Origin of the sequence: Streptomyces sp. NRRL F-5126 (genome assembly GCF_000721265.1) — a bacterium.
GTDB lineage: Bacteria > Actinomycetota > Actinomycetes > Streptomycetales > Streptomycetaceae > Streptomyces.
In genome coordinates this window covers 112,386-168,389 of the sequence record NZ_JOFZ01000004.1, presented here as the reverse complement: position 1 = coordinate 168,389, position 56,004 = coordinate 112,386, and the positions used below count along the sequence as shown (strand labels likewise).

The 56,004-nt window shown below is 72.6% G+C and carries 52 protein-coding genes, 1 pseudogene and 1 riboswitch (2 of these 54 running past the window's edge); of the genes and pseudogenes, 33 read left to right on the top strand and 20 right to left on the bottom strand.

What is annotated here, in order from left to right; genetic code table 11:
- The 4 genes in view from IH48_RS0109205 to IH48_RS0109190 are tightly spaced (at most 49 nt apart) and all read right to left on the bottom strand, a layout consistent with a single transcriptional unit that may run on beyond the window.
- A protein-coding gene (locus tag IH48_RS0109205; RefSeq protein ID WP_051839445.1) for a cyclase family protein crosses the window boundary here: on the bottom strand, positions 1–469 show its 5' portion. 482 nt of this gene lie to the left of the window's left edge; only the first 469 of its 951 coding nucleotides appear in the window; its start codon is at positions 467–469; its stop codon lies off the left edge, out of view.
- A 20-nt stretch (positions 470–489) separates the two neighbouring features.
- Complete coding sequence (locus IH48_RS34885; RefSeq protein WP_234434185.1) at positions 490–1,224, bottom strand: cupin domain-containing protein; 735 nt, start codon at positions 1,222–1,224, stop codon at positions 490–492.
- Positions 1,221–2,597, bottom strand: coding sequence for an NAD-dependent succinate-semialdehyde dehydrogenase (locus IH48_RS0109195; protein WP_030901620.1), 1,377 nt, complete (start codon positions 2,595–2,597; stop codon positions 1,221–1,223). The genes IH48_RS34885 and IH48_RS0109195 overlap by 4 nt, the downstream gene beginning before the upstream one ends.
- A 49-nt stretch (positions 2,598–2,646) precedes the next feature.
- Complete coding sequence (locus IH48_RS0109190) at positions 2,647–3,741, bottom strand: isocitrate/isopropylmalate dehydrogenase family protein (RefSeq protein ID WP_234434184.1); 1,095 nt, start codon at positions 3,739–3,741, stop codon at positions 2,647–2,649.
- 246 nt (positions 3,742–3,987) lie between these two features.
- Between IH48_RS0109190 and IH48_RS0109185 the strand changes: the two genes are divergently transcribed.
- The 4 genes from IH48_RS0109185 to IH48_RS0109170 all read left to right on the top strand — a co-directional run bounded on the left by IH48_RS0109185 (position 3,988) and on the right by IH48_RS0109170 (position 7,993).
- On the top strand, positions 3,988–4,857 hold the full coding sequence (locus IH48_RS0109185; RefSeq protein WP_051839443.1) for a substrate-binding periplasmic protein: 870 nt from the start codon (positions 3,988–3,990) through the stop codon (positions 4,855–4,857).
- Between the two features lie 115 nt (positions 4,858–4,972).
- The gene (gene rocD / locus IH48_RS0109180; protein ID WP_030901614.1) at positions 4,973–6,184 is read left to right on the top strand and encodes an ornithine--oxo-acid transaminase; all 1,212 of its coding nucleotides are present in this window, start codon (positions 4,973–4,975) and stop codon (positions 6,182–6,184) included.
- Between the two features lie 22 nt (positions 6,185–6,206).
- Positions 6,207–7,244, top strand: coding sequence for a GDSL-type esterase/lipase family protein (locus tag IH48_RS34320; protein WP_051839441.1), 1,038 nt, complete (start codon positions 6,207–6,209; stop codon positions 7,242–7,244).
- 68 nt (positions 7,245–7,312) lie between these two features.
- The gene (locus tag IH48_RS0109170; protein WP_051839439.1) at positions 7,313–7,993 is read left to right on the top strand and encodes an RraA family protein; all 681 of its coding nucleotides are present in this window, start codon (positions 7,313–7,315) and stop codon (positions 7,991–7,993) included.
- 628 nt (positions 7,994–8,621) lie between these two features.
- On the opposite strand, the gene IH48_RS0109160 is transcribed toward IH48_RS0109170, so the two are convergent.
- Positions 8,622–9,044 carry a YjbQ family protein gene (locus IH48_RS0109160; protein WP_030901607.1) on the bottom strand — a complete coding sequence of 141 codons (423 nt, stop codon included), beginning with the start codon at positions 9,042–9,044 and terminating at the stop codon, positions 8,622–8,624.
- A 69-nt stretch (positions 9,045–9,113) separates the two neighbouring features.
- Here IH48_RS0109160 and IH48_RS0109155 point away from each other — a divergent pair, with 69 nt between their 5' ends.
- Entirely contained in the window at positions 9,114–10,208 is a 1,095-nt protein-coding gene (locus IH48_RS0109155) for an NAD(P)-binding domain-containing protein (RefSeq protein WP_030901605.1), read from the top strand.
- A 30-nt stretch (positions 10,209–10,238) separates the two neighbouring features.
- On the opposite strand, the gene mltG is transcribed toward IH48_RS0109155, so the two are convergent.
- Together mltG and IH48_RS0109145 are read right to left on the bottom strand one after the other, a co-directional pair.
- On the bottom strand, positions 10,239–11,015 hold the full coding sequence (gene mltG, locus IH48_RS0109150; RefSeq protein WP_037841425.1) for an endolytic transglycosylase MltG: 777 nt from the start codon (positions 11,013–11,015) through the stop codon (positions 10,239–10,241).
- 188 nt (positions 11,016–11,203) lie between these two features.
- Positions 11,204–13,129 carry an ABC transporter ATP-binding protein gene (locus tag IH48_RS0109145; protein WP_078849575.1) on the bottom strand — a complete coding sequence of 642 codons (1,926 nt, stop codon included), beginning with the start codon at positions 13,127–13,129 and terminating at the stop codon, positions 11,204–11,206.
- Positions 13,130–13,216: 87 nt separating this feature from the next.
- Here IH48_RS0109145 and IH48_RS0109140 point away from each other — a divergent pair, with 87 nt between their 5' ends.
- The 3 genes from IH48_RS0109140 (at position 13,217) to IH48_RS0109130 (ending at position 17,593) form a co-directional block, all read left to right on the top strand.
- Positions 13,217–13,756, top strand: a complete 540-nt coding sequence (locus IH48_RS0109140) for a MarR family winged helix-turn-helix transcriptional regulator (protein ID WP_078849574.1) — start codon at positions 13,217–13,219, stop codon at positions 13,754–13,756.
- A 136-nt stretch (positions 13,757–13,892) separates the two neighbouring features.
- A complete protein-coding gene (locus tag IH48_RS0109135) occupies positions 13,893–15,806 on the top strand; it encodes an ABC transporter transmembrane domain-containing protein (RefSeq protein WP_030901597.1) in 1,914 nt (637 codons plus the stop codon).
- Positions 15,803–17,593 (top strand): ABC transporter ATP-binding protein, encoded by a 1,791-nt coding sequence (locus tag IH48_RS0109130; protein WP_030901595.1) that lies wholly within the window; start codon positions 15,803–15,805, stop codon positions 17,591–17,593. Before IH48_RS0109135 ends, IH48_RS0109130 begins: the two co-directional genes overlap by 4 nt.
- Before the next feature lie 321 nt (positions 17,594–17,914).
- Here IH48_RS0109130 and IH48_RS0109125 read toward each other — a convergent pair whose 3' ends face one another.
- Positions 17,915–18,709: a metal-dependent hydrolase gene (locus IH48_RS0109125; RefSeq protein WP_030901594.1), complete on the bottom strand. Its 795-nt coding sequence runs from the start codon at positions 18,707–18,709 to the stop codon at positions 17,915–17,917.
- A 163-nt stretch (positions 18,710–18,872) separates the two neighbouring features.
- On the opposite strand from IH48_RS0109125, the gene IH48_RS0109120 reads away from it, so the two are divergent.
- Together IH48_RS0109120 and IH48_RS0109115 are read left to right on the top strand one after the other, a co-directional pair.
- Positions 18,873–21,386 carry a DEAD/DEAH box helicase gene (locus tag IH48_RS0109120; protein ID WP_420705460.1) on the top strand — a complete coding sequence of 838 codons (2,514 nt, stop codon included), beginning with the start codon at positions 18,873–18,875 and terminating at the stop codon, positions 21,384–21,386.
- Positions 21,387–21,465: 79 nt separating this feature from the next.
- Entirely contained in the window at positions 21,466–21,954 is a 489-nt protein-coding gene (locus IH48_RS0109115; protein ID WP_030901590.1) for a glutathione peroxidase, read from the top strand.
- 85 nt (positions 21,955–22,039) lie between these two features.
- Here the strand turns inward: IH48_RS0109115 and IH48_RS0109110 are convergent, their stop codons facing one another.
- Positions 22,040–23,266 carry an acyl-CoA dehydrogenase family protein gene (locus IH48_RS0109110; protein ID WP_030901589.1) on the bottom strand — a complete coding sequence of 409 codons (1,227 nt, stop codon included), beginning with the start codon at positions 23,264–23,266 and terminating at the stop codon, positions 22,040–22,042.
- Positions 23,267–23,429: 163 nt separating this feature from the next.
- Here IH48_RS0109110 and IH48_RS0109105 point away from each other — a divergent pair, with 163 nt between their 5' ends.
- Positions 23,430–24,074, top strand: coding sequence for a TetR family transcriptional regulator (locus IH48_RS0109105; RefSeq protein WP_030901587.1), 645 nt, complete (start codon positions 23,430–23,432; stop codon positions 24,072–24,074).
- Between the two features lie 680 nt (positions 24,075–24,754).
- On the opposite strand, the gene def is transcribed toward IH48_RS0109105, so the two are convergent.
- Positions 24,755–25,297: a peptide deformylase gene (def, locus tag IH48_RS0109100; protein WP_030901583.1), complete on the bottom strand. Its 543-nt coding sequence runs from the start codon at positions 25,295–25,297 to the stop codon at positions 24,755–24,757.
- A gap of 126 nt (positions 25,298–25,423) precedes the next feature.
- Between def and IH48_RS0109095 the strand changes: the two genes are divergently transcribed.
- The 5 genes from IH48_RS0109095 (at position 25,424) to IH48_RS36565 (ending at position 30,021) form a co-directional block, all read left to right on the top strand.
- Positions 25,424–26,662, top strand: a complete 1,239-nt coding sequence (locus tag IH48_RS0109095; RefSeq protein ID WP_030901580.1) for a MurT ligase domain-containing protein — start codon at positions 25,424–25,426, stop codon at positions 26,660–26,662.
- Between the two features lie 44 nt (positions 26,663–26,706).
- Positions 26,707–27,435: a type 1 glutamine amidotransferase gene (locus tag IH48_RS0109090; protein ID WP_030901577.1), complete on the top strand. Its 729-nt coding sequence runs from the start codon at positions 26,707–26,709 to the stop codon at positions 27,433–27,435.
- 238 nt (positions 27,436–27,673) lie between these two features.
- Complete coding sequence (locus tag IH48_RS0109085) at positions 27,674–28,699, top strand: 6-phosphofructokinase (protein WP_030901575.1); 1,026 nt, start codon at positions 27,674–27,676, stop codon at positions 28,697–28,699.
- A gap of 125 nt (positions 28,700–28,824) precedes the next feature.
- Positions 28,825–29,778: a cytochrome c oxidase assembly protein gene (locus tag IH48_RS0109080; RefSeq protein ID WP_030901574.1), complete on the top strand. Its 954-nt coding sequence runs from the start codon at positions 28,825–28,827 to the stop codon at positions 29,776–29,778.
- 84 nt (positions 29,779–29,862) lie between these two features.
- Positions 29,863–30,021, top strand: coding sequence for a hypothetical protein (locus IH48_RS36565; protein WP_037841419.1), 159 nt, complete (start codon positions 29,863–29,865; stop codon positions 30,019–30,021).
- A 92-nt stretch (positions 30,022–30,113) separates the two neighbouring features.
- Here the strand turns inward: IH48_RS36565 and IH48_RS0109070 are convergent, their stop codons facing one another.
- The 4 genes from IH48_RS0109070 to IH48_RS0109055 all read right to left on the bottom strand — a co-directional run bounded on the left by IH48_RS0109070 (position 30,114) and on the right by IH48_RS0109055 (position 32,770).
- A complete protein-coding gene (locus tag IH48_RS0109070; RefSeq protein ID WP_030901573.1) occupies positions 30,114–31,373 on the bottom strand; it encodes an SPFH domain-containing protein in 1,260 nt (419 codons plus the stop codon).
- A gap of 34 nt (positions 31,374–31,407) precedes the next feature.
- Positions 31,408–31,629 carry a hypothetical protein gene (locus IH48_RS0109065; protein WP_030901572.1) on the bottom strand — a complete coding sequence of 74 codons (222 nt, stop codon included), beginning with the start codon at positions 31,627–31,629 and terminating at the stop codon, positions 31,408–31,410.
- A 245-nt stretch (positions 31,630–31,874) separates the two neighbouring features.
- Positions 31,875–32,324, bottom strand: a complete 450-nt coding sequence (locus tag IH48_RS0109060; protein ID WP_107059267.1) for a hypothetical protein — start codon at positions 32,322–32,324, stop codon at positions 31,875–31,877.
- Between the two features lie 11 nt (positions 32,325–32,335).
- Positions 32,336–32,770, bottom strand: a complete 435-nt coding sequence (locus tag IH48_RS0109055) for a cupredoxin domain-containing protein (RefSeq protein WP_030901569.1) — start codon at positions 32,768–32,770, stop codon at positions 32,336–32,338.
- 254 nt (positions 32,771–33,024) lie between these two features.
- Here IH48_RS0109055 and IH48_RS0109050 point away from each other — a divergent pair, with 254 nt between their 5' ends.
- Together IH48_RS0109050 and IH48_RS0109045 are read left to right on the top strand one after the other, a co-directional pair.
- Positions 33,025–35,682 (top strand): glycosyl hydrolase, encoded by a 2,658-nt coding sequence (locus IH48_RS0109050; RefSeq protein WP_030901567.1) that lies wholly within the window; start codon positions 33,025–33,027, stop codon positions 35,680–35,682.
- 134 nt (positions 35,683–35,816) lie between these two features.
- On the top strand, positions 35,817–36,860 hold the full coding sequence (locus tag IH48_RS0109045) for an NAD-dependent epimerase/dehydratase family protein (protein WP_051839435.1): 1,044 nt from the start codon (positions 35,817–35,819) through the stop codon (positions 36,858–36,860).
- 59 nt (positions 36,861–36,919) lie between these two features.
- Here IH48_RS0109045 and IH48_RS0109040 read toward each other — a convergent pair whose 3' ends face one another.
- The gene (locus IH48_RS0109040; protein WP_030901562.1) at positions 36,920–37,219 is read right to left on the bottom strand and encodes a type II toxin-antitoxin system Phd/YefM family antitoxin; all 300 of its coding nucleotides are present in this window, start codon (positions 37,217–37,219) and stop codon (positions 36,920–36,922) included.
- A gap of 66 nt (positions 37,220–37,285) precedes the next feature.
- Between IH48_RS0109040 and IH48_RS0109035 the strand changes: the two genes are divergently transcribed.
- The 3 genes from IH48_RS0109035 (at position 37,286) to IH48_RS0109020 (ending at position 39,221) form a co-directional block, all read left to right on the top strand.
- Positions 37,286–37,924 carry an ATP-dependent Clp protease proteolytic subunit gene (locus IH48_RS0109035; protein ID WP_030901560.1) on the top strand — a complete coding sequence of 213 codons (639 nt, stop codon included), beginning with the start codon at positions 37,286–37,288 and terminating at the stop codon, positions 37,922–37,924.
- 7 nt (positions 37,925–37,931) lie between these two features.
- Positions 37,932–38,240 carry a hypothetical protein gene (locus IH48_RS0109030; protein ID WP_037841417.1) on the top strand — a complete coding sequence of 103 codons (309 nt, stop codon included), beginning with the start codon at positions 37,932–37,934 and terminating at the stop codon, positions 38,238–38,240.
- Between the two features lie 320 nt (positions 38,241–38,560).
- A riboswitch (cyclic di-AMP (ydaO/yuaA leader) is annotated at positions 38,561–38,741 on the top strand.
- A gap of 3 nt (positions 38,742–38,744) precedes the next feature.
- Positions 38,745–39,221 carry a C40 family peptidase gene (locus tag IH48_RS0109020; protein WP_030901555.1) on the top strand — a complete coding sequence of 159 codons (477 nt, stop codon included), beginning with the start codon at positions 38,745–38,747 and terminating at the stop codon, positions 39,219–39,221.
- A 7-nt stretch (positions 39,222–39,228) separates the two neighbouring features.
- On the opposite strand, the gene IH48_RS0109015 is transcribed toward IH48_RS0109020, so the two are convergent.
- Positions 39,229–39,654, bottom strand: a complete 426-nt coding sequence (locus IH48_RS0109015; RefSeq protein WP_030901553.1) for an ATP-binding protein — start codon at positions 39,652–39,654, stop codon at positions 39,229–39,231.
- Between the two features lie 202 nt (positions 39,655–39,856).
- A complete protein-coding gene (locus IH48_RS0109010; protein WP_030901551.1) occupies positions 39,857–41,017 on the bottom strand; it encodes an 8-amino-7-oxononanoate synthase in 1,161 nt (386 codons plus the stop codon).
- Positions 41,018–41,161: 144 nt separating this feature from the next.
- Here IH48_RS0109010 and bioB point away from each other — a divergent pair, with 144 nt between their 5' ends.
- Genes bioB through IH48_RS0108990 form a run of 4 tightly spaced genes read left to right on the top strand, consistent with a single transcriptional unit; the run spans position 41,162 to position 44,814 of the window.
- Positions 41,162–42,403, top strand: coding sequence for a biotin synthase BioB (bioB, locus tag IH48_RS0109005; RefSeq protein WP_030901549.1), 1,242 nt, complete (start codon positions 41,162–41,164; stop codon positions 42,401–42,403).
- Positions 42,396–43,679, top strand: coding sequence for an adenosylmethionine--8-amino-7-oxononanoate transaminase (locus tag IH48_RS0109000; protein ID WP_030901547.1), 1,284 nt, complete (start codon positions 42,396–42,398; stop codon positions 43,677–43,679). The genes bioB and IH48_RS0109000 overlap by 8 nt, the downstream gene beginning before the upstream one ends.
- 1 nt (position 43,680) lies before the next feature.
- Positions 43,681–44,430, top strand: coding sequence for a dethiobiotin synthase (gene bioD / locus IH48_RS0108995; protein WP_030901545.1), 750 nt, complete (start codon positions 43,681–43,683; stop codon positions 44,428–44,430).
- Between the two features lie 39 nt (positions 44,431–44,469).
- Positions 44,470–44,814 (top strand): VOC family protein, encoded by a 345-nt coding sequence (locus tag IH48_RS0108990; protein ID WP_030901543.1) that lies wholly within the window; start codon positions 44,470–44,472, stop codon positions 44,812–44,814.
- A 252-nt stretch (positions 44,815–45,066) separates the two neighbouring features.
- Here IH48_RS0108990 and katG read toward each other — a convergent pair whose 3' ends face one another.
- Positions 45,067–47,289 (bottom strand): catalase/peroxidase HPI, encoded by a 2,223-nt coding sequence (gene katG, locus IH48_RS0108985; RefSeq protein ID WP_030901541.1) that lies wholly within the window; start codon positions 47,287–47,289, stop codon positions 45,067–45,069.
- Between the two features lie 177 nt (positions 47,290–47,466).
- Here katG and IH48_RS0108980 point away from each other — a divergent pair, with 177 nt between their 5' ends.
- From IH48_RS0108980 to mug, 7 genes and pseudogenes are all read left to right on the top strand, one after another.
- Entirely contained in the window at positions 47,467–47,898 is a 432-nt protein-coding gene (locus IH48_RS0108980) for a Fur family transcriptional regulator (RefSeq protein WP_030901539.1), read from the top strand.
- Positions 47,899–47,948: 50 nt separating this feature from the next.
- Positions 47,949–48,367, top strand: a pseudogene (locus IH48_RS33085) (GNAT family N-acetyltransferase).
- 130 nt (positions 48,368–48,497) lie between these two features.
- Positions 48,498–49,844 (top strand): hemolysin family protein, encoded by a 1,347-nt coding sequence (locus IH48_RS0108970; protein WP_030901537.1) that lies wholly within the window; start codon positions 48,498–48,500, stop codon positions 49,842–49,844.
- Complete coding sequence (locus IH48_RS0108965; RefSeq protein ID WP_030901535.1) at positions 49,841–50,854, top strand: hemolysin family protein; 1,014 nt, start codon at positions 49,841–49,843, stop codon at positions 50,852–50,854. Before IH48_RS0108970 ends, IH48_RS0108965 begins: the two co-directional genes overlap by 4 nt.
- A 68-nt stretch (positions 50,855–50,922) precedes the next feature.
- Positions 50,923–51,696 carry an SGNH/GDSL hydrolase family protein gene (locus IH48_RS0108960; RefSeq protein WP_030901533.1) on the top strand — a complete coding sequence of 258 codons (774 nt, stop codon included), beginning with the start codon at positions 50,923–50,925 and terminating at the stop codon, positions 51,694–51,696.
- Between the two features lie 53 nt (positions 51,697–51,749).
- Positions 51,750–53,189 (top strand): adenylosuccinate lyase, encoded by a 1,440-nt coding sequence (gene purB, locus IH48_RS0108955; protein ID WP_030901531.1) that lies wholly within the window; start codon positions 51,750–51,752, stop codon positions 53,187–53,189.
- A gap of 5 nt (positions 53,190–53,194) precedes the next feature.
- Positions 53,195–53,761, top strand: a complete 567-nt coding sequence (mug, locus tag IH48_RS0108950) for a G/U mismatch-specific DNA glycosylase (protein ID WP_030901527.1) — start codon at positions 53,195–53,197, stop codon at positions 53,759–53,761.
- A 31-nt stretch (positions 53,762–53,792) separates the two neighbouring features.
- On the opposite strand, the gene IH48_RS34315 is transcribed toward mug, so the two are convergent.
- Positions 53,793–54,242, bottom strand: coding sequence for a hypothetical protein (locus tag IH48_RS34315; protein ID WP_051839432.1), 450 nt, complete (start codon positions 54,240–54,242; stop codon positions 53,793–53,795).
- Between the two features lie 170 nt (positions 54,243–54,412).
- Between IH48_RS34315 and IH48_RS0108940 the strand changes: the two genes are divergently transcribed.
- The gene (locus IH48_RS0108940) at positions 54,413–55,570 is read left to right on the top strand and encodes an ROK family transcriptional regulator (protein ID WP_030901525.1); all 1,158 of its coding nucleotides are present in this window, start codon (positions 54,413–54,415) and stop codon (positions 55,568–55,570) included.
- Positions 55,571–55,738: 168 nt separating this feature from the next.
- On the opposite strand, the gene IH48_RS0108935 is transcribed toward IH48_RS0108940, so the two are convergent.
- A protein-coding gene (locus IH48_RS0108935) for a GntR family transcriptional regulator (protein WP_030901523.1) crosses the window boundary here: on the bottom strand, positions 55,739–56,004 show its end. Its footprint extends 502 nt past the window's final position; 266 of the gene's 768 nt are visible here — the last part of the coding sequence; its start codon lies off the right edge, out of view — the gene reads right to left on this strand; the stop codon is at positions 55,739–55,741.

Genomic DNA, 56,004 nt, shown 5'->3' with positions numbered 1-56,004 from the left:
GCAGGACCCCCCGAGTGACGATGCCCTGGCGCCACCGGTGCACCGACCCCCAGCGGCTTCCCCGTGAGGTCACTTCCACGGCCGGGTCCCGGCCCTGCCACATGCCACGCTCGTCCCACACATGGCACAACGCGTCGACGTGCGTGGAGGCGATGCCGTGGTACTCGATGCCGTAGTAGTCCCCGGCGATACCGCCCGTCCCCCGTGGGGTGCTCGTGGTGTAGTGCGAGGCCGGGCGCACGACACCGGGCCGCGCCCGGCTCGGGAACGGGCGGCTCAGCGACACCGTTCGCCCCGAGCGCACCTCGGCCGCCGCCGACGCCCGCTTGCGCTCCGTCACCAGGTTCAGAGCGCCGACTTCGTCGTCCGAGCCCCACCTGCCCCAGTTGCTGCGACCGCTGCCGTGCAGGAGCTCCAGCACATCCTCGCGGGACCAGTCCCGCTCCGCGTCGCTCGGTCCAGCGGGCATACGCGTCCCTCCCGTCAGCGTCAGAAAGCGGTGAGCACGTTGCGGAGGTGGGTGACCTCCGGCGTGCCCGAGACGTGGTCGGCGATCAGGCGGCGCCATTCCGTGAAGCCCGCCGACTGCCGGAAGCCGGGGACGTGGTCCTCGACCGACTCCCAGCCGACGACCAGCCGGTACTCAAGCGGGTCCTCCTGCGAGCGCTCCAGCGCGAACGTACGGGCGCCGCGCGCCCGCTGGAAGTGCGGGGCCGCCTGCGCCACCGCCTCCTCGAACGCGTCCTCATGGCCGGGCAGCACCCTGATCGTCGCCACCTCGTGCACGAGTCCGGCGGGCCCGGCCGCTCCCCCCGGGTGTTCGGCGTCGATCCTGCCGTGCTCGCCTGTCTCCAGGAGCGTCCTGGTGGCGTGCGGCGAGGCGTACGTCCAGAAGATCTTCATCGGCTCGTGGTCCGAGGCGTTCTCGAAATGGTGCGGGACGTTCGCCGGCACCAGCGTCGTGTCGAAGGTGCGAAGCCGCGTCCGCTCGCCGTCGATGTCGACGACCGCAGCGCCCTCGACGACGATCACCGACTCGACGACATTGTGCAGGTGGTGCCCGATCGCCGCGCCCGGCTCGAACGCGGTGATCCCGTTGAGGAAGGCGGTCGCACCGCGCGCGGCGGTCGCCAGCGGAACCGTACGGGCACCGGACCCGCGGTCCTTGGCGGGCAGCTCGTCGGGCAGCAGCACCGAGCCCTTCCAGGACCGGCGCGCGCTCACGAGGCCACCGCCGGGCCGAACCACACCGTCTTCACGTTGACGAATTCCTTCATACCCCATTCGCCCAGCTCACGGCCGTATCCCGACTTCTTGATCCCGCCGAACGGCAGCCGCGGGTCGGAGGCCACCTGCCCGTTGACGAAGACCGCCCCGGCATCGATCAGTGGCACCAGCCGCCGCGCCAGGTCCAGGTCGGCGGTCCACAGCGCCGCGCCGAGCCCGTACTCGGTGCGGTTGGCCAGCGCCACCGCCTCCTCCGCGCCGCGCGCCCGGGTCACCGCGAGCACGGGGCCGAACGTCTCCTCGGTGAACGCCGCCATCTCGGCTGTGACGTGGTCGAGCACCGTCGGCCGATAGTAGAAGCCCGCGCCGGGGCGGGGACTGCCGCCCAGCCGGACCACGGCTCCCGAGGCGGCCGTGCGCTCCACCTGATCGTGCAGGGCATCGCGCAGATCGGCACGGGCCAGCGGCCCGATCTCGGTGCCTTGCTCCGCGGGGTCGCCCACGGCGAGCTCCCCGGCCTTGCGCACGACCAGCTCGACGAACGCGTCGGCGACCCGTTCGTCCACGATGACGCGCTTGGCGTTGACGCAGCTTTGGCCGGCGGTGTTGAAGCGCGAGCGGACAGCGACCGTCGACGCCTCCTCCAGGTCGGCGTCGGCGAGGACCACGAACGGGTCGGAGCCGCCGAGTTCGAGGACGTGCTTCTTCAGGTGGGCGCCGGCCTGCGACGCCACGATGGCGCCCACCCGCGTCGAGCCGGTGACGGTGACCGCGGCGATCCGGTCGTCGGCGATCATGTCCGCCACCGCGTCCGGCTCCACCAGCAGCGTCGCGCACAGGCCCTCGGGGGCGCCGCACTCGCGCAGGATCCGCTCCAGCAGCACGGCGCAAGCGGGCACGTTGCTCGCGTGCTTCAGGATCGCACCATTCCCGGCCGCCAGCGCCGGGGCGAGGAAGCGGAAGTACTGCCAGAACGGGTAGTTCCACGGCATGACCGCGAGCAGCACGCCGAGGGGTTCGAAGGCCACGTGGCTCTCGGTGGCGGCGGAGACGACCGGCTGCGGCGCGAGGTAGGAGGGGGCGTGCTCGGCGTAGTGGTCGAGCGTCCAGGCCGACTTCTCCACCTCCGCCCGCGCCTCGGCGAGGGGCTTGCCCATCTCGCGGGTGATCAGCCGGGCGAACTCCTCGCGGTCGGCGCGCAGCCGGCCGGCGACGGCGCGCAGCAGCGGCAGCCGCTGCTCCAGCGGGGTGGCGCGCCAGGCTCGCTGAGCGGTCACGGCCGCCGCGAGTACGGCCTCGACCTGGTCGGAGGTGTGTGCGTCGAACTTCTCGACGCACACCTCTGTGGCCGGGTTGATGGACAGTTGCATTCCGTGTCCTTCCGGAAGTGAGCGTGCGGGGGCCTCGCCGCGCTGGAGGTCAGGTGCGCGGTCCGGCGGCGTGCTGGGTCTTGCGCACGGCTGCGACGAGCCGGTCGGTGAAGGCGTCGGTGCCCAGGCTGCCGCCCAGGTCGCGGGTGCGGGTCTCCGGATCTGCGAGCACGGCCTCGACGCTCGCCTCCATGGCAGCGGCGGCCCTGCTCAGCCGCTCGTCCCGGTCGCGGCGGCCCCGCCAGTCGAGCAGCATGGCAGCGGACAGCACGAGGGAGGTGGGGTTGGCCACGCCCTGCCCCGCGATGTCGGGTGCGGATCCGTGCTGGGCCTGGGCGACCGCCACGTCGTGACCGACGTTGAGGGAACCGCCGAGCCCGAGGCTGCCCGACAGCTCGGCGGCCTCGTCGGACAGGATGTCGCCGAACATGTTGGTGGTGACGAGGACGTCGAAGTCCTGCGGCCTGCGCACCAGCGCGGCGGCGGCCGCGTCCACGATCAGCTCTTCGAGCCGCACGTCCGGGTACTGCTCGGCGACCTTGCGGATCTCCCGCAGGAAGAGGCCGTCGGACAGCTTGAGGACGTTGGCCTTGTGCACGGCGGTGACGTGGCCGCGGCGCCGGCGGGCGAGCGTGAACGCGGCGTGCGCCAGCCGCTCGCAGCCCTTGGCCGTGATCTTGCGCAGGCTGAACGCCTGGTCCGCATCCGGCATGAACTCCCCGCTGCCCGCGTACATGTTGCGATCGGAGTAGAAGCCCTCCGTGTTCTCCCGGACGATGACCAGGTCCATCGGCGTGCGCAGGATGCTCAGTCCGGGCCGCGACCGGCTGGGGCGGATGTTGGCGAACAGCTCGAACTCCACCCGCAGCTGGGCGGAGGGGTTGATGCCGCCCTGCTCGCGCGGCGGGTAGGCATAGTGCGACACCGGTCCGAGGACCACCCCGTCGACCTCCGGGATCCGCTTCGTCACCCGCTCGGGGAGCGTGGTGCCCTCGGTGGCGAGCGAAGCCAGGCCGATCCCGGCGGTCTCGATGTCGAGCCCGAGTGCGTGGCTCTCGTCGACCGCCCGGAGAACCCGCAGGGTGGCGTCGGTGATCTCCGGGCCGATGCCGTCGCCGGGAAGTACGAGCAGTTTCATGGACATCCAGCCTCTTTTCTGGTCCCTGGACGGACCGGCCTTTTTCGTACGAGCCGGCAGACAAAAGAGAGCATAGCCTATAGGCTATTGACCAATCTCGATCATGAGATCGCCTGGTGACAGAGGTGTCCCGTCGCGCTCACGCAATCCATTGACGGTGCACTCCCTATAACCTATAGTCGCGCCTCGTTGTTGTCGCCCCTTCCCCACGCACTCCCTCGGCGGCCCTTGAGCAATCCCCTAAGGAGAACTATGAACCGGCACCTTTCGAGGCGCGTGGTCAGCGCCCTGGCCGTCGCCACCGCCGTGGTCACGACGAGCACCGCCTGCGGCAGTGACGGTGGCGACGACGCCGGGAAGGGCTACGGCCTGGCCGACTCCGGCACCATCACGGCGGCCGTCACGGCCGGCGACTACCCCTTCGTCTCCCCCGACGCCAATGGCAAGCCCGTCGGCATGCTGGTCGACCTCAACAACCTCATCGCCAAGCGCATGGGGCTGAAGATCGTCTACAAGACGACCACCGTCCAGGCCGGCCTGCCCGCCCTGACCAGTGGCCAGTTCGACCTGATGTCCGTGGGCCTGGTTGCCACCCCGGAGCGCAAGAAGAGCGTGGCCTTCACCAAGCCGATCTTCTGGGGCCAGAACGTCGTCGTCGTTCCCAAGAACAGCAAGGCCAGGAAGATCGGTGACTTCGCGGGTCTGCGGGTCGGCGCCGGTGCCAACAGCCAGCAGGAGGACTTCGCCAAGAAGAGCCTCACCAAGTCCAAGCTGGTCACGGAGCCCACCGACAGCACGGGCGTCAACCAACTGCTGGCCGGCAACCTCGACGCGCTGGTGCTCGGCTCCACCCACACCGGCAAAGTCCTCGAAGAGCACCCCGGGAGGATGAAGGTGGCCCTGACCTCCCCCCAGGACCAGCCGGGGGCGATGGCGGTCAACAAGAAGCTGACCAAGTTCCTCACCGCGTACAACAAGCAGTTGACGGCGCTCGCCAACGACGGCACCTTCCTCAAGCTGTACCAGAAGTACTTCCCGGACCTGCCGTACCCGAAGAAGATGTACAGGTACTGGCCGAGCATCGAGGCGCAGGTCAAGAAGCAGGGCGCCGCGGACTCCTGACGGAAAGCGGGCGTCCACCGCGCGACCCTCGGTGGACGCCCCGCCTCGCGGGCCCCGCCTCGCCCGGGCCGGCCCACCCACCGATCAAGCACCGAGCACGGAAGGCACACACCGCATGTCCCTGACCGACGACGAGATCACGCGCGCCTCGGCTAGTGTGGCCCACAACTACCACCCACTCCCGGTGGTCATCGCCCAGGGCGAGGGCGCCTGGGTCACCGACGTCGAGGGGCGGCGCCTGCTGGACATGCTGGCGGGCTACAGCGCTCTCAACTTCGGGCACGGCGACAAGCAGCTCCTCGCCACGGCCCACGCCCAGCTGGACCGGCTGACCCTGACCAGCCGCGCCTTCCACCACGACGGCCTCGCCACCTTCTGCGCCGAGCTCGCGGAGCTCGCGGGCATGGAGATGGTGCTGCCGATGAACACCGGCGCTGAGGCGGTGGAGACGGCCCTGAAGACGGCCCGCAAGTGGGGTTACCGCGTCAAGGGCGTGCCCGAAGGGCGCGCGAAGATCGTCGTGATGGACGGCAACTTCCACGGCCGCACCCTGACCGTCGTCAGCTTCTCCGACGACCCGGAGGCCACCGCGGACTACGGCCCCTTCACCCCCGGTTTCGTCCGCGTCCCGTACGGAGACATCGAGGAGCTGCGGAGCGCCGTCGACGAGGACACCGTGGCCGTCCTCTTCGAGCCGATCCAGGGCGAGGGCGGAGTCATCATGCCGCCGCCCGGGTTCCTGCGCGAACTGCGCGCGCTGTGCACCGACCGGAACGTGCTGATGATCGCCGACGAGATCCAGTCCGGACTCGGCCGCACCGGCCGCACCTTCGCCTGTGACCACGAGGACGTCGTGCCCGACGTCTACCTGCTCGGCAAGGCACTGGGCGGCGGCATCCTCCCCGTCTCCGCGGTGGTCTCCCGCCGGGACGTCCTGGGCGTCTTCCGGCCCGGCGAGCACGGCTCGACGTTCGGCGGCAACCCGCTGGCGTGCGCGGTGGGCACCGCCGTGGTGCGCCGGCTGAAGGAGGGCGACCTCCAGGAGCGGGCAGCCCGGCTCGGCACGGTCCTCGCGGAACTGCTGGCCGAACTCCCCGCGGACGCGGTGAGCGCCGTGCGCTCGCGGGGTCTGTGGGCCGGTGTCGACGTGCGCGGGCGCAGCGGCCGCGACGTCTGCGAAGGACTGCTGCGCCGAGGCGTGCTGGCCAAGGACGCGCACGGGCAGACGCTCCGGCTCGCGCCGCCCCTGATCGTCGAGGAGGAGGACCTGCGCTGGGGCATGGGCCGGCTCGCGGAGGAACTGACCGCCGGCCAGGCCGCCGGCTGACACCGAACAGGACGGTCGCACGATGACGTCGCTCTTCCCCGGCGACCCCCGGCTCGGGCTCACCGGTCATGCCGGGCTGGTCGAGTCGGACGGCCTGTGGCTGCCCGTCCGACTGCCCGGCGCGGGCGGCCGGCCACTACTCCCGGAGGGCCTGGCCGCCGCCGCCCGCATGGCGTCGGGTGTCCACGCCGACCTGGTCACCGACGCCACCGGCCTGTCCTGGACGGTGGAGGTGACCGCGCCTGACGCAGCGCGGCGGGCGCCCGCCCCCTTCGACGTCGTCGTCGGGGAGGAGCGCATCGCCCGGATCGTCCTCGGGCAGAAGAGGGGGACGCTCAGGGTGACGGGCTTCGGTCCTGGCACCAAGCGGATCAGGATCTGGCTGCCCCAGTACGGCACCACCCGCCTGGGCCGGCTGACGCTTGAGGGGGCGACCGGGGCCGCGGCGGCGCCCGGCGGCCCGAGGTGGATCGCCTACGGCAGTTCCCTGACCCACTGCACGGGCGCTGACGGTCCCTCCGACACCTGGCCCGCCCTCGTCGCGGCCCGGCTCGGCTGGCGGCTGCGCAACCTGGGCTTCGCGCGGGAGTGCCACCTCGACCCGCAGGTGGCACGGTTCGTGCGCGACAGCCCGGCGGAGGTGATCAGCATCTGCGCGGGGGTCAACGTGCACGGTGCGTCCACCTTCGGCCGCCGCACCTTCGGGCCCGCCCTCGCCGGCTTCGTGCAGACCGTGCGCGAGGGGCACCCCGGTGTGCCCCTCGTACTGATCAGCCCCATGGCGGCACCGGAACGCGAGGGACGGGTCAACGCGGCCGGGCTGACCCTCGCCGACGTGCGGCACATCGTCCATGACACCGCCGCTGCCCTGCGGGACGCGGGCGAAGACGATCTGCACCTGGTCGACGGGCTTGAGGTGCTCGGTCCCCGGGATGCCGGACTGCTCACCGACGGGCTGCATCCCGGCCCCGACGGATACCGGCTGATGGCCGACCGGCTGGCCCCCAGGCTGTCCGCCTTCGCCGGGCAGCCCTCGACGGCCGGGCCCCTGGAGCCGTAGCCGGCGGCCGCCGGCGCCTGAACACCGCAACATCGCAACGTTCGTCCCGATCAAGGGAGTCCGGGCACATGGCCCACCTCGATGTCACGCTCACCGGAAAGCTGCCCGTCCTCGAGCCCGTTCACGGGCCGCGCCCGGAACGCTGCGCGCCGGACCTCGTCCGGCGGCTCGGCAGGCACACCGTCGCCGACCTCTCGGACCTCGTCGGCCGCCTCCACACCATGACGAGCGAGATCCGCCCGCTGTACGAGGGATGCCCCCGCCTGGTCGGCACGGCTGTCACGGTGCGGACACCGCGGGGGGACAACCGGGCGGTGCGGGAGGCGGTCGACCACATCGAGGACGGGGACGTCCTGGTCGTGGACGCCCAGGGCTTCACCGGCTGGTGCAGCGGCGGCTACGGCATGCTCCACCCGGTCACCTCTCCCCGCACGCTCGCCGGGCTCGTGGTGAACGGCGCCTACCGGGACATCGACGACTTCAGGCGCGCGGCACTGCCCCTCTACGGCATCGCCCCCAGCCCCGCCACGGGACCCAAGCTGGGGCCCGGGGACATCAACGTCCCCGCCTCCTGCGGCAATGTCGTCGTACACCCCGGCGATGTGATCGTCGCGGACGCCGAAGGGGCGGTCGTCATCCCCCGGGCACAGGCCGGGGCCGTGGCCCGCCACGCCGACGCGCGCGGCGCGGGGCTGACGGCGGCCGACCGGCTGGAGATCTCTACGCTTCCCCAACTCACCCACCTCTAGCTGAACGCCGAGATCCTTCGGGAACGGCCGGCCCCTGTCGGGTGCATGCCAGAGCTACATGGTGTGGAGGTCCTACAGATCCCCAACATGGATCGGACGACCGAACACCTCGCTCCACTGGCGTCTCCCGATGTCCGGCTTCCGGCCGCTCTTCCCGGACGCAGAGGTGACCGTGGACACACGCTGATCTCCCCGATACTCAGCCTTGGGAACACGCCCCGGCAGACTGTTCGCCGATCTCTGCGCACAGCGCCTCGCACGCCTCCGGCTGAGGACGGTACCGCTCGATGGTCCCGCATCTGCGGCGACGAGCGCCACGTCCGTGTCGGTCGCCCGGCCCGGGTGCGTACCCGCGATGATGCCGCCGATCGTCGAGTCCACCTGCCGGTACATGTGGCTGAACAGGCGGTGGGTCTCGTCCCGCATCGTGCAGCCGGTGTTCAGGCAGTCGACAACGTTGCGACCGACGCGGCCCACAGCCGCCGCGACCAGCCGCCGCAAGGCCCCTTCTCGTCACGCGGTCACGGGACGTTCAACCGCTGCCGGGGCCGTATCGTGCGTGCTTCTCTCCGTTGGCGCACCGGATGTTACGGAGAAACGTCGGCACGACCCAGGAGAGCGATCTTGGTCAGCCCAGGAAGCTCAGCCGCACCTTCCGGTCAGGATTGTCGACATTTGTGTCGACCAGGCAGACCGACTGCCACGTGCCCAGTTCGAGGCGCCCCCCGGTCACCGGCAGGGTGGCGTGCGGGGGCACCAGGGCGGGGAGCACGTGGTCGCGGCCGTGGCCCGGGGTGCCGTGGCGGTGGCGCCAGCGGTCGTCCGGTGGGAGCAGGTCGCGCAGGGCGGCCAGCAGGTCGGTGTCGCTGCCCGCGCCCGTCTCGATCAGGGCGATGCCCGCCGTCGCATGCGGGACGAAGACGTTGAGCAGGCCGTCGCGGCCTGCCGCGGCCTCGCGCAGGAACGACTCGCAGTCGGACGTGATGTCGAGCACCGTCTCCTCGCCGCCGCTCGTGAGGCGCAGGATCTTGGTGGTGAAGGTGTCTGGCATGCCCCCATCCTCGCGCGCCACGGGGCCGCGCGCCGGGAAGATCCCCGCCACTCGCGGTGTTGCCGGAGCGTGGACGTATTCGGTGGGCGTGTCGTGGACGTGGTGGTCATCGGGGCAGGGCAGGCCGGACTTTCGAGCGCGTACCACCTTCGGCGCACGGGGTTCTTGCCGGAGCGTGACTTCGTCGTGCTCGACCATGCGCCGGGGCCCGGTGGCGCCTGGCAGTTCCGGTGGCCGTCGCTGACGTTCGGGAAGGTCCACGGCCTGCATGCGCTGCCCGGGATGGAGCCGGCGGTCGCGGACGGCGACGTCGTGCTGCCCGCTTCGCAGGTCGTCTCCGGCTACTTCGCCGACTACGAGCAGCGCTTCGGCATCCCCGTGCACCGGCCCGTCGACGTGGTGGCGGTGCGCGAGGGGGCGGGTGGCCTGCTCGCGGTCGAGACCTCCGCCGGTGACCTCGCCGCCCGCGCCCTCATCAACGCCACCGGCACCTGGGACCGCCCGTTCGTGCCCCACTACCCCGGCCAGGAGACCTTCGGCGGGCGCCAGTTGCACACCGCGGGCTACGCCGGTCCCGAGGAGTTCGCCGGGCTGCGGGTCGTGGTGGTCGGCGGCGGGGCGTCCGGCACGCAGCACCTGATGGAGATCGCACCGCTCGCCGCGGAGACGACCTGGGTCACGCGCAGGCCGCCCGTCTTCCGCGAGGGCCCCTTCGGGCCCGACGAAGGCCGTGCGGCGGTCGAGCTGGTCGAGCAGCGGGTGCGGCGCGGCCTGCCGCCGGGGAGCGTCGTGTCGGTGACGGGCCTGCCGGTCAACGATGACGTGCGGCGCGCGCTGGACTCCGGCGTCCTCGACCGCGAGCCGATGTTCGACCGCGTCACGCCCACCGGTGTGGCGTGGGACGACGGCCGCTCACTGGACGCGGACGTCATCCTGTGGGCGACGGGTTTCCGTCCCGCCGTGGGCCATCTCGCGCCGCTCGGGCTGCGCGAACCCGGTGGCGGCATCCGTGTGGAGCGGACCAGGGCGGTACGGGACGAGCGGGTGCATCTCGTCGGCTACGGCCCCTCGGCCTCGACCATCGGCGCGAACCGCGCGGGTCGTGAGGCCGTGCGCGGCGTCCGCTCGCTGCTGGCCGAGCCCGCCCGCGACCTCGTCGCGTGACCATGGGCGCCGCGGTGGGCGCGAGCGCCGTCAGTGGCGTCGGTTGGCGTTGAACTCCTTTACGTTCTCCTGCTGTTGTGCGTAGGTGGTGGCGAATCGCGTGTCGCCGTCCTTGACCGTCACGAAGTACAGCCACGTGCCGGGCGGCGGGTCGCTCACCGCCTTCAGCGCCGCCTGCCCCGGGTTGCCGATCGGCGTGGGCGGCAGGCCCTTGTGCGCGTACGTGTTGTAGGGGCTGCTCGACTTCGTGTCGCTTTCTGTGGTGTCGAGTGTGGAGCGGTGCAGCGCGTAATTCAGTGTGGAGTCCATCTGCAGCGGCATGCGCTTGTCGAGCCTGTTGAGCACGACGCGCGCCACCTTGCCCATGTCTGCGGGTGTGGCCGCCTCCGCCTGCACGATGCTGGCGACCGTGACGGCCTGGTAGAGCGTCAGCCCGTCGCGCTGCGCACTCGCCCTGAGGTGGTCCTCGCCCAGCTTCCTGTCGGCCGTGCTGACCATGAAGGCCAGCAGGCTGCCGGCCGTGGTGTGTTCGTCGACCGGGTACGTGGCCGGGAAGAGGTAGCCCTCGGGGTTGCCGTGCGCGGGCCCGGCCAGTTCGAGGTGGGTCGTGGCCGCCGCTTTGCGGGTGGTGCCGGCGGGCAGCGCGAGCACCTTGTCGATGGAGGCGTAGACCTGCTCGGCGCGCCGGCCCTCGGGCACGACCAGGGACGTGTGCCGGCCTCCGCCACCGCCGCCGCCCCCGCCTCCGCCGGTCAGCAGCGACACGGGCACGAGCACGGCCGCGCCGAGCGCCAGGACCGCCGTCACCGTCAGCGCCAGGCGCCCTCGCCGCGTCAGGCGCGGGCGGCCCGCACCGCGTCGGGAGGGCGCCCGGCGCGCCCGTCGCCCACCCGGCCGCGGTCCCGGCCCAGTGGGTCGATATGACCTTTTTGTCATATCAGGACCGTAACGTGCCGCCCTCGGCGATCAGCGGAGGCCGCGACGTGTTGGGGCGCTCACCGCGCGACCGGTGCCAGCGGCGCGGAGCCGCCGGGAGCGCCCGCGTCCGCATCGCTTTCCGGGCGGGCACCGGCGCCGCTGTCCCTGCGCACGAGCGCCGCGTACCGGCCGTCGAGCGCCAGCAGTTCGTCGTGCGTGCCGCGCTCGGCGATCCTTCCGCCGTCCAGGACGACGATCTCGTCCGCGTCCCGCACCGTGGAGAGCCGGTGCGCGATGGTGACCGTGGTGCGCCCGGCGGAGAGCGCGTCGATGGCCTGCTGCACGGCGTACTCGGTGCGGGTGTCCAGCGCGCTCGTCGCCTCGTCGAGGATCAGCACGGGCGGGTCGCGCAGGATGGTGCGGGCGATGGCGAGGCGCTGCTTCTCGCCGCCGGAGAATCGGTAGCCGCGCTCCCCCACGAGGGTGTCGTAGCCGTCGGGCAGGGAAGCGATGTGGTCGTGGATCTGCGCCGCCCTCGCCGCGGTCTCGATCTCCTCGTCCGTCGCGTCCGGCTTGGCGAACCGCAGGTTGTCCGCGACGGAGGCGTGGAAGAGGTACGTCTCCTGGGAGACCACGCCGACGGCGCGGGCCAGCGAGTCGAAGGCGAGGTCGCGCACGTCGACGCCGTCGAGCGTGACGCGTCCGGCCGTCACGTCGTACAGGCGCGGCACCAGGTAGCTGAGCGTGGACTTGCCGGAGCCCGTGGGACCGACGACGGCCAGGCTGCCGCCCGCCGGCACGCTCAGGTCGATGGACTCGAGGGTTCTGTGCTCGACCGCGGGACCGGCCGGCTCCCCGGCCGCACCGGCTGCCTCCGCGGACGCGCCGTAGGAGAAGTCGACGCCCTCGAAGCGGATCTCGCCCTTCACCCGGTCCTTGGACAGATCGACCGGGCGTTCCGGCTCGGTGATGTCCACCGGCAGGTCCAGGTATTCGAAGATGCGGGCGAACAGGGCGAGCGACGTCTGCATCTGGACGCCGGTGGCGAGCAGGGACACGGCCGGGCGGAACAGCCCCTGCTGGAGCGAGACGAAGGCGACCAGCGTGCCGATGGAGATCGCCGCCGCGCCGCTGTGCAGCACGATGCCGGCCGCCCAGTAGATGACCGCCGGCATGGCGGCCATGACGATCCCGATGACCGACATGCGCCAGCGGCCGGCCATGTTGGAGCGCACCTCCAGGTCGACGAGGCGCTCGGACTCGTCGGAGAACGCCTTCGTCAGCGAGTCGGCCCTGCCCATCGTGCGGCCCAGCAGGATGCCGCTGACGGACAGCGACTCCGTGACGGTCGCCGCCATGGTCGCCATCTGCTTCTGCCGCTGCGTGGTGATCCTCTTGCGCTCCTTGCCGACCCTGCGGCTGATCCACACGAACACCGGCAGCAGCAGCATCGAGACGAGGGTCAGGCGCCAGTCCAGCGCGATCATCGCGACGACGGTGGCGACGACGGACGTCAGGTTGGACACCAGCGAGGTCGCCGTGGATGTCACGGTCGCCTGCATGCCGCCGATGTCGTTGGCGATCCTGGACTGCACCTCCCCCGTCCTCGTACGGGTGAAGAAGGCGAGGGGCATCCGCTGGAGCTGGGCGTAGACCGCGGTGCGCAGGTCGTGCATGACGCGCTGGCCGACGGTGGTCGAGATGAGCGTCTGCAAAACGCCGAAGACGCTGTTGACGACGGCGGTGAGGATCATGCCGAGCGCCAGGAGGGACAGCAGGCCCGTGCGGCCCTGCGGGATCGCGACGTCGAGGATCTGCCGGAGCAGGAACGGTGAGGCGACCGTGACCAGGGACGACGCGGCGACCAGCAGGCCGACCACGGACAGGCGGGCACGGTAGGGGCGGAAGAGGCCGAAGATGCGGCGCAGCTGGGGCGGGCGCTCGGCCCGCTCGGCGCCTTCGGCGCGGGCGGGGGGCTTTCCGAGGGATACAGAGCGGTTCATGGGCTCCTTCGTGGGATCGATGGTCAAGGGAGCGTAACTCACTATTACCTATGCTCACAATGAACATAGTCCTGATATTGTTCCCCCATGGAGAACTCCGCCGGTGACACCACCGACCGCGAGGCGACCGGCCGCGACGGCACCGGACGCGACGGCACCGACCGCGACGGCCGCCTCGCCGAGCAGTTGCTGCGCCTGACGCGCAGAATCCACCGCAGCCAGAAGCACCTGCTGCGACCGGTCGGCATCACCCCGGCGCAGGGCAGGCTCCTGCGCACGGTCGCGCACTGCGAGACGCCGCCGCGCATGGCCGACCTCGCGGCGCGCCTTGAGGTGGTGCCGCGCGCGGTGACCACACTGACGGACGGCCTTGAGGCCAACGGGTGGGTGCGGCGCGTGCCCGACCCGGCCAACCGCAGGGTGATCAGGATCGAGCTGACGGACGCGGGCCGCGGCGCGCTCATGGACCTGCGCGCGGCACGCCGCGAGGCGGCCGCGGAGGTGCTCGCACCGCTCAGCGACGAGCAGCGTGACACGCTCGGCGCGCTGCTGGCACGGCTGACGGGCGAGGCCGGCGCGGAGCGCCCGCGCGACGGCGCGCTCAGGCGGGCGGCGCCGCCGGCCTGAGCGCACCCGCACCGTCCGTCCCGGGCGTCCCCGGCGTCCTCACCCGTGCCGTACCAGCGGAAAAAGCGATTGCCCTGCTCAGGTGAAAAGGCGAAGCTGGCACGCCTGCCTCGCCCGACCACGAGCATGGGACATCATGCAGATTCGCGACCTTCCCTACGAGGACCCCGGCGTCCCGGACGCCCGCTCCGGCGGCCGGTACCTGCTGTGGCTGTTCCGCAGTCAGCTCGGCGGCCAGGCCAAGTCCCTCGGCTGGGGCCTGCTCCAGCAACTCGGCCTCGCGGGGCTGCCCGTGGGGTCCGGGCTCGCCGTGCAGGCCGTGGTCGACGGTTCGGGAAGCGGGCTCGCGCTCGCGGGCGGCCTGATCGCGCTGTTCGGCATCGCGCTGACGATCGGCGACACCATGCTGCACCGGGTCTCGGTGACGAACTGGATCACCGCGGCCGCCCGCCTCCAGCAGTCACTCTCGCGCAAGACGACCGAGCTCGGCTCGACCCTTTCGCGGCGCGTCGCCGCGGGCGAGATCGTCACCGTCTCGACCGGCGACGTCGAGAAGATCGGCTGGTTCGTGGAGGCGCTGTCGCGGTTCGTGGCGGCGGCCGTCGCGATCGTGCTGATCGCGGTGGGGCTGCTGCTGTACGTGCCGTCGCTCGGCCTGCTTGTCGCCGTCGGCGTACCGGTGCTCGCGCTCGCCGTCCTGCCGCTGCTCGCGCCCGCCACGCGCCGGGCCGACGTGCAGCGCGAGAAGGCGGGACGCGCCACCGAGCTGGCCTCCGACACGGTGGCCGGGCTGCGCGTGCTGCGCGGCGTGGGCGGTGAGGAGCTGTTCCTCGGCCGGTACCGGGAGGTGTCGCAGGAGGTGCGCCGGGCCGCGGTGCGCAGCGCCCGCATGTGGTCGCTGATCTCCGCCGTCCAGGTGCTGCTGCCCGGCCTGATGCTGATCGCCGTGGTCTGGTACGGGGCTCGGCTCGCGCTGGACGGCCGCATCACGCCGGGCGAGCTGGTGACGGTCTACAGCGCGGTCACCCTGCTCCTCGTGCCGCTCCAGCGGTTCGAGGAGATCGCCGTGGCGTACTCGGTGTCGCGGCCCTCGGCGACGCGCGCCGCGCGTGTGCTGTCCCTGGTGCGGACGGACGTGGCCGCGGACGCCGGCGGCGGCCGCGCGGTGAAGGCGCCGTCCGGCGACCTGTTCGACCCGGTCAGCGGCATGCTCGCGCCGTCGGGCCTGCTGACCGCCGTCGTGTGCGGGGACCCGGACGCGGCGGGGCGTCTCGCGGATCGCCTGGGCGGGCACGGCGTCGGTTCGGCGACCGACCGCGAGGACCGCGGCAGCGACGACGGCCTGGCCGGCGGCGCCTCCCGCGGCGGCGCGGAGGCCGTGCCGTCCGTGCTGCTCGGCCGCACGGCCCTCGACTCGCTGCCGCTCGACGTGGCCCGCACGGCCGTCCTCGTCCAGGACAAGGACCCGGTGCTGCTGTCCGGCACGCTCGCCGAGCTGCTCGACGTGCCGTCGTCCGGCACGGTCGCGGCACGCCGCGCGCTGGCCGCGGCCCAGTGCGACGACGTGCTCGACGCGCTGGTCAGGGCGTCGGTGGCCGGCGACGGCGACCGGGACGCGATGCGGGCGCGCATCACGGAGCGCGGCAGGTCGCTCTCGGGCGGCCAGCGACAGCGCCTCGCGCTGGCCCGTTCGCTCGTCGCCGACCCGGAGGTGCTGGTGCTGGACGAGCCGACATCGGCCGTCGACTCGCACACCGAGGCGCGGATCGCCGACGGCGTCAGGCGGCTGCGCTCAGGACGCACGACGGTGGTGTTCACCTCGTCGCCGCTGGTTCTCGACCGCGCCGACCGTGTGGTGTTCGTGCACAACGGAAAGGCCGGGGCCGAAGGCGCGCACCGTGCGCTGCTCGCCGAGGACGCGCGCTACCGCGCCGTCGTCACCCGGGAGACCGGCGCGGGGCCGGGCAGCGCGGCGTTCGGCGCGCACGTCACTGACGGCATGGGACGCCAACACCGCACGGACGTACACGAGATGGAGGAATCGGCATGATCGGCGTGGCGAGGCCGGAGCACGACCCGGCCGCCCCCGAGTCCACGACGACGCTGCCCGTCGGCTCCGCGGCGACCGTACGGGCCTACGTCGCGGGCCTGTTGAGGCGCCACCGCCGTGCGTTCACGGTGCTGATCTGCGTCAACGCCGTGTCCGTCGTGGCGTCGATGGTCGGGCCCTACCTGCTCGGCGGAGTCGTCGACCGTCTCACGCACGGGGCGCGGAGCGCCGACGCGCTGCATCTGCCGCTGATCACCGCGCTGTTCGCGATGGCGCTCGCCGTGCAGACGGTGCTCACCCGGTCGGTGCGGCTGCGCGGGGCCGTGCTCGGCGAGGAGATGCTCGCCGACCTGCGCGAGGACTTCCTCGTCAGGTCGGTGGGACTGCCGCCCGGAGTCCTGGAGCGCGCCGGCACCGGCGACCTGCTGTCGAGGATCACCACGGACATCGACCGCCTCGCGGACGCGATGCGCGAGGCCGTGCCGCAACTCGCCATCGGCGTGGTGTGGGCGGCGCTGCTGCTGGGCGCGATCACGGTGACCGCGCCGCCGCTCGCGCTCGCGGTGCTGATCGCGCTGCCTGTGCTGATCGCGGGGTGCCGCTGGTACTTCAAGCGCGCACCGTCCGCGTACCGCTCCGAGGCGGCCGGGTACGCGGCCGTCGCCGCGTCCCTCACGGAGACCGTGGACGCGGGCCGCACCATCGAGTCGTACCGGCTCGGCGCGCGGCGCGTGGCCCTTTCCGACCTGCGGGTGGGCCGCTGGACGGCGTGGGAGCGGTACACGCTGTGGCTGCGTACGGTGCTGTTCCCTGTCATCAACGCCACCCACGTGATCATCTTCCTGGCCACGCTGGTGCTCGGCGGGACCTTCGTGCTCCAGGGCTGGCTCGACGTGGGCCAGTTGACGACGGGCGCGCTGTTCGCGCAGATGCTGGTCGACCCGGTGAGCCTGATCCTGCGCTGGTACGACGAGCTCCAGGTCGCCCAGGTGTCCATCGCGCGGCTGGTCGGCGTGCGGGACATCGAGCCGGACGCGGGTGACGCCGCGCTCAGCCCGGCGGGCCGTGACGTCAGCGCTGACGAGGTGCGGTTCGGCTACCTGGAGGGCGTGGACGTCCTGCACCGGGTGTCCCTGGACGTCGCGCCCGGCACGCGCGTCGCGCTGGTGGGCCCGTCGGGCGCGGGCAAGTCGACGCTCGGCAGGCTGCTGGCGGGGATCTACGGGCCCCGGCGCGGCACGGTCACGCTGGGCGGCGTCCCGCTGGCCCGGATGCCCGCGGAGTCGGTGCGGCGGCACGTCGCGCTCGTCAACCAGGAGCACCACGTCTTCGTCGGGTCCCTGCGGGACAACCTCGGGCTCGCCCGCGCGGACGCGACGGACGAGGAGCTGTGGGCCGCGCTCGGCGCGGTCGACGCGGACGGCTGGGCGCGAGGCCTCGCGGAGGGCCTGGACACGGAGGTCGGCTCGGGCGGCACGGTACTCACCCCGGCGCAGGCGCAGCAGATCGCGCTGGCCCGGCTCGTGCTCGCCGACCCGCACACGCTGGTACTCGACGAGGCGACCTCGCTCCTCGACCCGCGGGCCGCCAGGCACCTGGAGCGCTCGCTGGCGCGAGTGCTCGACGGCCGCACGGTGATCGCGATCGCGCACCGCCTGCACACGGCGCACGACGCGGACGTGATCGCGGTGGTCGAGGACGGCAGGATCAGCGAACTGGGCCCGCACGAGGACCTGGTGGCGGCGGACGGCGCGTACGCGGCGCTCTGGCGCTCCTGGCACGGCTGAGTCCGGCACGGCGGGCCGGGCCCGCGCGCCGTCCGGGCACGGCCCCTGCGGCGCCTGGTGCGACGCCTCACGTGCGACCGTCCGCCGCACGCACGGGGGCAGCAGCCGGTCCGCGTCCCCTGCCCCGCATACGGTGCGGCCCGAGGTCCGCACCGGACGCCGGTGTCTGTCGCGACGCGGCGAAGGCCGCCGCGCGGTCACCCCAGTGGCCTGCACGGCGGCTGCCGCGACCGCGGCAAGGCGGTGGCCTGCGCGCCGCCCCGGCGCGCCGGAGGACGCTACGAGGAGTGGGCCCACACGCGCCCGCGGGCGCAGGGCGCGTCAGATGACGCCGAGCGCCGACGTCGCGCCCAGGCCGCCCAGGATCATGAACGCCGGCATCAGTATCTTGAGCTCCACCCAGCTGCCCGCCCTGAACCTCATCACCTTGGGCGTCCCGAGCGCGTACCAGCGCTTGCGCCCGATCGGGATCGGCCACAGGATCGGGCAGCCGGAGACGGTGATCGCGTCCCCCAGGTCGTGCATCAGCGCGCCCACGACGACGGGCAGGCCGAGCCACATGAAGTGCTGGTCCGGCGCGGCGAACAGCCAGTCCGCGCCGTTGCCCGGCTTGTTGAGGATGCCCGCGAGCGTCCACGCCGCGAACGCGCCGATCAGCCACACCAGGATGTGGCTCGACGTCCTGGCCGCGCGCCACAGCAGGCCCTCCACGGCGAGCACCACGTGGACGAAGAGGATGCCGAGCACGGCCCAGCGGCCGAACGTCACCGCGAGGGCCGAGAAGCCGACTCCGATCAGTACCGCCCACAGCCAGGTGTGCGTGAGGGTGCGGTGGCCGCCGCTGCGGCTGCTCGAGTCGCCCCGCATGCGGGTGTGCCGGTAGGCGAAATGGGACATCGCGTCGACGATCGCGCACAGTCCGTGCGAGAGGGGCCCGAAGGAGCGGGAGATCGTCGCGGCCTTGTGGTCGAGGTCGGGCGCGAGCGCGGCACCGGCGGAGATGAGGGTCCCGACCAGCAGTACGGGCCACGGCATCGCGTGCCCCTGCGACGCGGCCGCGGCGCCCACCCCCAGCCATGCGGCCGCCCCCGAGAGTGAGTGTGCTGGTCCCATCATGGTCGTCCCCGTCTCCCTCTGGAGTTGTCGTCCCCTGGCCCGGGCGATCCGGCCGGGCGATCCGGCCGGCCGATCTTGCCGCCGGCAAGGCAGCGTACAGTCCGTGATCTTCGCGGCGGCGTCCGGTTCCCGGATCGGGACCGGCAGCAGGCAAGATGGTGACGTGACCCTTATCGATCAGCTGCCGAAGGACGCCGACCCCGATGCCCTCTTCGAGGCCTTCTCGACGTGGGCCGAGGGGCAGGGAATCTCTCTCTATCCGGCTCAGGAGGAGGCCCTGATCGAGGTGGTGTCGGGGGCCAACGTGGTCCTTTCGACGCCGACGGGCTCGGGCAAGAGCCTGGTCGCCGCGGGCGCGCACTTCGCGGCGCTCGCGCGTGACGAGGTCACGTTCTACACGGCCCCCATCAAGGCCCTGGTGTCGGAGAAGTTCTTCGACCTGTGCAAGCTGTTCGGCACGGAGAACGTCGGGATGCTCACGGGCGACGCGTCGGTCAACGCGGACGCCCCGGTGATCTGCTGCACGGCCGAGGTGCTCGCGGCGATCGCGCTGCGCGACGGCCGGCACGCCGACATCGGCCAGGTCGTGATGGACGAGTTCCACTTCTACGCGGAGCCCGACCGCGGCTGGGCCTGGCAGATCCCCCTGCTCGAACTGCCGCAGGCGCAGTTCGTGCTGATGTCGGCCACTCTCGGGGACGTCTCGCGGTTCGAGGAGGACCTCACGCGCCGCACCGGCCGCGAGACCGCCGTCGTGCGGTCGGCGACGCGGCCGGTGCCGCTGTCGTACGAGTACCGCACGACGCCCATCACGGAGACGCTCACGGAGCTCCTGGAAACGCACCAGGCGCCCGTGTACATCGTGCACTTCACTCAGGCCGCGGCCGTCGAGCGCGCGCAGTCGCTGATGAGCATCAACATGTGCACGCGCGAGGAGAAGGACAGGATCGCGGAGCTGATCGGCAACTTCCGCTTCACCACGAAGTTCGGCCGCAACCTCTCGCGCTACGTGCGGCACGGCATCGGCGTGCACCACGCCGGCATGCTGCCCAAGTACCGGCGCCTGGTGGAGAAGCTCGCCCAGGCGGGTCTGCTGAAGGTCATCTGCGGCACGGACACGCTGGGCGTCGGCGTCAACGTCCCCATCCGCACGGTGCTGTTCACCGCGCTGTCGAAGTACGACGGCACGCGCGTGCGGACGTTGCGTGCCCGTGAGTTCCACCAGATCGCCGGCAGGGCGGGCCGCGCCGGGTTCGACACGGCGGGCCTCGTGGTGGCGCAGGCGCCCGAGCACGTCGTCGAGAACGAGAAGGCGCTGGCGAAGGCGGGCGACGACCCGAAGAAGCGCCGCAAGGTGGTGCGCAAGAAGGCGCCCGAGGGGTTCGTGGCGTGGTCGCAGCAGTCGTTCGAGAAGCTGATCGCCGCCGATCCTGAGCCGCTGACCTCGCGTTTCCGGGTAACGCACACGATGCTGCTGTCGGTGATCGCCCGCCCGGGCAACGCGTTCGACGCGATGCGCCACCTGCTGGAGGACAACCACGAACCGCGCAGGCAGCAGCTGCGGCACATCCGCCGCGCCATCGCGATCTACCGCTCGCTGCTGGACGGCGGCGTCGTGGAGCGGCTCGACACGCCCGACGCGCAGGGCCGCATCGTCCGGCTGACGGTCGACCTGCAGCAGGACTTCGCGCTGAACCAGCCGCTGTCCACGTTCGCGCTGGCCGCGTTCGAGCTGCTGGACCCGGAGTCGCCGTCGTACGCGCTCGACATGGTGTCGGTCGTGGAGTCGACGCTCGACGACCCGCGGCAGATCCTCGGCGCGCAGCAGAACAAGGCGCGGGGCGAGGCGGTCGCGCAGATGAAGGCGGACGGCGTCGAGTACGAGGAGCGCATGGAGCGCCTCCAGGACGTGTCGTACCCGAAGCCGCTCGATGAGCTGCTGTGGCACGCGTACGACGTGTACCGCAGGAGCCACCCGTGGGTGGGCGACCACCCGGTGTCGCCGAAGTCGGTGATCCGGGACATGTACGAACGTGCGCTGTCGTTCTCGGAGTTCACGTCCTTCTACGAGCTGGCGCGTACCGAGGGCATCGTGCTGCGCTACCTGGCGGGCGCCTACAAGGCGCTTGAGCACACGATCCCCGAGCACCTCAAGTCGGAGGACCTGGAGGACCTGAACGCCTGGCTGGGCGAGATGGTGCGGCAGGTCGACTCCAGCCTGCTGGACGAGTGGGAGCAGCTCGCCAACCCGGAGGTCGAGACGGCCGAGGAGGCGCAGGAGAAGGCCGACCAGGTCAGGCCCGTCACGGCGAACGCGCGCGCGTTCCGTGTACTGGTACGCAACGCGATGTTCCGCCGGGTCGAGCTGGCCGCGCTCGACAAGGTGCGCGAACTCGGCTCGATGGACGCGGAGTCCGGGTTCGACGAGGACGCGTGGGCGGAGGCGATGGACGCCTATTGGGACGAGTACGAGGACCTCGGTACGGGCCCGGACGCGCGCGGCCCGAAGCTGCTGTCCATCGAGGAGGACCCGGCGCACGGCGTGTGGCGCGTGCGGCAGACCTTCGCCGACCCGAACGGCGACCACGACTGGGGCATCAGCGCCGAGGTCGACCTGGCGGCCTCCGACGAGCAGGGCCTGGCCGTCGTGCGGGTCGCCTCGGTCGGGCAGCTGTAGGCGCGCACGCGGGCCGGGGGAAGCGCGGGTCCACAATGGTGGGACGATCTCCGCGAGGGAGGTCGGGAGAGGACGGATGATGAGTCTGTACGACATCCCGCTGCGCACGCTGACCGGCGAGCCCACGTCGCTGGCCGACTACCGCGGCAAGGCCGTGCTGGTCGTCAACGTCGCGTCCAAGTGCGGTGCGACACCGCAGTACACGGCGCTCGAGCAGATGCACAAGACGTACGGCGACCGCGGTTTCTCGGTGATCGGCGTGCCGTGCAACCAGTTCGGCGGCCAGGAGCCCGGCTCGGCCGAGGAGATCAGCACGTTCTGCTCGGCCACCTACGGCGTCACGTTCCCGATGGTGGAGAAGACGGACGTCAACGGGGAGCACCGGCACCCGCTGTTCGAGCGGCTGACGGCGGCGGCCGACGGCGCCGGGGAGTCGGGCGACGTGGCGTGGAACTTCGAGAAGTTCCTGATCTCACCCGCGGGCGAGGTCGTCGGGCGGTTCCGTACCGGCACGACGCCCGAGGACCCCTCGGTGGTCTCGGCCGTCGAGGCGCAGCTGCCCGCCTGAGGACGACGACGCGGTTCCGCTCCCGCCCCGTCAGGGGGACGGGAGCGGAACCTGCGCCGCCCGTGGGGGGATCAGGGGGCGGGGATCAGCGGATCGGCATGCCGGCGAGGGTGCGCGCGATCACGAGGCGCTGGATCTCGCTCGTGCCCTCGAAGATGGTGTAGATCGCCGCGTCCCTGTGCATGCGCTCCACCGGGTACTCGCGGGTGAAGCCGTTGCCACCGAGGATCTGCACGGCCTGCGCGGTGACCTGCTTCGCGGTCTCGCTGGCGAACAGCTTCGACATGGACCCCTCGGCAGACTCGAACCTCTTGCCCGTGGTGGCCATCCAGGACGCGCGCCACACGAGCAGCCGCGCCGCGTCGATGCGGGTACGCATGTCGGCGAGCTGGAAGGCGATGCCCTGGTTGTCGATGATCGGGCGGCCGAACTGGCTGCGGGTCCTGGCGTAGTCGAGCGCGACCTCGTAGGCGGCGCGTGCGGTGCCGACGGCCATGGCGCCGACGGCGGGGCGCGACGCCTCGAAGGTGGCCATCGCCGCGTTCTTGACACGGTCCTTGCCCCCCGCCGCCTTCTCCCTGGCGCGCGCGAGGCGTTCGTCGAGCTTGCCCTTGCCGCCGAGCAGGCAGGCGCCGGGGACGCGGACGCCGTCGAGGACGACCTCGGCGGTGTGTGATGCGCGGATGCCGTGCTTCTTGAACTTCTGGCCCTGCGAAAGGCCCTTCGTGCCTGGCGGGACGATGAACGAGGCGTGCCCCTTCGAGCCCAGCTCCGGGTCGACGGAGGCGACGACGACGTGGACGTTGGCGATCCCGCCGTTGGTGGCCCAGGTCTTGGTGCCGTTGAGCACCCACTCGTCCTTCGCCTCGTCGTAGACGGCGCGGGTGCGCATGGCGGCGACGTCGGAGCCCGCGTCGGGCTCGGACGAGCAGAAGGCGGCGAGCTTCACGTCGTCGGCGTCGCCGTACATCTGCGGGATCCAGGTGCCGATCTGCTCGTCGGTGCCGTTGGCGAGCACGCCGACGGCGGCGAGTCCGGTGCCGACGATGGACAGGGCGATGCCCGCGTCGCCCCAGAAGAGTTCCTCCATGGCGATGGGGATGCCCAGACCCGAGGGGTCGAAGTACTGCTGCGCGTAGAAGTCGAGGGAGTAGATCCCGAGTTTGGCCGCCTCCTGGATGACGGGCCAGGGCGTCTCCTCGCGCTCGTCCCACTCGGCGGCAGCCGGACGCACCACGTCGGCGGCGAAGCCGTGCAGCCACTCGCGGACCTGCTTCTGGTCGTCGCTCGGTTCGAGCGTGAACTCGGCCATCTTCCCCTCCACTGGTTACCACTGGTAACTACAGTCTGTTACCGACGGGTAGGCCCTGTCAAGCCATCACGCCTGATCAGCGGCCCGTCTCCGGAGGGTGTTACGTTGCGCAGGCGTTGCGTATCGGGTGGGACAACAGCTTTGGGTGGGGCGGGGAGAGGGCATGGACAGCAGAGGACAGTCGGCTCAGCAGCAGGCGGCCGCACAGCGGCGGCGGCAGCTGCTCGAGGCGGCGGAGCGGGTGGTTCTCAGGGACGGCCCGGGCGCCTCCATGAACGCGATCGCGGCGGAGGCCGGGATCACCAAGCCCATCCTGTACCGGCACTTCGGCGACAAGGGCGGGCTGTACAAGGCGCTCGCCAAGCGGCACACGGACGCCCTGCTCGAGGCGCTGCGCGCGGCGCTCGACGCCCCGGCGGAACGCCGCGCCCGGGTCGAGGCCACGCTCGACACGTACCTCGCCGCGATCGAGGCGAACCCGGGGGTCTACCGGTTCCTGATGCACCCGGCCGAGGACGCGGCACCGCTCGACCAGGGCTTCGACATAGGGCGCCATTCGGCACCGCTGCTGCGCCGCCTCGGCGAGGAGCTCGCGAAGGTCATCGAGGAGCGCATCGACCTGGGCCCCGACGGCGGGCAGCGGGCGAGGATCTGGGGCCACGGGATAGTCGGCATGATGCACGCGGCGGGCGACTGGTGGCTCGGCGAGCGTCCGTGCGCGCGCCAGGAGCTGGTGACGACGATGGCCGACCTGCTGTGGGGGCGGCTGGCGATCGCGGACGACAAACCGGGCGGCCCCGGCTTCTGACCGGCCGGCCCCGGCTCTCCGCTGGGGCCGCGCCGGCTTACGGGCGGGCCGGGCCTGCTCCCGGGCGGGCATGTCGGCTTCGGGGCGTGCCGCCCCCGGCCCCCGGCGAGCCATGCCGGCCCCTGCGGTCCTGGCGCCCGGCCGCGCCGCCTCAGCCCTCCGGGCCGGTCCCGCGCCGGTTTCCGGGCGGGCCGCAACCGGGCGTTCGGGGACCGGGACGTCCGACGCCTGGCGAAGACGGCCGGCCCGCCGGGCAGTGGCCGCCGCCGACCCGCCCGCCGGGCGTCTGCGCGGGCCGCCCCGGCGTCGGGGCCCCGTTTCCGGAGGCCCGGCGGGCACGGACGGACACGGCGGACGCCGAGCACGGACGGCAGGCGCACCGACCGAAGCCGGCCGGCCCGGTCAGAAGCAGCGCGAGCGGCGGGAGGGCCAGAGGCCGGGGGCGGACGCCAGGCCCACCGGGCGCAGCCCGCGGGCGCGGGCAGCAGGGCCGGCGGAGGCGAGCCCCGCCCGGCGGGGGCGGCAGATGCCGGGCGTGGCGAGAAGGCGGCATCCGGGGCAGCCCCTGCCACGGGCGCGGACGGCCGCGCCGCCGGCCGGACGGCAGGCGGAAGCGGCGCAGGCGCCGGGCAGCGGTCCTGACGGAGGCGGTGGGCCAGGCCTGAGGGGCCGGAGGCCCCTCAGGGGCGGTGCCACGGGGCGCGGCGCGCGGCCCGTAGGAGCTTGCGCTTGCGGCGGCCCGTCAGGCGGTCCGCGTACACGGTGCCCGCCACGTGGTCCGTCTCGTGCTGAAGGCAGCGGGCGAAGAACCCCTCCCCCTCGATCCGCAGGGGCTCGCCCTCCCAGGTGAGCCCCTCCACGACCGCATGGTCGAACCGTTCGGTGCCGGCCTCGAGGCCGGGCAGCGAGAGGCAACCCTCCGGGCCCCGCACGACGACGCCGTCCGCGAGGACGAGCCGGGGGTTGACGAGGTGCCCGACATGGCGGACGTCCTCGTCGTCCGGGCAGTCGTACACGAACACCTGCCGCCCCACGCCGACCTGGTTGGCCGCGAGGCCGACGCCACGCGCCGCGTACATCGTGGCGAACAGGTCCTCGACGAGGTCCGCCACCGCGGGGCCGAACCGGTCGACCGGTGCGCACGGCGCGTGCAGGACCGCGTCGCCGAGCGTCCGCACGGCTCGTACGCACCCTGCGCTGCCGGGGATGGGGCGCTTTCGCATGCGCATCAGGGTACGGTCCGGCTCAGCAGCGCCTGCGGCGGCGGTCGCGGCCTCGTGGCGCGGTTCTGGGCCCCGGCCGGATCTCGATAGGCTGACCCGGGACCGACGCGAGGAGGAACAGGGACGATGGCAGGCAACACGGAGCCGCTGTCTTCGCGGGCCAAGCTGGCCGTGACGGCGGGCAAGGCCGCGGCGGCGGTGTCGCGCGCGGCCGGGCGCGGCAGCGGATCGGTGATCGGCGGGAAGGTCGCGCTCAGACTCGACCCCGACCTGCTGCGCCGGCTCGCGCAGCACCTCGACGTCATCCTCGTGTCGGCGACCAACGGCAAGACGACCACGACCCGGCTGATCGCCGAGGCCCTGCGCGCCGCCGGCCCCGTGGTGTCGAACGCGCTCGGCGCGAACATGCCCGCGGGCATCACCTCCGCGCTTGCGGGCGGCTCCGACGCCAGGTACGGCGTGATCGAGGTCGACGAGAAGTACCTCGCGGGCGTGGCACGCGACACCACGCCGAAGGCGATCGCCCTGCTCAACCTCTCGCGCGACCAGCTCGACCGCGCGGCCGAGACCAGGATGCTCGCCGAGAAGTGGCGCGAGGGCCTGGCCGGCACGAAGGCCGTCGTGATCGCCAACGCGGACGACCCGCTGATCGTGTGGGCGGCCTCCTCCTCGCCCAACGTGGTGTGGGTCGCCGCCGGCCAGGAGTGGAAGGACGACGCCTGGTCCTGCCCGTCCTGCGGTGGCGTGATGCAGCGCCCCGGCGACGACTGGTTCTGCGCGCAGTGCGGGTTCCGCCGTCCCTCCCCCGGCTGGGCGCTGCGCGACGACCACGTCCTCGATCCGCACGGTTCGGCCTGGCCCATCCACCTCCAGCTGCCGGGCCGGGCGAACAAGGCCAACGCCACCACGTCCGCGGCCGTCGCCGCGACGTTCGGCGTGCCGCCGGGCGTGGCGCTGCAGCGGATGTACCAGGTGCAGGCGGTGGCGGGCCGCTACGACGTGGTGTCCTTCCAGGGCCGCGACCTCAGGCTGCTGCTGGCGAAGAACCCGGCCGGCTGGCTGGAGACGTTCTCGCTGATCGACCCGCCGCCCACGCCGGTCATCCTCTCGGTCAACGCGCGCGGCGCCGACGGCACCGACACGTCCTGGCTGTGGGATGTCGACTACACGCGGCTCGCCGGGCACCCGATCTGCGTGCTCGGCGACCGCAGGCTCGACCTCGCGGTGCGCCTGGAGGTCGCGGGCCTGACCTTCCGCGTCTGCGAGACGCTGGACGAGGCGGTGCAGTACGCGCCGCCAGGACGCATCGAGGTGATCGCCAACTACACGGCGTTCCAGGACCTGCGCCGCCGCGTCGGCAACTGATCAGCGGACCCAACGAACGGCCCCACCGAGAGGAACGAGCGAGCATGACCGACAGCAGCCTCAGGCTGGTGTGGATCTACCCGGACCTGCTGAGCACGTACGGGGACCAGGGCAACGCGCTGGTCGTGGAGCGGCGCGCGCACCAGCGCCGGCTGAACGTCTCACGCGTCGACGTGCGCAGCGACCAGCCGGTGCCGACGTCAGGCGACATCTATCTGATCGGCGGCGGCGAGGACCGGCCGCAGCGGCTCGCCGCCGAGCGGCTGCGCAGGGACGGCGGGCTGAACCGTGCCGTCGCCAACGGCGCGATCGTCTTCTCGGTGTGCGCGGGCTACCAGATCCTCGGCCACGAGTTCGTCAACGACCTGGGGCAGCGCGAGGCGGGCCTCGGCCTGCTCGACGTGGTCTCCACGCGCGGCGAGGGCGAGCGCTGCGTCGGCGACGTCCTGGCGGACATCGACCCGAACCTCAACCTGCCGCCGCTGACCGGGTTCGAGAACCACCAGGGCATCACCCACCTCGGCCCGTCGGCGCGGCCGTTCGCGCGCACCAGGCTCGGCAGGGGCAACGGCACGGGCGACGGCACCGAAGGCGCGTTCAACGACACGGTGTTCGGCACGTACATGCACGGCCCCGTCATGGCGCGCAACCCGCACATCGCGGACCTGCTGCTGAAGTTGGCCCTCGACGTGAACGCGCTGCCGCCGGTGGACGAGCGGTGGTACGACGCGCTGCGAAACGAGCGGATCGGCGCCGCGACGCAGCCCGCCTGACCCAGCCCGCCTGAGCGCGCGGGGCGCACACCTGAGCGCTTCGTTCGGCCTCGCGCGCACCCCTCCTGAGCAGCGCCTTCGTCATGTGAGCGGGCCGGGGGGCCGTTCGGGCGCCCGCCTGTCCAGCAGGCGGACGCCGGGTTCGGCGGGGCCGCCGTGCGCCGGTAGGGTGGCGGCGATCAGACCGGACGACGGGGTCCGGCATCGCCCCACACACGTTGCAAAGGTTGTCCGGGCCATGCGAATTGGTGTCCTCACCTCCGGCGGTGACTGCCCCGGCCTCAACGCGGTGATCAGGTCCGTCGTCCACCGCGCCGTCGTCGACCACGGCGACGAGGTGATCGGGTTCCACGACGGCTGGAAAGGCCTCCTGGAGTGCGACTACCGCAAGCTCGACCTTGACGCCGTCGGCGGCATCCTGGCCCGTGGCGGCACCATCCTCGGCTCGTCCCGTGTCCAGCCCGCGCACCTGCGCGACGGCGTCGAACGCGCCAGGGGACACGTCGCGGACCTCGGCCTCGACGTGATCATCCCGATCGGCGGCGAGGGCACGCTGAAGGCGGCGAACCTGCTGTCCGAGGCGGGGCTGCCGATCGTCGGCGTGCCGAAGACCATCGACAACGACATCGCCTCCACCGACGTGACGTTCGGCTTCGACACGGCCGTCGGCGTCGCGACGGAGGCCCTCGACCGCCTCAAGACCACCGCCGAGTCGCACCAGCGCGTGCTGATCGTGGAGGTGATGGGGCGGCACACCGGCTGGATCGCGCTGCACTCGGGGATGGCGGCCGGCGCGCACGCCATCGTCGTGCCCGAGCGGCCCTTCGACATCGGCGAGCTCACGGCGCTCGTCGGCAAGCGGTTCTCGGCGGGGAAGCGGTTCGCGATCGTGGTGGTCGCCGAGGGCGCGAAGCCGCGCGAGGGCTCCATGGAGTTCGACGAGGGCGGCACGGACATCTACGGCCACGAGCGGTTCGCCGGGGTCGCGGGGCAGCTCGCCGTCGAGCTCGAACAGCGCCTCGACAAGGAGGCGCGTCCGGTGATCCTCGGGCACGTCCAGCGCGGCGGCACGCCGACGGCGTACGACAGGGTGCTGGCGACCCGGTTCGGCTGGCACGCGGTCGAGGCGGCGCATCGCGGCGAGTTCGGCATGCTGACCGCGCTGCACGGCACGGACATCGACATGGTGCCGCTGGCCGAGGCCGTCGAGACGTTGAAGACGGTCCCGGCCGAGCGCTACGCGGAGGCGGAGTGCGTGCTGTGACGCCGCGCCACTGACGGCCGGCGCCCCGGGCGTGCCGGTACCGCCCCCGCCCGCGGCAGCGGCCGGGGGCGGTTCTAGTCTGGGTGCGGACATCAGGCACGAATCACGCCCCCTGGAGCACGCGGATGGATCACGGCATGCACGGCATGATGACGGATCTGCCGCCGTTCACGGTGGGCCGAGCGTTCGCCTACGCGTCGGACCCGTTCTTCCTCGTGGGCTGCTGCCTGGCCGTCGTGCTGTACGGGTGGGGCGTGGCGCGGCTGGTGCGGCGCGGGGACGCGTGGCCGGTGGGGCGGCAGGTCGCGTTCTTCTTCGGCGTCCTGACGGTCGGCGTGACGATGTGCACGGGCCTGAACACCTACGGCATGGCCATGTTCAGCGTGCACATGATCCAGCACATGATCATCAGCATGGTCTCGCCCATCCTGCTGCTGCTCGGCGCCCCCGTGACCCTGGCGCTGCGTGCCCTGCCCGTGGCGGCCAGGCGCGGCAGCAAGGGGCCGCGCGAGCTGCTGCTGATGCTGCTGCACAGCAGGTTCGTGCGGGTGATCTCGCACCCGGGGTTCACGATCCCGATCTTCATCGCGAGCCTCTACGGCCTGTACTTCACGCCCATCTTCGACTTCCTGATGCGCTCCGAGACGGGGCACATCGTGATGATGGTGCACTTCCTCGCGGTGGGCCTGCTGTTCTTCTGGCCGATCATGGGCATCGACCCGGGCCCGCACAGGTCGGGCTACCTGATGCGAATCCTCGAACTGTTCGCAGGGATGCCGTTCCACGCCTTCTTCGGCATCGCGCTGATGATGGCCAGCGAGCCGATGATCAACGTGTACAAGCATCCGGCGGCGTCGCTCGGCATCAGCGCGCTGTCCGACCAGACGGCGGCGGGCGGCATCGCCTGGGCCTTCAGCGAGGTGCCGTCGGTGCTGGTGCTGATCGCCCTCGTCTTCCAGTGGTACAAGTCCGACCAGCGGGAGGCACGCCGCACGGACCGGGCCGCCGAACGGGACGGCGACAAGCAGCTCGCCGCGTACAACGACTACCTGGCGGCGCTCCAGGCCCGCGGGCGGTAGCCGCCCGATCGTCCGCGGACGGTGGCGCCGCGGGGCCCGGCCGGGCCAGGATGGGGGCACGGTCGGGGCGGGAGGAGGACGTCGATGTCCGGAGCCACGAAGAGCATGGGTGTGATCACCGTGATCGCCCTTGTGGTGGTCACCGCGTACACGGTGGCACTCGGCAGCAGCGGGTGGCTGTGGTTCGGCTGGGTGGTGCTCGGGATGGTCACGATGGGCATGATCGCGACCCGCCGCCGCTGAGCCGCGCGGGAAGCCACGGCGGCGAGAGCCGCGTACGCGAGCGGCCGCGCACCGGTGGACGGTGCGCGGCCGCTCGTGCGCGACGCGGCGTGTCACTCCTCGGAGTCGCCCCTGCGTGCCGGGGCGGCGGAGCCGTTGCGCGACTGCTCCCGGGTCTGGAGCTCCGATCCGGGGGCTGTGTCGCCGCCGCGGTCGTTCCCGCCCTGGCCGCTGCCGGTCCCCGCGCGGAGCGTGTTGAGGATGGCCATGCCCTGGCTGACCAGGCCCGCCACCATCTCGTTGAGCCCGTCAGTGCCGTTGAGCACGGTCACGTTCGCGCCCTGCATACCCCTGGCGGCCGCCTCGGCGAGCTCCGGCAGGACCTCGACCACGCGGTTGGCCGCGATGACCTCCTGGTTGCCGTTCTTCAGGGACTCGGCGCGCGCCGCGTTCGCGTCGGCCTGCGCCTGGGCGAGCGTGCGCTCCGCGTACGCGTTGCCGTCCGCCTCGGCCTTCGCGCGGTCGCGGTTGGCCTCGGCCAGCGTCCGCTGCCGGTAGGCCTCGGCGTCGGCGGGGCGCCTGACCTCCGCCTCAAGGCGCTGCGCCGCGAGCCTGGCCTGGCGCTCGGCCAGCTCCGTCTGCGCGTCGATGACCTGGTGCGACGCGGTGGCCTGGGCGAGCGGCCCGGCCTGGCTCGCGCGCGCCGCGGCCTGCTCCGTCTCCGCCTGGAACCCGGCGCGCTTGATCGCCGTGTCACGTTCGTACGCGGCCTTCAGCGCGGCGGCCTCCTGCTCGCGCTCGGCGGCCTGCTGGTCGGCTCGCGCGGCGGCGATACGCGCCTGGCTCGCGACCGCGGCGGCGTGCGGCGCGGCGAGGTTCTCGATGTAGCCGGTGGCGTCGGCGATCTCCTGGATCTGGAGGGCGTCGACGACGATGCCGAGCTTCTCCATCTCGCTGTGGCTGCCCGCCTTGACCTCCTGGGAGACCCTGTCGCGCTCCCGGATGATCTGCTCGACGGTGAGGCCGCCGATGATGGACCGCAGGTGGCCCGCGAAGATCCGGCCGACCAGTTCCTCCATGCGGTCCTGCTCGGTGAGGAACCTGCGTGCGGCGTTGGCGATCGACACCGAGTCGTCGCCGACCTTGAACACGGCGACGGCCCGGACGGTCAGCAGGATGCCCTGCTGGGTGACGCACTCCTCGGCGATCTCGGCCTCGCGCAGCGCGAGCGACAGCATGCGGGCCTTCTGCTTGACCGGCAGGACGAAGCTGCCGTGCCCGGTGACGATGCGGAATTGGGTGTCGTCCCGCCGCCGTTTCGAGCCGGAGATGAGCATTGCCTCGTTGGGCGCGGGAACACGCCAGAACAACATGGGAGGACTCCTGTCGCATACATGTGGTCGGTGGTCACAGAGGAAGGGGCTCCACGATCACCGAGCGTGCCGAGATGCACTCGGTGACCAACACCCGGATGTGTTTGCCGATCGGCTGTTCCGCCCAGGCCGCGTAGGCCTCGGAGCCGCCCCGTACGGCCACCAGTACCTCGCCGAAACCGTCCTGCGGGATGGGGACGGTGATGTGCCCGATCGCTCCCACCGGGCTCGCGGACGAGTTGTCTGTATCGGACATCGATCGTTGCCCCACCTCCACCCACCCGTCCGGCCGGGACCGGAGATGTTCGGCGACCCCCTGCCGCCGACGTTTTCACACTACTCCGCGCGACGGTACGCGGACTGCCCAGGTGACGTTACCGATCGGGAACGGAACTCCCTTTTCACAGCGCCGGATCGACAGTCACACCGGCGCGTGGTGAGGCGCGCGCCGCGGGCGCGGGCGCACGGGTGGCGTGGCGGGCGGCGGGGAGGGGCTGCGGGTCAGTACGAGGCGTGTCTGCCGCCGCCGTGGGCGCGCACGCGGCTCGGGCGGTACAGCAGCAGGAAGACGGTGGCGAGGATCGCGACGGCCTGCGCGACGACCGTGATGTTCTTGTCGCGGTACCAGATCGGCTCGTACATGTCCGGGATCGGGCCGAGCGTCCCCACGTCGATGTAGCGGTAGACGAGCAGCAGGGCGAGGCCGCCCGCCGCCACGGCCCACGCGAACAGGTCTCCGAGCCGCCGGCGCCAGACGAGCACGAGCAGCGCGGCGAGAGCCGCGAGAGCCGCCTCGATGCGGAACAGGGTCCCCTGGCTGATGCTCTCGCTGACGGCGTCGTAGCGGTCGGCGAGATGGGCGTGCATGTACGCGTCGACAGCGAGGCCGGCGGCGGCGAGTACGCGTGCTGTTCCGCGCGGGAAGCGTCCCGCGTGTGTGTCGCCTCTCATGACTGCTCCCCTCAACTGACGGTGAGTGTGCCCTTCATGAAGGGGTGAATGGAACAGTCGTACGGGTAGGAACCTGCTTTGGCGGGCGCCTTGAAGGTCTTCGTCGCGCCGGGCGCGATGTGCCCGGTGTCGAACGAGCCGCTACCCGTCGCCGTGACCGTGTGGTCGGTCGAGTCCTTGTTGGTCACGGTGACGGTGGACCCGGCCCTCACCGTCAGCTTCGGGGGCTTGAAGTGGAAGTTGTCGATGGTGATGGTCGCTTTGCCGGCCGCGGGCGCGGAACTGGCGGCGGACGACGCCGCGGGCGACGAGGGCGAGGCGTTGGCGCTGGCCCGGGCCGAGCTGTTGCCCGACGAGCCGTTGCCGCCGCCTGAGCAGCCGGCGAGGGCGAGGACGCCGAGGGCGCACGAGGCCGCGGCTGCGCCGGTGCGGGTCGGGAACGGCATGGTCACTCCGGGTTTGCGGTGAGGAGGGTCGCGACCAGTGCACCCCGCGGTGCATCGGGCGGCCACCGCACGAGGCCGTTCGGGCGTACCCGCGCGGGGGCGCGCGGATCCTGTTCCGGACGAGTCACGCCTCCATCAGTGGCAGGTTCTCGTCAATTTTGCCCCAAATCATCGCACCGGCGGGCTACTTGTGAACAGCGCTGTGATCAGGTCTGAACGCGCCATTCCAGAAGGCACCCTCGGGAGGAAGCAAGGTGGCATCACCCACCCGCAAGAGACGACGGCTCACGATCTGCGCCGTCACCGCGTCCGCCGCGCTGATCGCCCTACCGGCGAGTGCCGCGCCGGGCGGCACGCACCAGCCCTTCGGCCCCCGCACCATGGCCGGCGTCGCCCAGCAGCGCCTCGCGTCCGCCGGGGCCCTCACGCCGCACACGGCGGCCAGGGACGAGGACGGCGGCGACCCCGACGGCGGGAACGAGTCGGACGAGATAGCGGAGGGCGCGGCCCAGTTCGCGCAGGCCCGCACAGCACCCGGCGTGGTCGCGCCCGGTGCCTTCGGCGCCGCGTGGGACAGCCTGCAGTCCCTGCACCGCACCGGCGGCAGGTGGCGGAACATCACGGACCTGCCCTACAACTCGGACGACCCGCGCTACCGGGACATCGACTCCAACTCCAGCGGCGGCTCCGGATTCGTCACCGGCCGGATGGCCGCGATGGCGGCGGACGACGACGGCTACGTCTACGCGGGCAGCGCGGGCGGCGGCGTGTGGCGGTCGAGGAGCGGGGGCGGCCACTGGACGCCCATCAGCGACAAGCTGCCCACACAGGCCACCGGCGCGCTCGCCCTCGACACGTCGGGCCGGCTGTGGCTCGGCACCGGCGAGGCCACGACCAACGCGGACGCGTACCTCGGCACCGGGGTGTACGTGCTGTCGAGGCCGCACCACGGGACGTTCTCCCGGCGCAGCCGGGTCGGCGGCGACGAGCTGGAGAGCACGACCATCCACCAGCTGCGCTTCGGCGCGGGCAAGGTGTGGGCCGCGACGAGCGAGGGCGTGTGGAGCCACTCCACGCGGCACCTCTCGGGCCACTGGAAACTGGAGTACGCCCCGAACCCCGACTACTTGCCGGGGCACTCCAAGGCGAACGACCCCGAGGCCCCGTACAAGAACATCACCAACGACATCGCGGTCGACCCGAGGGACCCCTCCAAGGTCCTGCTCGCGGTCGGCTGGCGCAGCGGTGACGACTACAACGGCTTCTACGCCAGGAAGGACGGCACCTGGCAGAAGGTGACCACCGGCCTCGGCGACCTGCCGACGAACCCCGACGACGTCGGCGAGGTCACCTTCGCCGCGTCCGCCGACGGGTCCCGCTACTACGCGATCGGCCAGTCGCCCGAGCAGCTCTCCGACAACCCGGACAGCTCGCTCGAAGGCATCTACGTGTCGAAGTCCGGCTCTCCGTTCGGCCCGTGGACGAAGACCGCCGACTACCACAAGCTCAGCGCGTCGGGCTCGGCGCTCACGGACCCGGGCTTCATGCCCGGCGTGCAGGCCTGGTACAACCAGTTCCTCGCCGTGGACCCGGGCGATTCCGACCACGTGTACGCGGGTCTCGAAGAGGTCTTCGAGTCCACGGACGGCGGGTCCGGCTGGTCGACCGTCGGCCCGTACTGGAACTTCGGCTTCTCGTGCTGGAGCATCGACCCGTCGGAGCAGACGGGTACCTGCAACCAGACGACGCACTCCGACCAGCACGGCGTCGCGATCGGCCGCTACCACGGCAAGTCCTATGTGTACGTGGGCAATGACGGCGGCGCGTACCGCCGCCCGCTGAACGGGTCGAAGGACGCCGCCGGGCACGCCACGGACTGGAAGTCCCTGAACGACGGCACCATCGACACGCTCCAGTACTACTCGGTGGGCGTCGGCAAGGACCTCGCCCGCCGCGGCGGCGTCTCCGTCACCGGCGGGCTCCAGGACAACGGCCAGTCGGAGTTGCGCGCGGGCGACCGTGTGATGGGCTCCAACTTCGGCGGCGACGGCACGACGACGATCACCGACCCCGCCGACGGCTGCAACATCGCCCAGGCCTACGTGGACCTGGACATCCAGGTCACCCAGGACTGCGGCGTCAACAACGGCGCGTGGGAGGACGACCCGTCCAAGGCGACCTCGTACTCCGTGGCGCCGCCGGACAGCGCGAGCGGTGAGGCGCGGTTCGTCGCGCCGATGTCGGCCGACATCAAGAACGGCGACGTGTGGGTCGCGGGCGGCCGCCACGTGTGGGTGCAGAGCAAGGGCTACGCCATCCGCAGCGGCTCCGAGTGGACCAGCGCGTTCGACCTCGGCAAGGGCCACACGGCGACGGCCGTCGCGTCCTCGGGCGGCAAGGTCTACGCCGCCTGGTGCGGCCCGTGCGACAGCCAGGGCTTCACGCGCGGGATCGCCGTCGGCAACGCGGACGGTACCGGCTGGCACCAGGTCGGCCTGCCGGTCACGGGCACGGTGCCCAACCGGTACCTGAGCAGCCTGGCGATCGACCCCGAGGACGCACAGCACGTGTACCTCACCGTCAACGGCTTCTCCCGCCAGTGGACGGAGGGGCCCGGCGCGGGCGTCGGCCACGTCTTCGAGTCGAGGGACGGGGGCACGACATGGAAGGACGTGTCCGGCGACTTCCCCGACGTGCCGGCCGACTCGGCGGTGTTCCTGCCGGGCGGCGGCCTCGCCGTCGCGACCGACCTCGGTGTCGTCTACCGCGGCCCGCACTCCAGGGCGTGGAAGCGCGTCGGCGACCTGCCTGCGGTGGCCGTGCTGCAACTGGAGGTCGGCCCCGACGGCAAGCTGTACGCCGCCACTCACGGACGGGGCATTTACACCATGCCCGTACGCGAGTTGAGATGACGGCTTGCTTCTGCGGCGGCTGACCGTCTTCCCCGTGCCGGGCGTCCGGCACGGGGAACGTGTCGGCCGACAGCGGATCCGCGACCGGCGAACACACCTGCCGCGGACCCCGCGGCGTCCGTAGCGTTCCCGGCATGACACGAGGGAACGCAGTGGTGATAGGAGCCGCCGGGCAGATCGGCCGGCCCGCGGTGGCGGCGCTGGCGGCGGACGGCTGGCAGGTGACCGCCGCCTCGCGGGGCGGCGGCAGGGACGAGGCGTGGCCACGGGAGGTGCGCGCCGTGGCGCTGGACCGCGCGGACGACGCCGCGTTCGACGCGGTGATCGGGGACGGGTGCGACGTCCTCGTGGACCTGGTGGCGTTCGACGAGACGCACGCGGCGCAACTGGCCCGATCGGCGGGGTGCGTCGGCTCCGCGGTCGTCATCTCGACCGCGGCGGTGTACGAGGACAGCGAGGGCCGCAGCTTCGACACGCAGGAGGAGCCTGGCGGCTTCCCCCGCTACCCGGTGCCGATCCCCGAGACGCAGCGCACGGTGGCGCCGGGCGGGTCCACCTACGGCGCCCGCAAGGTACGGCTCGAACAGGAGTTGCTCGCGGGGGCCGGCCGGCTGCCCGTCACCGTGCTGCGGGCCGGCGCGGTCCACGGCCCGCACTGCCGCACCCCGCGCGAGCTGTACTTCGTCAAGCGCGCGCTGGACGGGCGGCGGCGGCGCGTGCTCGCCCACGGCGGCGAGAGCCGATTCCAGCCGGTGCACACGTCCGACGTCGCGGAGCTGATCAGGCTTTCGGCGCTGCACCCCGGCGCGGGCGTGCTGAACGCCTCAGGTCCCGACACGCCGACGGTGGCCGAGATCGGCGCGGCGATCGACCGGGTGATGGGCGTCGAGACCGAGACGGTGCTGGTCGACGGCGCGCCGCCGGCCGAGAACGTCGGGGACACGCCCTGGTCGGTGCCGCATCCGGTGGTGTCGGACATGACGCGGGCACGGAATGTACTCGGCTACCGCCCCGTGACCGGCTACGCGGCCTCGCTGCCCGCGACCGTCGAGGACCTCACCGCGCGGCTGGCCCGCCACGCCGACTGGCGGGACGCGTTCCCCGTCATGGCGCGGGCGTACGGGGACGGCCTGTTCGACTACGCGGCGGAGGACGCGTGGCTCGCGGAGCACGGCTGACATGAGCAGCGGCGGGCCGGGCTTTCGGGCCGGGCCCGCCCTCCGGACGCGGTGCCCACTCACTCCTTCTGCGGGTGCTCGCCGGTGTAGTGCTCTCCGGTGTAGTGCGCGGCGATCCCGAACCTGGGCCGTTCGCCCGCAGCGGACGCACGGTCGTGGACGGTGGAGACCGCGCGCACCGGCGGCTCGTCCGCTCCCTCCCCGGCGGTCTCGAGGAACTCCAGGTCAGCCGCCGACACCAGGGCGACCAGGGGCTTCCCGTGCCGGGTGACGACCACGCGCTCCCCGCCGTAGACGACGCGGTTGATCAGCTCGGCGAACTCTGCGCGGGCTTGCGTCACCGGAATCTCGTGGGCCATAGTCCCCATCATAGTTCTGTACATTTTGTACGTCCTGTAATGTCCTTCACGGAGAGGCAGAGTGCCATGCACCAGCCGTCGGCCCGCTACGTCCTTCCGCAGTTCACCGAGCGCACCAGCTACGGGACACGCACGCTCGACCCGTACTCGAAGCTGATGGAGGGCCGGATCGTCTTCCTCGGCACGCCGATCGACGAGACCGCCGCCAACGACGTGATCGCACAGCTGCTGCACCTGGAGTACGCGGCGAGCGACCAGGACATCTCGCTCTACATCAACTCCCCCGGCGGCTCGGTGACCGCCATGACCTCGATCTACGACACGATGCGCGTCATCTCCTGCGACGTGCAGACCACCTGCCTCGGCCAGGTCGCCTCCGTCGCGGCACTGCTGCTCGCCGCGGGCGCGCCGGGCAAGCGGATGGCGCTGCCGGGTGCGCGGATCGTGCTCCAGCAGCCTTCGATCGAGGAGCCGGTGCGCGGCCAGCCGTCCGACCTGGCGATCCAGGCAGAGGAGCTGATGCGGCAGCGCACGTTCCTGACCGGCGCGCTCTCCCTGCACACCGGCCGCGAGGCGGCCGAGATCGAAGAGCGCATCGACCGCGACACGGTGCTCGACGCGCACGCGGCACGCGAGTTCGGCCTCGTGGACCACGTCATCGACCGCCGCGCCGCCGCCCCGGCCGCGACGCGGCGCGGGCGGTGAGCGGTCCGTGCTGCCTCCCGAACTCCCGCCGCTGCCCGCGCTGACGCGCGCCGAGGGCGATGTGGTGGACGGCTACCTGGCCGTCGTGGACCTGCTGGGACGCGTCAACCCGGCGCGCGGCCTCGACACGTACGGCGCGCTGCGGGCGGCGCAGGCCCTGCCCGCGCGGGCGGCCGAGCTGCGGGACGCCCTCGCCCGCATGCACGCGCGCGGCGAGTCGGAGCTGCATGCGGCCACGCTCGCGCGGGCGCTGCGGGTGCTCGACGGCGAGCGGCGCACCGCCCGGCTCACACTCCCGCCCGCGGCGGCCGGCTGAGCCGTTCCACGAACGGCGCAATCCGGTGTGCCGTGCCGCCCCGTTCGGCGTAGGCGGCGGACCGGGCGGTGCGGGCCGCGCGCTTGCGGCGGGCGACCACGGCGCGGCGTCGCGTGAGGGACGGCGCCGCAGGTGCGAGGGCCGCATCGGTGCGCCGGGCGGGCATCTTGGGAACCGAATACCGCCAAACAGCCCATACGTGAGGTAATTCACATATCGCCGTTTCAACTCGGAATCCGCCCACCGGCGCGTGAGGATCCCAGCGATGACAGGTCGCAAGCCCTCGCCACCTGGCGAGGCGGTCCGGGCGGACGCCGAGTCCTGCCGCCGTACCGGATTCCGTGCGTACATGAGTGGATCGGCAGGAGTGGAGGACCCGAGCGTTACGGACCGGCGCGTGACACGCGACCGTTCCTCGGGGTGAAGCCGCTCGCGCGGCCGGGCACCTTCGTTGGCCCGAACCCGACAGGTCACCCTTCACAGGCGGCTGACGAAGGGTTGCGCATGAGTGCGCAGGTTCATGTCCCGTCTCTCCTCTCCCGCGCCGGCACCGTCTCGGCTCTCACGCTCGTCGCCGTCGGCGGCACGCTGGTGGCCCCCGGGGGCACGTCACAGGCGCAGGCGGCGTCCGCCGTCGCCACAAAGGCCGTGAAGGTCGCCGCGTCGAAGCAGGGCTCCCCCTACCGCTGGGGCGCCACAGGACCCAACAGCTTCGACTGCTCGGGCCTGACCGTCTATTCGTACAAGAAGGCCGGCAAGTCGCTGCCACGCACCACCCAGCAGCAGTACAACAGCACCAGGCACGTCTCCGCCGCCCACAGACGCAAGGGCGACCTGGTCTTCTTCCACAGCGACGGATACGCCTACCACGTGGGCATCTACGCGGGCCACGGACGGATCTGGCACGCGCCCAAGACCGGCTCCACGGTGCGTCTCGAACGGATCTGGACCAAGAACGTCTGGTACGGGCGCGTGGCCTGACCCGTCGTCAGGTCGCCGCGACCCAGGGCACTGTGATCCAGACGGTCTTGCCGCCTTCGGGCGTCGGGGTGACGGTCAGCCGCCCCCCGCACTCGGCGGCCAGCCAGCGGATGATCACCATCCCGCGGCCGTTGTCCTGCTGGACGGCCGCGGGAAGCCGCTTGGGCCAGCGCGGATGGCTGTCCGTGACGCCGATCCTCAGCGCCTCGTCGTGGTCGAGCGTGACGTCGACCGTGAAGGTCGGCGAGCGGCCGAAGGTGTGCAGGACGGCGTTGGTGGCCAGCTCCGAGACCACCAGGCGGACCGTTTCCGCAGTGTCCGCCTCGCCGGGAAGCCCCCACTCGGCGAGGCAGTCCGCGACGTATCTGCGAGCCACGGGGACCGAGGCGGGCTCGCTCGGCAGAGTGACGGATGCTTCCTGATGGTCTGCCATGGCGCGGCTGTCCCTTTCCCACCGGGCATGAGTACGGGCACACACGCAGGCGTGGAGGGTGGTGCCCCGCGCCGGCGTGTCCCCCATCGTGCAACCGGGATGGCCAATTCGCCGGGATATGCATGCATCTGTCGCCCGAAGCGGTGAACTGTTCGATACCGGAGCGGGTTTGACGGTGGAAGGTGGCGCAGGCGTCCGGTGCTCAGCGTCCGGGCGCGGTTTCGGCGATCGTGCGGACGGCCTGCGCGACCTGGGCGTCGGTGAGGTCGGCACGCGCGGTCAGCCGGATGCGGGAGACGCCGTCCGGCACGGACGGCGGCCTGAAGCATCCCACCACGAGGCCCGCGCGCCGGCAGTCGGCGGCCCAGGCGAGCGCCGCGCCCGGCGAGTGCGCGCGGACGGAGACGACGGCGGCGTCGGGCGTGACGGCGGACAGGCCGGCGGCACGCAGCCCCTCGTGCAGGGCACGCGCCACCTCGCGTGCCCGGCCGGCGAGTTCCGGCCGCTCCCGCAGGTGCCCGAGCGACGCGAGCGCGGCCCCGGCCGCCGCCGGTGCGAGCCCGGTGTCGAAGATGAACGTACGCGCGGTGTTGACCAGGTGGTCGATGACCCTGGCGGGGCCCAGCACCGCACCGCCCTGGCTGCCCAGCGACTTGGAGAGCGTGAGCGTGGCCACCACGCCGTCCGCCACGCGGCCCGCCGGGTCGGCGAAGCCCGCCGCGTGCAGCGCGCCGCGCCCGCCGGGGCCGAGCACGCCGAAGCCGTGCGCCTCGTCGACGAGCAGCGCCGCGCCGCTCGCGCGGCACACCCGCGCGAGCGCTGCCAGTGGTGCCGCGTCACCGTCGACGGAGAACACCGCGTCGGAGACGACCAGCGCGCGGCCGCCGCCCCGGGCGTCCAGTGTCTTGGCCACGGCCTCCGGGTCGGCGTGCGGCACGACGACGGTCTCGGCGCGGGACAGGCGGCAACCGTCCACGATCGAGGCGTGGTTGCCCGCGTCCGACAGGAGCAGGGAACCGCGCGCGGTCAGCGCCGTCAGGGCCGCGAGGTTGGCCGCGTACCCGGACGACAGCACGAGCGCCGCCTCGAAGCCGCAGTAAGCGGCGAGTTCGCGCTCCAGTTCCGCGTGCAGCAGCGTGCTGCCCGTCACCAGCCGCGAGCCGGTCGCACCCGCGCCCCAGCGCAGCGCGGCGTCGGCCGCCGCACGCGTGACGGCGGGGTGGCGCGCGAGGCCGAGGTAGTCGTTGCTCGCGAGGTCGAGGACGTCCGCTCGCGCGGGGCGCGGGCGCAGCGTGCGCACGAGCCCCGAGGCCGCCCTGCCGCGCGCGTCGTCGTCGGTCCAGGCGAAGGGGTCGTAGGCCATGGCGTCCGGTCCTTTTGTAGGCAGTGGACAGACACTAACCGCCGCCAAACCATCCGCAGGTGTGGTCATGTCCACACTTCGACCGCCTCCTGTTGGTGACTTCCACCCTGGCACCGGCATGCGGCCGTGAGCGAAGATCTGTCCATGGATCTGCTGAAGACGCTGGTGGAGAAGGGTCTGCGGCGCGAGCTGCCGACGCGCGACGAGGCGCTCGCCGTGCTCACGACGACCGACGAGGAACTGCTCGACGTGGTGGCGGCGGCCGGGAAGGTGCGCCGCCAGTGGTTCGGCCGGAGGGTGAAACTCAACTATCTGGTGAACCTCAAGTCCGGGCTGTGCCCGGAGGACTGCTCGTACTGCTCGCAACGGCTCGGTTCGACGGCGGAGATCCTCAAGTACACGTGGCTGAAGCCCGAGCAGGCTTCCGAGGCCGCCGCCGCGGGGGTGGCGGGCGGTGCGAAGCGGGTCTGCCTGGTGGCGAGCGGGCGCGGGCCGAGCGACCGCGACATCGACCGGGTCTCCAAAACAATCGAGGCGATCAAGGAGGAGAACGAGGGCGTGGAGGTGTGCGCGTGCCTCGGCCTGCTCTCCGGCGGGCAGGGCGAGCGCCTCAAGGAGGCGGGCGCGGACGCCTACAACCACAACCTCAACACCTCCGAGGCCACGTACGGGGACATCACGACCACGCACACCTACGCCGACCGGGTGGACACCGTGCGGCACGCCAGGTCGGCGGGGCTCTCCCCCTGCTCGGGGCTGATCGCGGGCATGGGCGAGCGCGACGAGGACCTGGTGGACGTGGTGTTCTCGCTGCGCGACCTGGACCCCGACTCGGTGCCGGTCAACTTCCTCATCCCGTTCGAGGGGACCCCGCTCGCGAAGGAGTGGAACCTGACGCCGCAGCGCTGCCTGCGGATCCTCGCGATGGTGCGGTTCGTCTGCCCCGACGTGGAGGTCAGGCTCGCAGGCGGCCGCGAGGTGCATCTCAGGTCGATGCAGCCGCTGGCCCTGCACCTGGTCAACTCGATCTTCCTGGGCGACTACCTGACCAGCGAGGGCCAGGAGGGCAGGAAGGACCTGGAGATGATCGCGGACGCGGGGTTCGTGGTGGAGGGCGCGGACGAGACGACGCTGCCGGAGCACCGCGCGGCGGCCGCGGCCGGGGCAGGTACGGGCTCGGCGTGCGGTTCGCACGGCGCAGGCGGCACCGCGTGCGGCGAGCACGGTACCCCCGGCGCCGAGTGCGGAACGGTGGCGGACGCCGCGCCTGCCGGCGCCGCGGCCGAGGCCGCCCTCGCGGACCAGGACCCGGCGGTCGGGGCGCGTCCCGACCTCGTCGCCGTGCGGCGCAGGGGCGCGGGGACGGACCTGGCACCGAATGCCTGAGACCGCTGAGCTGCTGCGTCTGGACCGGGCCCACGTGTGGCACCCGTACGGGCCGATGCCCGGCCGCGCCGAGCCGCTGGTCGTGGCGTCGGCGTCCGGGGTCAGGCTCGGGCTCGCCGAGCCCGCGCACGGCCACGACGAGCTGATCGACGGCATGGCGTCGTGGTGGTCGGCGATCCACGGCTACAACCACCCCGTGCTCAACGAGGCCGCGCGCGAACAGCTGGGGCGGATGAGCCACGTGATGTTCGGCGGCCTGACGCACGAGCCCGCGGTGCGGCTCGCGCAGCGGCTCGTGGAGATCACCCCCGAGCCGCTGCGCCACGTCTTCCTCGCCGACTCGGGTTCCGTGTCGGTCGAGGTCGCCCTCAAGATGTGCCTGCAGTACTGGCGCTCCCTGGGCCGCCCCGCCAAGCGCAAGCTGCTGACCTGGCGGGGCGGCTACCACGGCGACACCTGGCACCCGATGTCGGTGTGCGACCCCGAGGGCGGCATGCACGAGCTGTGGTCGGGGGCGCTGCCGCGCCAGGTCTTCGCTGACGTGCCCCCCGCCGACTTCGACGAGACCTACGCGGACGCCCTGCGCGCGCTGGTCGCGCGCCACGCGCACGAGGCCGCGGCCGTGATCGTCGAGCCCGTCGTGCAGGGGGCGGGCGGCATGCGGTTCCACTCCCCCGCGTACCTGCGGGTGCTGCGCGAGGCGTGCGACGAGAACGACGTGCTGCTGGTCTTCGACGAGATCGCGACCGGGTTCGGGCGTACGGGCACGCTGTTCGCCGCGGAGCAGGCGTCCGTCGCCCCGGACGTGATGTGCGTGGGCAAGGCGTTGACCGGCGGATACGTGACCATGGCCGCGACGCTCTGCACGGAGCGTGTCGCGGACGGCATCTCGCGCGGCGAGGTGCCCGTACTGGCGCACGGCCCCACGTTCATGGCCAACCCCCTCGCGTCCGCGATCGCCTGTGCCTCCCTCGACGTGCTGCTCGGCCAGGACTGGGCGCGCGAGGTGCGGCGCATCGAGTCGGGGCTCAGGGGCGGCCTCGCGGAGGCCGCCGCGCTGCCCGGTGTGCGGGAGGTGCGGGTGCTCGGCGCCATCGGCGTGGTCCAGCTCGACCACGAGGTGGACATGGCGGCCGCGACGGACGCCGCGGTCCGCGAGGGCGTGTGGCTGCGCCCGTTCCGCGACCTCGTCTACACGATGCCGCCGTACGTGACGGGCGACGACGACGTCGCAGCGATCTGCCGCGCGGTGACCGCCGCGGCGAAGAAGGGATGACATGACGGTGCTGGTGGTCTCCGGGACGGACACGGAGATCGGCAAGACGGTGGTGACCGCGGCGGTCGCCGCCGCCGCGGCCGCGGCGGGCCGTACGGTCGCGGTGCTGAAGCCCGCACAGACCGGGCTCGCGCCGGGCGAGGAGGGCGATGTCGCGGCGGCGGCGCGGCTAGCGGGCGGCGTCACGGCCGTCGAACTCGCGCGGTTCCCCGAACCGCTGGCGCCCGCGACAGCCGCACGGCGGGCCGGCATGGCCCCGGTGGCCCCGGCCGACGTGGCCGAGGCGGCCCGGCGCCTCGCGGCGGACCACGACCTCGTGCTCGTCGAGGGCGCGGGCGGGCTGCTCGTACGGTTCGACGAGGAGGGCGGCACTCTCGCGGACGCGGCGCGGCTGCTTGCCGCGTCGGTCCTCGTGGTGGTGCGCGCCGGCCTCGGCACGCTGAACACGACGGCCCTGACGGCCGAGGCGCTGCGGGCCCGCGGGGTCACGGCGCCGGGGGCGGTCGTCGGTAGCTGGCCGGCCACCCCGGACCTGGCCGAGCGGTGCAACCTCGCGGACCTGCCCGCCGTCGCCGGCCTGCCGCTGCTCGGCGCCGTACCGCACGGCGCGGGAGCGCTGGCGCCCGCGGACTTCCGCGCGCAGTCCCCCGGCTGGCTCGCGCCCGCGCTCGGCGGACGCTGGGACGCGGCGGCGTTCACGGCGCGGTTCGCCCCGCAGCCCTGCCCGTCCCCACTCGTTCGGACCGCGTGAACGGTCCCGTACGGACTGGGCCGCCGCTACGATCGGGCGATGCGCGCACGACTCGACGAGATCGTTTTCGACTGCGGGAATCCCTCGGCCCTGGCACGGTTCTGGGCGGCGCTGCTCGACGCGGAGGCCGTGGACCGTGAGGGCCACTGGTCGTACGTCGACCCGCCTGACATGCCCCGCCTCGCCTTCCAGCGCGTTCCCGAGCCGAAGGCCGTCAAGAACCGGGTGCACGTGGACCTGGCGGCGGGCGACATCCCGGCGGCAACCGCGGAGGCCGTGCGGCTCGGCGCCGTCGCACTCGGCGAACTGGTCACCGACACGTACGGCCAGTTCCAGGTGGTGCACGACCCCGAGGGCAACGAGTTCTGCTTCGTCAGCGGCTGACGGCGCGGGCCTGGCCTCGGCGGGCCCGCACGCGGAACGGCGCGCCGCCGCGGACCGGCCGTCCCGCGGCCCGGCGCAGGTGTGGTCGGCTGGGGACGGATGCCCTGCCCCGGGCGGGGTTCCTCGCCACGGTCGGCAGCAGGGTGTCCCCGCGGCCGGTGCGGGCGCGCTTTCGCGCGAAGTGCCCCGCACGCGCGGCGGCCCGCCGCTCTGCCGTGGGCAGGGCGGCGGGCCGTCGCACCGGTGTGCGGATCAGGCGATCTCGAAGCGGTCCAGGTCCATGACCTTGGTCCACGCGGCGGCGAAGTCGCGCACGAACTTCTCCTTCGCGTCGTCGCACGCGTACACCTCGGCCACCGCCCGCAGCTCGGAGTTGGAGCCGAAGACGAGGTCGGCCCTGGTGCCGGTCCAGAGGACCTTGCCCGACGCGTCGACGGCCTCGAACCCGTTCGCGTCGCCGGCGACCGGACGCCACGTGGTGTCCAGGTCGAGCAGGTTGACGAAGAAGTCGTTCGTCAGCACGCCCGGCGTGGCCGTGAGGACGCCCGTCGCGGACCGGTCCGTGTTCGCACCGAGCACCCGCAGGCCACCGACGAGGACGGTCATCTCGGGGGCGCTCAGCGTGAGCAGGTTGGCGCGGTCGACGAGCAGGTACTCCGCGGGCAGCGTGCTGCCCTTGCCGCGGTAGTTGCGGAACCCGTCGGAGAGCGGCTCCAGCGGGGCGAACGACTCCGCGTCGGTGGACTCCTGCGTCGCGTCGACGCGGCCGGGCGTGAAGGCCACCTCCACCGCGTGGCCCGCGTCACGGGCGGCCTTCTCGACGGCCGCCGTGCCGCCGAGCACGATCAGGTCGGCGAGCGACACGTGCTTGCCGCCCTTGCCGAACTCTGCCTGGACGCCCTCGATGGCGCTCAGCACCGAGGCGAGCCGCTCCGGGTCGTTGGCCTCCCAGCCGCGCTGCGGCTCCAGGCGGATGCGCGCGCCGTTGGCGCCGCCCCGCTTGTCGCTGTTGCGGAACGACGAGGCCGAGGCCCAGGCGGTGAAGACCAGGTCGGCTGTGCTCAGGCCGGCGCCGAGCAGCTTCTCCTTGAGCGCCGCGACGTCCTCGGCGGTGAGCGCGGGGCCCTCGGCCTCGGGCAGCGGGTCCTGCCAGATCAGCGTCTCCTGCGGCACCTCGGCGCCGAGGTAGCGCGTCTTCGGGCCCAGGTCGCGGTGGGTCAGCTTGAACCAGGCGCGGGCGAACGCGTCCGCGAACTGGTCCGGGTTCTCGAGGAAGCGGCGGGAGATCGGCTCGTAGACCGGGTCGAAGCGCAGCGCCAGGTCGGTCGTCAGCATGTTGGGCGCGATCTTCTTCGTGGCGTCGTGGGCGTGCGGGACGGTGCCCTCGCCCGCGCCGTCCTTCGGCTTCCACTGGTTGGCGCCGGCGGGGCTCTTGGTGAGCTCCCACTCGTAGCCGAAGAGGATCTCGAAGAAGCTGTTGTCCCACTGCGTGGGCGTGTCCGTCCAGGTCACCTCGAGGCCCGAGGCGATCTGGTCCGCGCCCTTGCCGGTGCCGAACGAGTTGCGCCAGCCCAGGCCGCGGTCCTCCATCGCGGCGGCCTCGGGGGCCGGCCCGACGTTGTCGGCAGGGCCCGCGCCGTGGGTCTTGCCGAAGGTGTGGCCGCCCGCGATGAGCGCGACGGTCTCCTCGTCGTTCATCGCCATGCGGCGGAAGGTCTCGCGGACGTCGCGCGCGGCGGCCAGCGGGTCGGGGTCGCCGTTGGGGCCCTCGGGGTTGACGTAGATGAGGCCCATCTGCACCGCGCCGAGGGGCTCCTCGAGGTTGCGGTCGCCGGTGTAGCGCTCGTCGCCGAGCCAGGTCGTCTCGGGGCCCCAGTAGACGTCGTCCTCGGGCTCCCACACGTCCGCCCGGCCGCCGGCGTAGCCGAACGTCTCGAAGCCCATGGACTCCAGGGCCGCGTTGCCTGCGAGGATCAGCAGGTCCGCCCAGGACAGGTTCTTCCCGTACTTCTTCTTCACGGGCCACAGCAGGCGCCGGGCCTTGTCGAGGCCGGCGTTGTCCGGCCAGCTGTTGATCGGCGCGAAGCGCTGCTGCCCGGAGCCCGCACCGCCGCGGCCGTCGCTGATGCGGTACGTGCCGGCGCTGTGCCAGGCCATCCGGACGATGAGCGGCCCGTAGTTGCCGAAGTCGGCGGGCCACCAGTCCTGGGAGGTGTGCAGCACCTCGACGATGTCACGCTTGACGGCCGGCAGGTCGAGGGACTTGAACGCCTCGGCGTAGTCGAACCCCTCGTCCAGCGGGTTGGACACCTGGGGGTTCTTGGCGAGGATCTTCAGGTTGAGCCGTTCCGGCCACCACTGCCGGTTCCCCCCGCCCTGCGTCGGGTGCGGGGCGCGGGCGGTGTGCACGACCGGGCAGCCGCCCACCTCTTCGGTCTTCGGGTCGGTGACGACGGCGTCGGGGTTCTCTGACATGGAATTCCTTCCGGACCGGGCGGATCGCGGCGGATCGCGGTGCTCGGGTTTGTACGGACGGTGGCGACCGGGCGGACGAGGTGGTTTTCCCTGTCCCTTGGCTGGTACCGGAAACGATCCTACGATGGACTCTGTCCAAGTCAAGAAGTGCGCCAGTTTCGTGAAGGGGTGGACCGAGTGAGCGACCTGGTGGAGCGACTGCGCGGGCAGGGGTGGCGGATGACCGCGCAGCGGCGGGTCGTCGCGCAGGTGCTCGACGGCGATCACACGCACCTGACCGCGGACGAGGTGCACGCCCGCGCCTCGCGCCTGCTGCCGGAGATATCCCGCGCGACGGTCTACAACACCCTGGGCGAGATGGTCTCCCTCGGCGAGGTCATGGAGGTCGCCACCGACGGCCGCGCCAAGCGCTACGACCCCAACGCACGCCGCCCGCACCAGCACCTCGTCTGCTCGGGCTGCGGCACGATCCGCGACGTCCACCCCTCCGGCTCGCCGCTGGGCGACCTGCCGGTCGCGGAGCGGTTCGGCTTCACCGTCACTGAGGCGGACATCACCTACCGCGGCCTGTGCCCGTCCTGCGCGGCCGCCGCCACCGGCGCGGCGTAGCGGCGCGGAAACCGTTCGCCTGCGGGCCGCCGTTCTGGTTGGTTCGTCCCATGAGCGATCTCGACATCCGCCGCGCGACCCTCGCCGACATCCCCTCCGTGCTCGAGTTCTGGCGGCTGGCCGCCGAGGGGACGAGCATCAGCGACGACCACGACGGGGTGGCCCGGCTGATCGCGAGGGCCCCGAGGCCCTGCTCCTCGCGGAGCGCGAGTGAAGTCTCGCCGGGAGCGTGACAGCCGGGTTCGACGGCCGGCGGTGCTGCGCCTACCGGCTGGCCGTCCATCCGGACCACCGCCGCCAGGGTGTCGCCACCGCCCTGCTGGAGGCGGCGGAGCGGCGCTTCGCCGCGCTCGGCGGGCGGCGCGTCGACGCCCTGGTGCTGGAGGACAACGTCCGGGCCCACCACGCCTGGGGCGCGGCGGGCTACCGGCGGGAGGACCACTGGCGGCGCTGGGTCAAGCCGCTGTAAGCCCTGGCCCGGGGTCCGGCCCTGCAGCCCTTCCCATCCCTTTGCCTTTTCTTTACCATCGGGCGTACTGGGCGCCGGTACCGAGCGCGCCGCACGCGGTTGACCGATCATGGGGGACGGAGGTGAACCGTTGACCGAGGTGCTTCTCCTCGCCGTGGCGGTGCTGCTCTCGCTGCTCTGCGGTGCCTTCGTCGCGGCCGAGTTCTCGCTGACCACCGTGGAGCGCGGCGACCTGGAGCTGGCCGCGCAGCGCGGCGAGCGGGGCGCGGCGGGTGCGCTGCGCGCCGTACGGTGCCTGACGTTCCAGCTCTCCGGCTCGCAGCTCGGCATCACGGTGACCAATCTGGTCGTCGGCATGCTCGCGGAGCCGTCCGTGTCCACGCTGATCCGCGGCCCCATCGAGGCGGCGGGCCTTTCGCGCTCGGCGGCGTCCTCCCTCGCCCTGGTCATCGGGACGGCGCTGTCGACCGTGTTCCTCATGGTCGTCGGCGAGCTGGTGCCGAAGAACTGGGCGATCTCCTCCCCCGTCGCCGTGGCCAAGGTCGTGGCGACCCCGCAGTCGTACTTCACGAGCGTGTTCAAGCCGTTCATCAGCCACCTCAACAACATGGCCAACCGGGTCGTGCGCGGCTTCGGACTCGAACCCATCGAGGAGCTCGCGTCCGCCCGCTCCCCGCAGGAGCTGGTCGCCCTGGCGCGGCACTCGGTCAAGGAGGGCGCGCTCGAGCCCGACACGGCCGACCTGTTCGTCAGGACGCTGAGCCTGCCGGAGCTGACCGCGGAGAACGTGATGACCCCGCGCGTGCAGGTCGTCGCGCTCGACGCGCAGGCGACGGCGGAGGACGTGGCGAACGCCACCAGGGCCACGGGGCTGTCCCGCTTCCCCGTGCACCGGGGCGGCCTCGACACCGTCGTCGGCACGGCGCACGTCAAGGACGTCCTCGCGGTGCCCGCCGACGAGCGGCCCCACCGCCCCGTCACCGCGCTGATGCGCGAGCCGCTGCTCGTGCCGGAGACCCTGCCCGTCGACCGCCTGCTCGACCGGCTCACCGGGCGCCGCACCATGGCCGTCGTCATCGACGAGTACGGCGGCACCGCGGGCGTGGTGACGCTGGAGGACATCGTCGAGGAGGTCGTCGGCGAGGTGCGCGACGAGCACGACCCGCACGAGACACCCGACCTGGCGCGCATCGGCGAGGACGCGGACGGCCGTGCGCTGTGGTCGGCGGACGGCGCCGTGCGGGCCGGCCGGCTGGCGGACATCGGCCTGCGCGTTTCCGACGGGCCCTACGAGACGCTCGCGGGTTTTGTCGCCGCCGAGCTCGGCCGCATCCCCGCCGAGGGCGACACGGCCGCCACCGCGGACGGCTGGCTTCTGGAGGTGTCGGACGCGCGCGGCCGGCGCGCGGCGCGTGTGACCCTCAGGGCGCCGCTGCCGCCGGCGGCGGGCGCGGACGGGGACGAGGTGGGCGCGTGACCGCCGTCCAGTTCGTCATCGCCGTGCTGACGCTCGTGGTGAACGCCTTCTTCGTGGGCGCCGAGTTCTCCCTCGTCTCCGTGCGGCGCAGCCAGATCGAGCCGATGGCCGAGGACGGCGACAAACGCGCGCGGCGCGTCATCTGGGGCCTCGAACACATCTCGGCGCTGCTCGCTGCCGCGCAGCTCGGCATCACGCTGTGCACCCTGGTGCTCGGCATCGTGGCGGAGCCGGCCATCGCGCACGTCCTGGAACCGGCCTTCCACGCGATCGGCCTGCCGTCGGGCGTGGGCCACACCATCGCGTTCGTCATCGCCCTTGTCGTCGCGACGTACCTGCACATGCTGCTCGGCGAGATGGTGCCGAAGAACGTGGCCCTCGCCGGGCCCGCGCGCGTCGCGCTGCTGCTCGGCCCGCCGCTCGTGGCCCTGTCGCGCGCGCTCAAGCCGGTGATCTTCGCCATCAACGCCTTCGCCAACGCACTGCTCAAGGTGGTGCGGGTGGACGCGAGGGACGAGGTCGTCTCCGTGTTCTCCGACGACGAGCTGGGGCGCCTCGTGACGGAGACCAGCCACGCCGGGCTCCTCGACGACCGCGCGTCCGAGCGCCTGCACGACGCGCTGGAGCTGGGCAGGCGCCCGGTGCGCGACGTGGTGACGCCGCTTGAGCGGGTCGTGTCCGCGCGGTTCGGCGTCTCGGCGGAGGGGCTTGAGGAGCTGTCCGCCCGGTCCGGTTTCTCCCGGTTCCCCGTCGTCGACTCGGCGCGGCGGATCCTCGGGTACCTGCATGTGAAGGACGCCCTGGACGCCGTGGACCGGAACCGGCCGTTCGCGGTCGCCGACATGCGCCGCATCGCGCGCGTGAGGGACGCGACGCCGATGGACGACGTGCTGACGGCGATGCGCCGCGGCCGCACCCATCTGGCGGCCGTACTGGACGAGGACGGCAAGCTGGAGGGGCTCGTCACCATGGAGGACGTGCTGCGGGAGCTGGTCGGCAGGCACAGCTGAGCGGGCGGGTGCGGGGACGGCCGAGGCGCGACCTGGCGTTGCTACCGCGCGGTAGGATCATCGTCGTCATGGAGACGATGGACGAGTACACGAGCTTCGTCGCCGTCGGTGACTCCTTCACCGAGGGCATGTCCGACCTGCTGCCCGACGGCTCGTACCGGGGCTGGGCCGATCTGCTCGCGGCGCGCTTCGCGCAGCGCACGCCGGGGTTCCGCTACGCGAACCTCGCGGTGCGCGGCAAGCTGATCGGCCAGATCGTCGACGAGCAGGTGGACGCGGCGGCCGCGATGACCCCGGACCTGATCACCCTCGTCGGCGGGCTGAACGACGTGCTGCGCCCGAAGGTGGACATGGGCCGGGTGCGCGGGCTGCTCGAAGAGGCCGTCGAGCGGCTTGCCCCGGCCTGCAAGCAGCTGGTGCTGATGCGCAGCCCCGGCAGGAACGGCCCGGTGATGGAGCGGGTGCGGCCGCGCATGGAGGAGCTGTTCGCCCACGTGGACGACCTCGCCGCCCGGCACGGCGCGCTCGTCGTCGACCTGTACGGGACGCCGGTCCTGGCCGACCAGCGGCTGTGGGGCGTGGACCGGCTGCACCCGACCGCGGAGGGGCACCGCAGGATCGCCGAGGCCGTGTGGGAGACGCTCGGGCACGAGGCGGGGCACGACTGGCGCGCCGCGCTGCCCCCGCACGTGCCGCCGGGTTGGCTGCTGCGGCGCGGCAGCGACCTGCGGTTCGCGAAGCAGTACCTGTGGCCGTGGATCGTGCGCCGGGCGACGGGCCGCTCGTCGGGCGACGGGCGGCCGCCCAAGCGCCCCGAGCTCGTGCCGTACGAGCCGTCCTGACCAGCTCCGAGGCCGTGCGGGCCCACCCACTGCTTGACAGTAAAATCGCGGGTGTGACAGCCCCCGCGAAGCCACGCATCCCCAATGTCCTTGCCGGCCGCTACGCCTCCACGCAGCTCGCCGTCGTCTGGTCCCCCGAGCACAAGGTCGTCCTGGAGCGCAGGCTCTGGCTCGCCGTGCTGCGCGCGCAGCGCGACCTCGGTATCGACGTCCCGGAATCGGCCGTGGCCGACTACGAGCGTGTGCTCGACGAGGTCGACCTGGCGTCGATCGCCGAGCGCGAGAAGGTCACCAGGCACGACGTGAAGGCGCGCATCGAGGAGTTCAACGCGCTCGCCGGGCACGAGCAGATCCACAAGGGCATGACCTCGCGCGACCTCACGGAGAACGTGGAGCAGCTGCAGATCCGGGTCTCGCTCGAACTGATGCGGGAGCGCACCGTCGCGGTGCTTGCGCGGCTCGGGGGGCTGGCCTCCGAGCACGCGGCGCTCGTGATGGCGGGCCGCTCGCACAACGTGGCCGCGCAGGCCATCACGCTCGGCAAGCGCTTCGCGACGGCGGCCGACGAGCTGCTCGTGGCCTACGCCCGGCTGGAGAACCTGCTGGAGCGCTACCCGTTGCGCGGCGTCAAGGGCCCGGTGGGCACCTCGCAGGACATGCTCGACCTGCTCGGCGGCGACTCGGCCGCCCTGGCCGACCTGGAGCGCAGGATCGCCGGGCACCTCGGCTTCGCCCGCGAGTTCACCTCGGTCGGGCAGGTCTACCCGCGCTCGCTCGACTACGACGTGGTGTCGACGCTCGTGCAGCTCGCCGCGGCGCCGTCCTCGCTGGCGAAGACGATCCGCCTGATGGCGGGGCACGAGCTCGTCACCGAGGGATTCAAGCCCGGCCAGGTCGGCTCGTCCGCGATGCCGCACAAGATGAACACACGCTCCTGCGAGCGTGTGAACGGCCTGATGGTCATCCTGCGCGGCTACGCCTCGATGACCGGCGAGCTGTCGGGCGACCAGTGGAACGAGGGCGACGTGTCCTGCTCCGTGGTGCGCCGCGTCGCGCTGCCGGACGCGTTCTTCGCGTTCGACGGTCTGCTGGAGACCTTCCTCACCGTGCTTGACGAGTTCGGCGCGTTCCCGGCCGTGGTGGCGCGCGAGCTCGACCGCTACCTGCCGTTCCTCGCGACGACGAAGGTCCTGATGGCCGCCGTCAGGGCGGGCGTCGGCCGGGAGGCCGCCCACGAGGTCATCAAGGAGCACGCGGTGGCGTCGGCGCTGGCGATGCGCGAGCAGGGCGCGGAACGCAACGAACTCCTCGACCGGCTGGCGGCCGACGACCGCATCCCGCTCGACCGGGCGGCGCTGGACGCGCTGATGGCGGACAAGCTGTCCTTCACGGGCGCTGCGGGCGACCAGATCGCCACGGTGGCCGGGCGGATCGAGGAGATCGTGAAGCTCCACCCGGACGCCGCCGGGTACGCGCCCGGATCCATCCTCTGACGCGGATGGCCCACTCGCGCCGCGTCACACCCGCCGAACTCGAAGCCGCGCGCGGCCGCCTCGTCCCCGACGTGGCGGCGCCGGGCCTGCGCGTGCTGTTCTGCGGCATCAATCCGGGCCTGCTGTCTGCGGCCGTCGGCCACCACTTCGCACGCCCCGGCAACCGCTTCTGGCCGGTGCTCCACCTGTCGGGCTTCACGCCGCGCCTGCTGCGCCCCGACGAGCAGGACGAGTTGCCCCGGTACGGCCTCGGCATCACCAACGTCGTGGCACGGGCGTCGGCGCGGGCGGACGAGCTGTCCGGCGCGGAGCTGCGCGAGGGCGGGGACGTCCTGCGCGCCAAGGTGGAGCGGCTGCGGCCGCGCTGGCTCGCGGTCGCGGGCATCACCGCGTACCGCACGGCGTTCGGCGACGGGTTCGGCGCCAAGAAGGCGCACATAGGGCGCCAGGACCTCACGATCGGCACGACGAGGGTCTGGGCGCTGCCCAACCCGAGCGGCCTGAACGCGCACTGGACGGTGGACACCATGGCCGAGGAGTTCGCGGCGCTGCGCGCGGCCTCGGAGGTCTAGGCCGCGCCGACGCGCCCTGGCCCCGAGGCGGTCAGGGCGGGTCGGTCGCGGTGACCACCGCGACGAGCGTGCGCTCGTGGTCGGCGCCGAACCCCGAGACCCCTATGGCCGTCCAGCGTCCTTCCCGCTGCCACACGTTCAGCACCGGCATGCCGTGCGCCAGTTGACGCCACGGCTCGGGCAACGTCTCGCCCGCCGCCTCCCGCAGCAGCAGGCCCGTCAGCGCGATGGTGTCCGGCTCCTGGCCCCACAACGCCCGCACCGCGGCCACGAGGCGCTCGCACTCGGCGTCCTGCCGCTCCGCCTTTGCCCGCGCGTCGGCCACATCGCCGTCCCAGACGGGCGTGGAAGCCAGCTCGGCCCAGTGGTACAGCGGCGCGCTCACGACACCGCCCGTCCTCGACGGGGCCGCGGGAAAGGGCCGCGCACGCAACTGCTCGACGACGACGGCACGCTCGGCGGCACGGGCGCTGGCACTCATGCCCCCAGTAAACCGCCCCGCACGGACAATGTGTCAGCCCGTCAGCCGTCCGGGCGCCGCCGACGCGGCGCGATCTTGGGCCGGGTGCCCGACAGGGACCGCCGGCGCTCGCTTCCGCAGGCGACCAGCGAGTAGCATCCGGGCACACCCGTACGGCCAGGGAGGGCACAGTGGGGCGGCTGACCGGCGGAGACCCTTCTCTGCTGCGGCGGATCAACTCCGCCGTGGTCCTGCACGCCCTGCGGGACTCGGCCCCGCTCACACTCACCGACCTGAGCGGCCTCACCGGGCTTTCGCGGCCGACCGTCGAGGGCGTGGTGGACGACCTCATGGCGGGCGGGCTCGTCGTCGAGGCTCCCGCGGAGGACGGCGAGGCGCGGCGGCAGGGGCGTCCGGCCCGGCGGTTCCGCTTCCGGGTGGAGGCCGGGCACCTGCTGGGGATCGAGATCGGCCCGCACCGGGTGGCCGCGCTGCTCTCCGAGCTCGACGGCCGCACCGTGGGCTCGGGACAGCGCGACGTGCCCGAGTCGGCGGACGCCGACGAGCGTCTCGACCGGGTGCGGGCCGTGGTCGCCGACGTGCTGCGCCGTGCGGGCGTGGCGCGCGGATCGCTGCGGGCCGTCGGCGTGGGCAGCCCGGGCATCGTGGAGGCCGGCGGCACGGTGCGTCTCGGCACGGCGCTGCCCGGCTGGACGGGGCTGCCGCTGGGCGACCGGCTGCGCAGGTCCTTCAAGTGCCCTGTCGTGGTGGAGAACGACGCCAACGCGGCGGCGGTGGCCGAGCACTGGAAGGGCGTCGCGACGGGTTCGGACGACGTCGTCTTCGTCCTCGCGGGGTTGAGCCCCGGCGCGGGTGCGCTGATCGGCGGCCGGCTGCACCGGGGGTTCGGCGGGGCGGCGGGCGAGATCGGGGCGCTGCACCTGCTGGGCCGTGAGGCGAAGCCCGAGGCATTGCTGTCGACGACGGGCGAGCCGCTGCACCCGCTCGACGAGCGGGCCGTGACGCAGGTCTTCGCGCTCGCCAAGGACGGCGACGCGCGGGCGGTCGAGGCGATGCGGCGCTTCACCGGGCGGCTGGTGCACGACGTGGCGGCGCTCGCGCTCGCCCTCGACCCCGAGATGGTCGTGATCGGCGGGTGGGCGGCGGGGCTCGACGGCGTGCTCGAGCCGCTGCGCCACGAGCTGTCCCGATTCTGCCTGCGGCCGCCGCGCGTGGAGTTGTCGCTGCTCGGCGAGGCGGCAGTGGCCACGGGAGCGCTGCGCCTCGCGCTCGACCATGTCGAGGAGGAGCTGTTCGCGGTGGAGCGGACAGTGACGGCGCGCCGCTAGACCTGGCGGCATCCAGGAGGCTGCGCGGACGCCGAGGCTTCCCGGCGCCGGTGACGGACGTCAGGCTCCGCCCGCTGCGGCGCCCGGGAGCGGACCGGCCGCTGCGGAGCCACCGCACGCGCCCCGCCCCGAGGGCTCACCGTGCGGCGTGCGCGGCGAGGTCCGTGTTCAGGAGGCGCGGCGCTCCGGCTGCGGGTCGTCGCTGATCTCGACCTCGCCCGTGTCCCCGAACGTCAGCCTGCACGTGTCGGCGCGGTACGTGGCGAGGGAGACGGCGGCGGTGCGGCCGTCCACGAGGTAGCGCGTCGTGACGACGAGGACGGGCGCTCCGGGCAGCCGGTCGAGTTCCCGCGCGTCGTCCGCGCGGGCCGAACCGAGCTCGACCGACCTGTCCTGGCCATTGGCCCCGGCCCGCTGGAACTCGCGCAGCACGC

Bases quoted from the DNA above. Each gene is read 5' to 3' on its own strand.
- IH48_RS0109195 (WP_030901620.1), bottom strand. From the start codon at position 2,597: ATGCAACTGTCCATCAACCCGGCCACAGAGGTGTGCGTCGAGAAGTTC.
- IH48_RS0109190 (WP_234434184.1), bottom strand. From the start codon at position 3,741: ATGTCCATGAAACTGCTCGTACTTCCCGGCGACGGCATCGGCCCGGAG.
- IH48_RS0109185 (WP_051839443.1), top strand. From the start codon at position 3,988: ATGAACCGGCACCTTTCGAGGCGCGTGGTCAGCGCCCTGGCCGTCGCC.
- rocD (WP_030901614.1), top strand. From the start codon at position 4,973: ATGTCCCTGACCGACGACGAGATCACGCGCGCCTCGGCTAGTGTGGCC.
- IH48_RS34320 (WP_051839441.1), top strand. From the start codon at position 6,207: ATGACGTCGCTCTTCCCCGGCGACCCCCGGCTCGGGCTCACCGGTCAT.
- IH48_RS0109170 (WP_051839439.1), top strand. From the start codon at position 7,313: ATGGCCCACCTCGATGTCACGCTCACCGGAAAGCTGCCCGTCCTCGAG.
- IH48_RS0109160 (WP_030901607.1), bottom strand. From the start codon at position 9,044: ATGCCAGACACCTTCACCACCAAGATCCTGCGCCTCACGAGCGGCGGC.
- IH48_RS0109145 (WP_078849575.1), bottom strand. From the start codon at position 13,129: ATGAACCGCTCTGTATCCCTCGGAAAGCCCCCCGCCCGCGCCGAAGGC.
- IH48_RS0109140 (WP_078849574.1), top strand. From the start codon at position 13,217: ATGGAGAACTCCGCCGGTGACACCACCGACCGCGAGGCGACCGGCCGC.
- IH48_RS0109135 (WP_030901597.1), top strand. From the start codon at position 13,893: ATGCAGATTCGCGACCTTCCCTACGAGGACCCCGGCGTCCCGGACGCC.
- IH48_RS0109130 (WP_030901595.1), top strand. From the start codon at position 15,803: ATGATCGGCGTGGCGAGGCCGGAGCACGACCCGGCCGCCCCCGAGTCC.
- IH48_RS0109125 (WP_030901594.1), bottom strand. From the start codon at position 18,709: ATGATGGGACCAGCACACTCACTCTCGGGGGCGGCCGCATGGCTGGGG.
- IH48_RS0109115 (WP_030901590.1), top strand. From the start codon at position 21,466: ATGAGTCTGTACGACATCCCGCTGCGCACGCTGACCGGCGAGCCCACG.
- IH48_RS0109110 (WP_030901589.1), bottom strand. From the start codon at position 23,266: ATGGCCGAGTTCACGCTCGAACCGAGCGACGACCAGAAGCAGGTCCGC.
- IH48_RS0109105 (WP_030901587.1), top strand. From the start codon at position 23,430: ATGGACAGCAGAGGACAGTCGGCTCAGCAGCAGGCGGCCGCACAGCGG.
- def (WP_030901583.1), bottom strand. From the start codon at position 25,297: ATGCGAAAGCGCCCCATCCCCGGCAGCGCAGGGTGCGTACGAGCCGTG.
- IH48_RS0109095 (WP_030901580.1), top strand. From the start codon at position 25,424: ATGGCAGGCAACACGGAGCCGCTGTCTTCGCGGGCCAAGCTGGCCGTG.
- IH48_RS0109090 (WP_030901577.1), top strand. From the start codon at position 26,707: ATGACCGACAGCAGCCTCAGGCTGGTGTGGATCTACCCGGACCTGCTG.
- IH48_RS0109085 (WP_030901575.1), top strand. From the start codon at position 27,674: ATGCGAATTGGTGTCCTCACCTCCGGCGGTGACTGCCCCGGCCTCAAC.
- IH48_RS0109080 (WP_030901574.1), top strand. From the start codon at position 28,825: ATGGATCACGGCATGCACGGCATGATGACGGATCTGCCGCCGTTCACG.
- IH48_RS36565 (WP_037841419.1), top strand. From the start codon at position 29,863: ATGTCCGGAGCCACGAAGAGCATGGGTGTGATCACCGTGATCGCCCTT.
- IH48_RS0109070 (WP_030901573.1), bottom strand. From the start codon at position 31,373: ATGTTGTTCTGGCGTGTTCCCGCGCCCAACGAGGCAATGCTCATCTCC.
- IH48_RS0109065 (WP_030901572.1), bottom strand. From the start codon at position 31,629: ATGTCCGATACAGACAACTCGTCCGCGAGCCCGGTGGGAGCGATCGGG.
- IH48_RS0109060 (WP_107059267.1), bottom strand. From the start codon at position 32,324: ATGAGAGGCGACACACACGCGGGACGCTTCCCGCGCGGAACAGCACGC.
- IH48_RS0109055 (WP_030901569.1), bottom strand. From the start codon at position 32,770: ATGCCGTTCCCGACCCGCACCGGCGCAGCCGCGGCCTCGTGCGCCCTC.
- IH48_RS0109045 (WP_051839435.1), top strand. From the start codon at position 35,817: ATGACACGAGGGAACGCAGTGGTGATAGGAGCCGCCGGGCAGATCGGC.
- IH48_RS0109040 (WP_030901562.1), bottom strand. From the start codon at position 37,219: ATGGCCCACGAGATTCCGGTGACGCAAGCCCGCGCAGAGTTCGCCGAG.
- IH48_RS0109035 (WP_030901560.1), top strand. From the start codon at position 37,286: ATGCACCAGCCGTCGGCCCGCTACGTCCTTCCGCAGTTCACCGAGCGC.
- IH48_RS0109020 (WP_030901555.1), top strand. From the start codon at position 38,745: ATGAGTGCGCAGGTTCATGTCCCGTCTCTCCTCTCCCGCGCCGGCACC.
- IH48_RS0109015 (WP_030901553.1), bottom strand. From the start codon at position 39,654: ATGGCAGACCATCAGGAAGCATCCGTCACTCTGCCGAGCGAGCCCGCC.
- IH48_RS0109010 (WP_030901551.1), bottom strand. From the start codon at position 41,017: ATGGCCTACGACCCCTTCGCCTGGACCGACGACGACGCGCGCGGCAGG.
- bioB (WP_030901549.1), top strand. From the start codon at position 41,162: ATGGATCTGCTGAAGACGCTGGTGGAGAAGGGTCTGCGGCGCGAGCTG.
- IH48_RS0109000 (WP_030901547.1), top strand. From the start codon at position 42,396: ATGCCTGAGACCGCTGAGCTGCTGCGTCTGGACCGGGCCCACGTGTGG.
- bioD (WP_030901545.1), top strand. From the start codon at position 43,681: ATGACGGTGCTGGTGGTCTCCGGGACGGACACGGAGATCGGCAAGACG.
- IH48_RS0108990 (WP_030901543.1), top strand. From the start codon at position 44,470: ATGCGCGCACGACTCGACGAGATCGTTTTCGACTGCGGGAATCCCTCG.
- katG (WP_030901541.1), bottom strand. From the start codon at position 47,289: ATGTCAGAGAACCCCGACGCCGTCGTCACCGACCCGAAGACCGAAGAG.
- IH48_RS0108960 (WP_030901533.1), top strand. From the start codon at position 50,923: ATGGAGACGATGGACGAGTACACGAGCTTCGTCGCCGTCGGTGACTCC.
- mug (WP_030901527.1), top strand. From the start codon at position 53,195: ATGGCCCACTCGCGCCGCGTCACACCCGCCGAACTCGAAGCCGCGCGC.
- IH48_RS34315 (WP_051839432.1), bottom strand. From the start codon at position 54,242: ATGAGTGCCAGCGCCCGTGCCGCCGAGCGTGCCGTCGTCGTCGAGCAG.